We start from the raw sequence: 49,401 nt of genomic DNA on the forward strand, positions 1-49,401 counted from the left end.
GATCCTATATTTACTGAGTGTTTAATTGATCTAAAACAAAAAATATTTGTTAAAAGAATCAGCCGTAAGCGACCGAGTTTTAAAATAGCTCCAACACGCCCTAGTGTTCTCTTCTTGGCTATCAAGCTCAATCAATTGGTTCTGGACTTACTTTCTCATCGTTTATTCATTGGCATTGCCAATTGTCTCAACGAAATAACTTTGAGTCCAAAAGTAACGTTTGTGTATTTCTGGGGGCTTCGGCTTGGACGATAACGCTTTAGCTCTAAAAGCGAGCGCAGGATCTTATGACCACTGAGTTTGTGATTATCATCCCACAAGATATTTCATCCGTAAGATAGTAAAAAGGTAGTGATGATGCGGCTTGAATACAAGCATTGTGACCTACAAGGCCGCACAGCCTACTGTAGCCTTACATTTGTAGGGCCAATTCCACGGTTTCTTTACTTGGATAACCATCAGCAATTAAGTTTTTAGCACTTTGGAAAGCGCGAACGCCTGTTCGTGTCGCTGGCCCCAAAATGCCGTCAGGCTTGCCAACATCAAAGCCCAGCTCATTAAGCTTTTGTTGAAACTGCTGCATCTGCGCCAAGGTATATTTTGGTAGGTCAGGCAACGGTTTTGACAAACCAGCACCACCAGCAATTTGATCAGCAAGTTGACCCACTGCAATACCGTAATATTCAGAATTATTCCAACGTAAGATGACCTTAAAGTTTTGGTAAGCTAAAAAGGCAGGGCCTTCATGTCCCGCAGGGATTAACAAGGCTGCGGCAAGGTCACTGTTTTCAAGTTGTTTATTCGCCGTTGTGCTTAAGCCTTGCTCACGCCAAAATGATAATGGTTGAGGCTTGCTTTTACCCGCTAGCTGATAGTCAAAGTTGGCTGGCAGTTGTACTTCCCTACCCCAGCGGTACCCAGCTTGCCAACCTAACGCTTTTAAAAAGTTAGCGGCAGATGCGAGAGCATCTAACTCACTGCTCCATAAATCCATTTTACCGTCACCGTCACCGTCACGGGCATAGGTGAGGTATGCGGTGGGCATAAACTGCGTGTGCCCCATTGCCCCCGCCCACGAGCCAACCATGTCAATGACATTTAGCTGTTCTCGTTCTAACAAGCGTAAGGCTTGTAATAACTCCGCTGAAAAATACTGACTTCGACGTTCATCACAGGCTAAGGTGGCTAATGAATCGATGATTGGCATTTTGCCTTTGTAATTGCCAAAATTGGTTTCTAAGCCCCAAAAAGCGACTAAATAATGACCTGGAACACCATATTCTTTACTTAGCTTGGCTAAAAAATCTCGGTGTTTAGCCAGCATTTCTCGCCCTTTGTTAATGCGCCAGTCATTAACACGAGCAGAATAATAGCCAGGAAAGGTTTGCACAAATTCAGGTTGATTGCGGTCATATTCCAAAATTTTCGCCAGATGGCGCGCTTGCCCCAAAACCTGCTCTACGGTATTGGCTGAAATGCCTGACTTTAGAGCCCGTTGCTGCAAACCCACCACACATTGTGCAAAGCTTTGCGGTTCAACTGGTGTTTCAGGTTGATTGCTGCTTACGGGCTCTTGCGCCAATAAGGGCGTGGCAATAAAGCACAACAAAAAGGTACTGTACGGAATAATACGGTGAAGCGAAGGAAACAATGGCATAAGCACCTTACTCAAAAAATAATAAAAACATGCTAACGAAAGCGATGAAAATAAGCAGCAGGATAATTGAAATAAAGTGTTACCCGCCTGCACCGCTGCAAACAGCGGATTTAGGTAGTCAGGCTAAAAGGTCAATTTACCCCGTTTTTGTCCGTACCTGACTAAACGATAACTCATTAGCGCCCATATACTTCCTGCACACCAACCTGCTAGTACATCACTTGGCCAATGGACGCCAAGATACACACGACTTAAGCCAATTGAAGCAACCACCAACAGCGCACTGGCCATGATGAGTAACTTTAGGCTTCGCCTAAACTGACTACGAGCATAAATCGCCGCAAGAGTAATATACACCAAGGCCGACATCATAGAATGTCCACTGGGGAAACTACTGGTGTACACATAACTACCATGAGGAACTAAGTCTGGTCGAGGCCGAGAAAAACCATATTTTAACAGGCTGCTACATATCATGCCCGACACAATCATCACAGCGACCAAAAACGCCATGTGTCGATGTTTTTGCAAATACAGGTACATGACGGTAAATAAAGTAATGAAACTCAGAATACCGGTACCTCCAAGCGCGGTGATGTCGCGCATTAACTCTTCAAACCAATAGGGTCCAAGTGGATCAGATAAATCAGCAGGGTTGCGCATCGCTAATATAATATTGCGATCAAATGCCATGGTATCGCCAGCTAAGACACGCAAGGCCAGCTCAATAAAAAGTATGGCTAATACGGCACCTAAGCCTAACCACATCAAGCTTGTTGGTTTCGCTAGAGCAGAGGAGAAAAAATTCGAGTTTGTTACTTTCACGCTGTTCCTTAGACTTTATGTTACAGAGCGCCTTGCTCCAAGGCATGTAACCATACCTCATTCGCCATAATGTGGGCATTAGATTGAATATGGTCTAACCAGGTGAGACCAATTAAGTGATCATATTCATGTAAAAACACTCTAGCAACAAAGCCTTCAAAACGCGCCTTGTGCTCACCACCATCGATGGTTTGATAAACAATTTCAACCCAGTCTGGCCGCTCAATTTTGCCTCGTAGCGCAGGGACAGACAAGCATCCCTCCCACTCCCATACTTTGTTCTCACTTTGCTTTAATATAATGGGATTGATTAATAGAACGGGATCCATTTGTGGTGCATTGGGATAACGCACATTAGGCCGTGAGGCAATAATCATGATTGCTCTTGGGTCAAACACTTGTGGGGCAGCAATACCAATGCCATTGGCCTCTAACATGCTATTGAGCATGGCATCAGCAAACAGTTTGAGCTCTGCCCCGCCAAGCTCATCTGTTGTCACCTTACGAGCCGGGGTGCGAAGAATGGCTTCACCGATTTGGGCTATTTTCATGAATTATCTCTTCTTAAAACAAAACGCAGTCTTCGGTTGACTTGCCAGTAACTAAAATATTAACTAATCAATTGCAGCTCTGCTAGTTCACGGTATAAAGGATTCGCTACCATGAGTTCTTGATGGGTGCCCGAAGCGATTATCCGTCCCTTTTCCATCACAATAATGCGGTCGGCATTAATAACCGTAGAAAGTCGATGAGCAATAATAATGGTGGTTTTATCTTTCATTAGTTCATCAAGAGCCTGTTTCACCTTAACCTCATTACCCGCATCAAGTGCACTAGTGGCCTCGTCTAGTAGCAGCACAGGTCGGTCAGCCAAAATCGCTCGTGCAATGGCTATTCGTTGTTTTTGACCACCAGATAAGCGCACACCTCGTTCACCCAACTGCGTGTCATAGGCTTCACTGAATTCACAAACAAATTCATCGGCCCGAGCCGCTTTAGCGGCAGCAATAACCGCCTCATAACTCGCCGATGGTCGTCCATAAGCAATGTTGTCAAATACACTACACGCGAAAATAACCGATTCTTGTGACACCAAAGCAAATTGTTGCCTGAGCTGCTGAATGTTAAGCTGAGCAATGGGCTGACCATCGAGGATGATATCGCCTTCTTGCACATCATAAAAACGTAACAGTAATTGAAACAAGGTTGACTTACCTGCACCACTTGGCCCAACTAAGGCGATACGCTCGCCGGATTTGATATGCAGAGTAATATCCTTTAAAACCGGCACATGATCAGCCACAGGATAATAAAATGAGATGTGGTTGAGGCTAAGTTCGCCCTTCACTTTTTGTGGAAGAAGCACAGGTTTATCTTGAGTTTGTACCGTACTTTTCGTGTGCAACAGTTCCATCAAACGTTCACTGGCTCCGGCGGCCTTCTGAATTTCACCTATCACTTCGCTAATGGTCGCGACACTGCCACCCGCCATCACGGCATAAAACATAAAGGCGGTTAACTCACCTGCGGTTAGCTCGCTATTTAAGACTAATTGAGCACCTAACCAAGCCACGAGGGTGATAGCAAACAAACTGATGCCCATAATAGTCGCGATCATCAGCGCTCTAAATTGAATGCGTTTTCTGGCAGCGTCCATTACGCCATCTATACGACTAAAAAAGCGTTGTTTATCGATGGATTCATGGGTGTAAGCTTGAACGGTTTGAATTTCGTGCAAACTTTCATCGATATAGGCACCCACATCGGCCACTCGGTCTTGACTGTTACGCGCGTAAATCCGCACTTTAGCGCCAAAAATTCGAATCGGTAGCAGCACTATAGGCACCGCAATCAAGACATAAAGGGTTAACATGGGACTGGTTAACATCATCAAAATGAGCGAACCAATAAAGGTAACGGTTGCCCTTAAGGCCATTGATAGTCCCATTCCAACCACTGATTGCAGAACCGTGGTATCAGAGGTAAAGCGCGAGATAACTTCGCCGGTGCGAGTTTCAGCAAAAAAAGCAGGTGACAATGTTAATAGGTGTGAATACACATTTTGCCGAATATCAGCGCTAACACGCTCACCCAACCAAATCATGTAATAAAATCTAAAATAGGTAGCCACGCTGCCAATTAAACCGATCCCTAACACCAATAGAACCAGTTCGTTTAAACGTTGTGCATTGTTGGCGACAAAACCTTGGTCGACCACGTACTTTACACCCTGCCCCAACACTAACCACGACATTGCCCCAACAATTAGCGCTAACATGGCCCAGGCCACCTGTAATTTATAGGGTTTTAATTGGCCAAAAAGCCACGCCATCAATGTTTTAGTTGTATGTTTTTTCACAGAAATTATGTTACCAAAATTGAATTAAACCTAGTCTACCGAGTTTAACGACGCTTGAAGTTAAATAGATGCCAGATACCGTGATTTAAATGCTTCAAGTTGTTTCAATGGCAGCAATGTTATCCTTAAATGCAAAGTAAGTTTTGGAAATTATTGTCGATTTAATTATGATGGCGCTATTGCTCAGCAGTAAATATGGACTTCTATGCACCTAAACCGACATCAACGCGTTTGTTTATTTTTGTACCTTATTCTGCTTATGTTCACACTCACCAGCAGAGCACAAACAGCCCCGCTAAAAATTGTCACCGAGTTTTCTCCTCCTCATCAAATTATCGAGAATGAGCAGGTCAGCGGCCTTGCGACCCAAAAAGTACAGGCGATACTACAACAAGCCAATGTTAAGGCTCCCATTGATATTTACCCTTGGGCACGTGCCTACCGTAAAGCCAGTAATGAGCCTAACACCCTGATTTATTCTATGGCAAAAACCGAGGAACGCGCCCCATTATTTTATTGGTTAGCTCCCGTTGCCCAGTACAAATTTGGCTGGGTCAGTTTGCAAGATAGAAAAGATATTGTGTTAAATGAGCTTGCAGAGGCTAAACAATATCGTATTGTGGTGCAACGAGACGACATTTCGCATTTATGGCTAATAAAACAAGGCTTTATTGAAGATAAACACTTTATCACTTGCGCAGATATTGGTTGTTCATGGCAATTGTTAATCAATAAAAATGTAGATTTGATTATCGAATCAGTGGATTTGATAGACGATATGCTACAGCGCTTGAATCATCCCTTAGACAGTGTCCAGTTCATTAGTTATATTCCAGAACTTGAAATTACCGCTTATCTAGCAGCAAATAGGAATATCGACCCTAGCTTATTAAGTAGATTGCAAGTGGCTATATCAACCCTTAATCAGGAGTAGAGATTGAGTGATCTAAGCCAATCTTTTGCCGCTTGGCTTTGGGTAAAATATTGATGCTGAATACTTTTAGTGGGCTCTTGTATTTTTTCAATTAAGTGTCGGTGCAAAGCTAAGCTACTAACGATGGCGCTAAAGCGCTGATTGTGTGCATAAGACCATGCGTTTAAATCTTGCCCCACCCTTAAAATTTCGCCCGTGCCTAATTCCCAGTCTGTTAAATTGAGCAAACACGCCCAAGGTTCTGCAGTCAAGCACTGAGCTTGGCGTAAATATTGTTCTTTGAAAAGCTCAGAGGTTTTTTCATTCCATGCACCAAAGGCACAGACTTCAATCGTTTTGTCTTTAATTTCAATAGTAAAACTACCGTGCTCTTGAAATGAATATTGGTCGTTTGTTCTCATCTTGGCTACTGCGATATTGAAGGGGGACAAGGCTAACACAGCTATTTGCCCAAAAAAATACGCAAATTGTTACGATATTTGTACGTTTATTTGCATCGTAACCACACCCACATACCTACCAATGCAGTGATGGATGTAACGGTACAACCCCATGCCCAATCTTGTAAGGTGATGGCAAGAGGCCAGCTCTCAATCAGCGTGTAATTAGTCAGGTTATAAGCACCATAAGCGCTTAGTCCTAGCACAAAGCCTTTACTGAGGCCTTGAATAAGTTTGTCAGAAGACACAATGGCCAAATAAACAATACTGGCAGAATAAAGTACATAAAAAACGACCCACGGCCACACTGGCATTTCTTGGCGCATTAAAAAACCAATTTGTTGCTGATAGGTATCTTTAGCAAGCCAGCCCAACCATAAACCATCGAGCATCAGTAACGCCAACAAAACGCTTAAGTATGTTAGGCAGATTTTCTTTAACATAAGGCGAAGCTCCAAATTGCAAATCACTGGCATACTGCCTTGCAGCAAACGTGAAAAAAGTAGCATAAAGCATCTTAAGCTATGGATACACCCCAAAAGTCAGCTGAGTCACGAATGGTTTATCAATCCAGAAAAACAGGATCGCAGTGCGGTGCTTTTTTCATCATAGCCCTCTATACTTTTATTTTGTGCAAGTAATTATGTTGGAGTTATCATGGACAGACCAACCAATCATATCCACCTCGTCAAGCGCATAGATAAAATCCTCCGCCTACTGTTTTTTATTGGTGTGCTGATTATTTTATTTTTACTTTTTAACTACCCTAGTTTAATTCTGACATTTGTTATTTTAGGTATTATTTTGTGTTTAGGATTTTATATCCCCAGACACATCGGGTGGGAAACACGAGAAAAAAGAGCTCTTCGAGCCAAAACGAAAGAACTAGAAAAATGGGGCTTTGCCAGTCGAGACAGAGAAGGCCCTTGGATCAATTATATTGATTATCCTTTGGTGTATGAAACCTCGTTGTCCCTAAACAAATATTTTTACAGTGACTGGCTAGTGATCCACAACGGACTCATTATCGTTAACCCAGGACACAATACTCTAGTAAGGGAAACCAAGACGGTAAGTTATCAACTAGAGGCCCCACGCACTTATGCCTGGGACGGCTGCACGCCTAAACGCTTGTTTTATTGGTTTGCATTAATTGGCACACCTGATTGGTGGCATAAAGAACATGCCATTAATATGCTTACACCTCAGGGTATACGAGTTGAAAAAACTGTATTTTGGCAAATCGCCCTGCATGCTAGTTTAATTCATGACGCCTTATACCAGTATTTAGATAGCATTCCCCTTGCGAAACAAGAGGTAGATGAACTATTTTACCAGATGTTACTTGCCGCGAAATTACCCAAATCTATTGCTGATTTTTACCTATTTGCAGTAACAACATTTGGCGCTAAGGATGTTTTAGCGCACGATCCGAAAGAGAATTCACCCTACAGCTGTGATACATTTAGCAGCCTAATAAAGTAGTTTTGCCTAGAGAGTAGTAATGCAATTTAATGGGATTATTCACAAAATGCGAGCCTCGGCTCGTTCATCATCACCGGCTCAATATGTTTTGCCTATTGGTGATTCACATATTGATATGAACCCGCTTATCGGCAAAACAATTTCATTGAACTACTCAGGAATTATTCTTTGTGTGCATTGCGGAACAAAAACTAAAACCAGTTTTAATCAAGGCTATTGTTATCGCTGCCTGACCAAACTGGCTCAATGTGATAGCTGCATTATTAAGCCAGAGTTGTGTCATTATGACGCAGGCACATGCCGAGAACCGGCTTGGGGAGAAGCTAATTGTTTACAAGACCATTTTGTTTATTTGGCTAATACTGGCACGGTAAAAGTAGGCATAACACGGCATGTCACTGACGGGGTCTCAAGTCGCTGGATTGATCAAGGAGCCAGTCAGGCGCAAGCCATTTTGCGGGTTCAAAACCGGTTAATTAGTGGCCTAGTTGAGAGCGCGTTTAAGCCACATATCGCAGATAAAACCAATTGGCGTACCATGTTAAAAGGTAAGCCTGAAAAAGTCGATTTACAGGCTCTCAAACAACTATTATTAACAAAAGTAGAACCTGAGTTAGATGAAATTCAACAAGAGTTTGGTTTTCAGGCCATCCAGTTTATTGAGACACCTGAGGTAGCAATTGATTATCCTGTTGAGCATTACCCCGAAAAAATAAAATCCATCAATCTCGATAAAGAGATGACCTTTAGTGGAATATTACAGGGTATTAAAGGTCAGTATTGGTTACTCGATAATGACCGAGTTATTAACATGCGAAAATACAGTGGGTATGAAGTATCTATTACGACGGAATAATTAATCAAGGCAAGCGGATACTGTGCCGATACCCTTAAGTAGTTTCATTACCAATTAAAAAATCGTCATTCTGACTCCTGTGAGTCTTGGATTATGTTTAAAAATGGAGAAGATATCTATGTTATACCCTTGGATTTCGCAAGCCCATCAAACCTTTCGGTACGTTTTAGTTATTCAGTGGTTAACGTCCATTGGGATTGCTGTATTTTATGGGAGTTGGCTAGAGCCACTGCTTATTGGTACCTTGATTCTCGTTGTTCCTCTGTACTTAAGTTTTAAATTTCCCGCTGAAGCAATTAGTCGTCATGCCGTTGGTATCGGTGTACAACTTTTTACTGCGCTGCATATTCAACAGACCTTTGGTATGACTGAAATGCATTTCGAGATATTTGCTATCCTCGCCATTTTATCTTTTTACCGTGATTGGAAAGTGATTGCTTCGAGTACCGCGGTGGTCGCGGTGCATCATATTTTATTTTATGTACTACAAATAAACGATGCGGGCGTTTATGTTTTTGAACAGAGCAGTTTGCAGTTTCATATATTGATTATCCATGCGGTATTCGCCCTAATCGAAGGTGGTGTTTTGATGTTTATGGCCATGAAAAACCATGCAGAGGGTCGCTCGTCATTCTCCCTAGCTAAAAATGTAAGTGCCATTATGCAAGACAAACATCACCTCGACTTTACCCATATCGACATGCAAAACGATGATGAGCTAAAAGAGTTCAATGCACTCATTCACGCTATCAAAGTATTAGTGAGTCAATCGAGAGAGTTGAGCGAAAGTGCGGTAGATATTACCGACAAAGTCCAAACATCTTCGTTGAAACTCGCTGCTTCTTACGAAATAAGGGTAAAACAAGTTAGCAGTATTAATCAGTCGATTGAGGAAATTGTTTCAGCGGTCAATGCGATTACCTCTTTGTCAGAGCATGCCAATACGTTGAGCTCTGAAGCTGAATCTAAAACCTCAAATACCGCTAAAAATGTGGTTCAATCTGGCAAAGGTATCGAAACCCTTAGAGATACCTTAACCTTAGCCTCTCGCGCTATTCAGGAACTGAGTGAGAAGTGTCAAAACATTTCAACAGTAATGCAGTCCATAAAAACCGTTGCTGAACAGACCAATCTTTTGGCCTTGAATGCCGCCATTGAATCAGCAAGAGCCGGTGAACACGGTCGAGGATTTGCTGTGGTTGCAGACGAAGTACGCCAATTGGCGATTAAATCAAAAATGAGTGCTGAAGAAATAGAGACCATCACAGCAACGTTAATTAGCAGTGCAAGTAACTCAGTCACGCAAATGAACGACTGCGTAACCATGGTTGACAGCTCGGTGGCTGAATCCTCTAAAAACGTCAAAGTCATGCATGAAATCGTGCAAGCTATTGGTGAAGTAAGCACTAACGTTCGTCAAATAGCGACCGCGTCAAAACAACAATACAGTTTATCCACCACTATTTCTGATGCCGCTCAACAACTTGATGGTTTGTCGAAAGAAGAATCTGAGTATATGAACTCTGTGAAACAAGAAGTCAGTAGTTTGCACGATATGTGTGTGACTTTACTTAAGCAAATAGGTCAATTTAAAGTATGAAATTAAGGCTTTGGTTTGGCTTAGTTATTTGGTTGGCTGTTGTTTTTGCCCTACTGAAAGTAACAGATGCAGCCAAACTGAGCCTTTTCGATCCTGAACAGACCTTAGTCATGAAAAGTTTAGAGGCAGAGTTTGAGCCTCAATTAACCAAGACCCTCAAAACTGTCTCACCTAATCTGGCAAATAGGGTCTTTCATATCAGGGCTGATGACTGTATTTGTGAAGCGTTGGCTGAAAATCACAGCCAAGAACTCAGTCAGAGCCTTGCAAATCTGGGATTTCAAAACGAATTAATTGATTTAAAGCTTATGCCCCAACTGGCTGAATTTGTTCCTGCTACACCAGCTGTGGCGGTATTTAATGACAATGAACAATTACTCTATTTAGGCCCTTATTCTGTAGGACTTGGCTGTCTAACCAATAACAGTCTATCTCAGCAAATAAGTAATATGAGCCAAGTGGATTACCTCGGCTCTCAGATAAACGCTGATGTTAAAGGTTGTTACTGCCATCCCCAATTAGCTTCATTAAACAAGCAAAACACACCGAGTTTACACCTCTTCGCCACCATAGTTAGCGGCTAGTTCATCAAGCTCTGAGCAGGTGTAGTCAAAGCCCCGCCCATCAAATTCATACCGCACTTGCACCGTATGAGAGGCTTTAGCTAATTTTGCTTTTACCACGACATGACCTGAAGAAGACGACCAATGAGTCAACTCATTTAAAAACCGATTAGCCACTTGTCCATTGCTGAAGCGATAATGTAATTCGTTACTCAACCTTTCTCCTCGCTTAATTTTTTCACCAGCCTGATTAAAACTGCTCAATGATAAAACGCAAACCACCACTAATTGCCGCTACTTGAGCCAATATGCAATTTTCTGGATTGGTTTTAGGACTATCGGGATACACTTCGGTTGTAGTGGTAAATTCTGCATTACTTACACTTGCGCACAGTCCTAATTGTTTTAAGGGATAATTGATCACGCCTTTTTGCTCCATCGGTGCACCAATGATCATTCCCTTCGCATCGCTGGGGGCGATATGAGTGACTTGCTCTACCGCGGCTATTATGGCTGTTTGAAAGCCTGTACAAGGATTCTTGCTATCTCCTACCGTATAGAAACCATCTGGTATCTCCCAGCTATGTTGTTCTATGGCATCCCTTGCTGCTAAGGCCGGACGAAATTCCGAATTGTCGGTATCAGTCGTCTCATGGAGGTCGATATGAACCAATATATTTAAGTCTTCAACCAAGCTCATTAAATTTGCAGCTTCCGGCGCGGGACTATCAGGGTAAAACGAGCGATTAGGGTCAATCGCTAAAGGATTCCACCGGTTTATGGTTTCATACCCCCAAGGGCTAACGCAGGGCACTATAATAAAATTAAAGTCATCAGCAAAATCTAGGGCTTTAGTTTGAGCAAAACGCAAAGCACCATGCACCCCACTCGTTTCATAACCATGCACGCCACCTGTGATCAAGGCGATTGGTTTGTTGTCGTCCCAGTCTGAACTAGTAAGGGCAATTAAGGGGTACGTTGCTGCCGCATATTCCAATTCACCATATTGTTGGGTTTTAAAAAATGGCGGCATTGTTTCAATTTCCGCTAGGACATCAGCTGCATAGGAGCGTTTAATACTTTGCGCTGACAACCATTGTTTTTTTTCTGCCTCGCCCCACTTTTTACCCGGCGTACCAATTGGATAATGACGTTGTGATTGCATCGTTATATACCACCGTTTTTGCTAATTTGAGGTTGGAAAAACTGAATATCTGACAAACAAAATTACTCACAATGGCAGCATTTACCCCTACAGGCTAGTGCTTTATGTGTGTCACTCAGTGTTGTCAGATGATTAAACCAATTCGGCCACTTTCGCCATGATAGCGAGATTCGCCTCTGGAAAGGCATAATCGTGTAGGTTAGCGATAGTAACCCACTTAGCCAGCTGTCCTTCTTGCGGGCTTGGCTCTCCATTAAATTGTTCAACCACTCTGACATCTAATCTTACTTTTTTATCGCCGTAATCGTGCTCGATGACCATCAAGGGCGTTTGTACTAATACGCTAATATTGACTTCTTCGAGAAGTTCTCGGCATAGGGCGTCCTCGATGGTTTCGTGAGCTTCCTTTTTTCCACCGGGAAATTCCCACAGACCACCTTGATGCAAGTTATCAGCGCGCTTGCTGATATAGATCATATCTTGGCGTTTGATCACCCCAACAGCTACGTCGACAATTTTCATCTTAAACTCCAAATTTATGTCACAAAAAAGTCGAACAAGCTGTTCGACTCTTTCATTTCAATTGCCAGTAAAATCAAGCCTTACTACTTCTCTTTTTACTGAAATTTAGCTTAATTTACCGTGACATTGTTTGTACTTTTTACCTGAACCACAAGGGCACAAATCATTACGACTCACTTTAGGCCCTTGGCGTAACCCAGAACTGGCAGGCGCTGATGCCTGGGCAGGCGCTGGCACCTTAGCCTCGCTTGGCGATTCATGTTCAAAGCTTTTGGCTCGTTGTTGCTCGGCGATACGGCGTTTTTCTTCCATCGCTTCAACTTCAGATTCTGCTTTGACTTGTACTTTGCTCAAAATGGTAATGACTTCTACTTTGAGGGTTTCAAGCATTTGTGAAAACAATTCAAATGACTCACGTTTGTATTCTTGTTTTGGATTTTTTTGCGCAAAGCCACGCAAATGAATACCTTGACGCAAGTAATCCATTGCAGCCAAATGTTCTTTCCAATGGCTATCAAGGTTTTGTAGCATCACCGCTTTTTCAAAATGACGGATCACCGACGCACCAACGATTTCTTCTTTGGCTTTATACGCGCCCACTACTTCAGCAATTAAGCGTTCACGTAGTTTTTCTTCAAACAGCTTATTGTCTTCTGCCAGCCATTGTTTAACCGGTAAATCAAGTAAAAAGTCGCTTTTAAAACGCTCTTCGAGGCCGTCGATATCCCACATTTCGTCTAACGATTGCGGTGGAATATATTGATCGATAACACCATTGAGTACATCAACACGAATGGCCTCGATGGTAGTGCTGATATCGCCTTCGTCTAGGAGTTCATTGCGTTGCTGGTAAATTACCTTACGCTGGTCGTTCGCCACATCATCGTATTCAAGTAATTGTTTGCGAATATCAAAGTTACGGCCTTCTACCTTGCGCTGAGCGTTTTCGATTGCACGTGTCACCCAAGGATGCTCAATTGCTTCGCCACGTTCCATCCCTAAGCGCTTCATCATATTGCCCATTTTTTCAGAAGCAAAAATGCGCATTAAAGCGTCATCTAATGATAGGTAAAAACGCGATGACCCAGGATCACCCTGTCGACCAGCACGGCCTCGTAACTGGTTGTCGATACGGCGAGACTCATGACGCTCAGTACCAATAATATGTAAACCACCCGCTTTTAGGACCGCTTCATGATCAGCTTTCCATTCTTGTTTGATTTTTTCAACCGTACCCAATTTAGGATCATTGATTTTATCAACCGCAACCTGCCAATTACCACCTAGAACAATATCCGTACCTCGGCCAGCCATGTTGGTTGCAATTGTAACGGCACCCGGCTTACCGGCCTGAGCAATGATGTCCGCTTCTTGTTCGTGGAATTTTGCGTTCAACACCTTATGAGTGATTTTAGATTTTTTCAAAATACCCGAAATAAGCTCTGAATTTTCGATGGATACCGTACCAACTAAAACCGGTTGACCGCGTTTAACGCAGTCTTTGATGTCTTCGACTATCGCTTCGTACTTCTCTTCTGCTGTCAGATAAATCAAATCCGCTTTATCTTTTCTTACCATCGGTTGATTGGTAGGGATAACCACAGTTTCTAACCCGTATATAGACTGAAATTCAAAGGCTTCAGTATCAGCAGTACCTGTCATGCCTGCTAACTTCTCGTACAAACGGAAATAATTTTGAAAGGTAATTGACGCTAAGGTTTGATTTTCATTCTGAATGTTAACCCCTTCTTTTGCTTCAACCGCTTGGTGTAAACCTTCTGACCAACGACGGCCTTCCATTGTACGACCTGTATGCTCGTCAACAATGACAATTTGCCCCTCTTTGACGATATAATCTACGTCTCGACTGAACATTTTGTGGGCACGTAGGGCGGCGTTTACATGATGTAAAAAGGATATATTAGCGGCAGCAAATAAAGATTCATCAGCAGGCAAAATACCCTCACGTTGCAAAATTTCTTCAACGTGTAATTGCCCTTTCTCGGTTAGGTGGATTTGCTTTGATTTTTCATCGATAGTGAAATCACCTTCGCCTTCTTTGCCTTCTTCGTCTTCTTTTTCTTGTCTGATTAACTCAGGAATAATCACATTAATTTTACGGTAAAGCTCTGAGCTGTCCTCAGCTTGACCAGAAATGATCAGTGGGGTTCTGGCCTCATCAATTAAGATAGAGTCAACTTCATCAATAACGGCGAAATGCAGAGAACGTTGTACTCTGTCTTCAGGACTAAACGCCATATTGTCACGCAGATAATCAAAACCAAATTCGTTGTTTGTTCCGTACGTAATATCAGCGGCGTAAGCTTCTTTTTTCTGTTGATGATTCATGCCGGGCACATTGCAGCCAACAGACAAACCCAAAAATTCAAATAAGGGACGACTCCATTCAGCATCACGCTTAGCCAGGTAGTCATTCACGGTAATGACGTGGACACCTTTTTTGCTAACGGCATTTAAATACGTTGGTAGGGTCGACGTCAGTGTTTTACCTTCACCCGTGCGCATTTCGGCTATTTTACCTTGATGCAAAACCTGACCACCCAACATTTGCACATCAAAATGACGCATGTTAAATACGCGCTTACTGGCTTCTCTGACAACAGCAAAGGCTTCAACTAAGATGTCATCGGTACTTGCACCATCAACTAAGCGCTGCGAAAACTCCGAGGTTTTGCCCTTTAACTCGTCATCAGACAATGCCTCTAATTGGCTTTCTAATTGATTAATTTGCTCAACAGCCACATTTAGCTTTTTGAGAATGCGGTCATTACGACTACCGAAAATTTTGGTGAGAATACTCGAAAACATCAACTTACAGCTTCCAATCTAATTATTAGTTTTACTTAGCACAATGACTAACTAACAGGATAAAAATAAAACAATCGGCTCACAAGGAGCCGATTATCAATGATTCCACGTCGCGCTCTATATAAACGCTTTTTTGATCAACACTAATCCCGATAAACGTAGGGAAGTGGATCAAGATGTTGCCCTTTTCGCAACACTTCGTAGTGAACATGGGCGCCAGTTGAACGGCCCGTGTTCCCCATTTCGGCAATAATCTGCCCTTTAGTAACCACATCGCCTATCTTAACATTAAGAAGCTTGTTATGCCCATAACGAGTGACCAAGCCTTCACCATGATCTATCTCAACTAGATTTCCATAGCCGTAACGCTCATCTGCCCATGTTACAACACCTGCTGCTGTCGCAAGCACCGCATCACCTTCTTTACCGGCAAAATCCACCCCTTTATGCATCGCAGCTTGGCCATTAAAAGGGTCTTTACGCACACCGTAATGTGACGACAACCAACCAGAGGTAACGGGTCTGCCAGCAAGTCTGCTAGCATCCTTGATATGGTGACTCAACATGATAGATTCAAGGGCATTAAGTTGTTGAGTCTTATGTTGAATTTGGGCCAACAAACCGTCCATTTTATTGATTAAACTATCTTCAATGGGAATAGCAAGTTCTGTTGATTCCATTGGACCGCCCATCGCAGGACCTTCGGCAAAACTAAATTCTTGCGGGCTCAGATTCGCCTCTTCAACTAAGCGAGCGCCTAGCGCATTTAGACGTAAAAGATGACTCTGCATTTCAGCCAACTTCATTGTCATGCTGATAAGTTGTTGCTCTGCGGTATTTTTTAACTCGGTGACTTCTTTTTGTTGTTGCTCAAAACCCGCTTTCGCATAATTTATGCGATCTACTTTTTCGTCAATACTTTGAGTAGAGCGACTTGATATCAAAAACACGCCACTGATCAGTAACAGGGCGATAAGTATTTTTTGTTTATCAATGCTAATTTTAAGTCGTGTTTTCTCGCTTTTAACAAGCAAAGTGATATTCATTATTTAAATTGACCTCTGTACTGCAGTATCACCACTGTTGGCACTAATACTGTTATGCGAATATTTCCCGACTTAAGACTCCACTCTAACACGCGGTCAGAGCCAGTGATTTGCAGTTAGGCAAGCTATTTCAACCTTCATGTTCTTGGCTGAGATTACCACAAGCTTTTAATAGTTCAAAACTTGAAAAAAGAAACGTGGCTAAAAGCAAAAATGCCGCAAAGCTGCGGCATTTTTTAAAAATAGAAATTAGTTTGCCAGTATTGGCGAAGCAAACCTGATGGGCATTTCTTCAGGTGTGTCGTAGCCCACAAATTCCCACGCTTTTGTATCATTTAACAATGCATTTAATAGCTTGTTATTTAAGCCGTGACCAGTCTTGTAGGCAACCAACTCGCCAATGATACTGTGTCCACCTAGGTACAAGTCTCCGATAGCATCGAGAATTTTATGTTTTAAAAATTCATCACTGTATCTAAGACCTTCTGGGTTCAACACTCGGTATTCGTCTAAAGCAACCGCATTTTCCATGCTGCCGCCTAAGGCGAGATTGTGCGCGTGCATGTACTCGATGTCTTTCATAAAACCAAAAGTTCTGGCACGACTTACTTCGCTTACGTATGAGTTCGAATCAAAATCAAGCACCATATGCTGACGCGTTTGACTGATTACGGGATGATCGAAGTCAATGCGAAAATCCACTCTGAAACCGTCGTAAGGGCGAAGTTCTGCCCATTTATCGCCGTCTTTCACTCTTACTGGTTTGGTGATCTTTATAAACCGCTTTGGCGCATTCAATTCTTCAATGCCTGCAGACTGCAACAAGAAGATAAAAGGACTCGCGCTGCCATCCATGATGGGCAGTTCATTACTATCGACTTCAACAATAATATTATCTATGCCTAGACCCGCAAGGGCCGAGGCTAAATGTTCAACCGTAGAAATAGTGACACCTTGTTCATTGCTGACACAAGTACACAACATGGTATCGCCAACCGCGTTCGCGCGGGCCGGAATATCTGCATAAGGCTCAAGGTCAACGCGGCGAAATACGATACCTGTATTTGCCGGCGCTGGCCGGAGAGTCATTGTGACCTTGTCACCTTTATGCAAACCTATCCCAGTTTCCTGAACAGATTGTTTGATTGTACGTTGTTTAATCATCTACCTTTTGCTCTATTGCCAAAACGTAATAAAAATGGGCACGTATAGTACTAAAAATGCTTAGCCTTGTCAAAATACTGTCACATTTCAATAATAACCAGCATATGCCGTTTATTGAAGGATGCAATATAGAGACAACATAATTAATCCTAAAATTCCCTTAGCCCGCCAATTAATCAGCCTGTTTACGTAAAAAGGCCGGAATATCCAAATATTCTAAGTCGCTGCCACTTTCGTGTTTATCTTCTTGTGCTGAAGAACGCAAACTTTCAGAGGTAATACTATTTGATGCTACTGGCGCACCGTTACCGGTTAAGCGAAATTCACTATGTTCATGTGTGACACGCGGTGCACGGTTAGAAACTAATGAGATATCAGGTTTACGCTCAGTACCAATACCAGTAGCAACAACAGTAACGCGCAATTCGTCAGTCATATCCATATCGATAACTGTACCGATAACCACAGTTGCATTTTCAGATGCAAAGGCTTTCACGGCATTACCGACGGTTTCAAACTCATCAATAGAGAAGCTTGGTCCAGCAGTAATATTAACCAAAATACCACGAGCACCTGACAAATCGATGTCTTCCAATAATGGACTCGCGATGGCAATTTCTGCCGCTTCTTCAGCACGATCTTCGCCGCTTGCACAACCATTACCCATCATGGCAGTACCCATTTCAGACATAACCGTTCTTACGTCGGCGAAATCCACGTTGATCAAACCTGGACGAGTGATTAACTCTGCAATACCTTGTACTGCACCACGTAAGATGTCGTTAGCTGCACTAAATGCTTGCAACAAAGGCGTGCCTTTAGGCAGTACTTTTAACAATTTTTCATTGGGAATAGTAATTAACGAATCAACATATTTTGATAATTCGGCAATACCTTGCTCTGCAAACTCTGTTCGTTTACGTCCTTCGAAGGGAAAAGGTTTAGTCACAACCGCAACGGTTAAAATACCCATTTCTTTGGCAATTTTTGCAACTTCAGGTGCCGCACCGGTACCAGTACCGCCGCCCATACCAGCCGTAATAAATACCATGTCAGCGCCTTCAAGACTTTGACGAATGGTTTCTGCGTCTTCTTCTGCCGCTTGACGCCCGATATTCGGGTTTGCACCTGCACCTAAACCTTTAGTCACCCCAGAACCAATCTGTAAAGTAACGTTGGCCGCTGAACTACGCAATACTTGGGCATCGGTATTGATGGCGATAAATTCAACACCTTCTATGGAGTGTTTCACCATATGTTCTATGGCATTTCCACCGCCACCGCCAACGCCAATGACTTTAATTATCGCTTCTTCGCTATGACTATCCATTAATTCAAACATTCTATCTCTCCGGTCTTAACATCCAAGCAGGCAACCTTGTTCCTTAGTTGCTGCAAATTATAAAGTTTAAAAATGAATCGGCTAAAACTCACCCTTAAACCAACTTTGTATTCGTTGCCAGGGTCCATCACTGGCTTTAGTTTTTGTTGCTAACTTGCTTAGCAAATGATTTTTACCGTATTGCAGCAAACCCACCGCTGTTGCAAACTTGCTATCTTCAACATATTCAGACAAACCTTTAATACCAAGAGGTACACCTACTCTGACTGGCATTTGAAATATTTCTTCAGCAAACTCTACCGCGCCTTCCATTTTTGCTGTACCACCCGTTAACACAATACCGGCGGCAATTTGCTCTTCAAAACCACTTGTGCGAATTTCATCATGCACCAATTCAAATAATTCTTGATAACGGGGCTCAATGACTTCAGCCAAAGTATGACGTGACATGGCTCTGGCCGGTCTGCCACCCACACTATGTACTTCAATGCTTTCTTCCATACTTACCATGTCTTTTAAAGCACAGGCGTAGTTAATTTTTATCTCTTCTGCATGATTAAGCGGAGTACGAAATATTTTCGCTATATCACTGGTGATCTGATTTCCCGCGACAGGGATAACTGCTGTGTGGCGTATTGCACCATCGGTGTAGATAACGATATCCATGGTACCACCACCGATATCAACAACACAGACACCTAGTTCTTTCTCATCATCAGTTAAAACGGCATAGCTCGATGCCAAGGCAGAAAATATCATGTGATCAGCGGTAAGTTCACAACGCTCAACGCATTTGACTAAATTCTTCGCCATATCATCCGCACACGTAATGATGTGCGCTTCAGCTTCCATTCTCACACCCGACATACCGATTGGATTTTTAATCCCCTCTTGCACATCAATGGTAAATTCTTGTGGCAGTACATGTAATAGCTTACGTTCAGCCGCGATCGGTACTGAGCGCGCAGCATGCACCACATTGTCAACGTCTTCTTGCGTCACTTCTTGATTGTTAATCGGCACCATGCCACTTTCATTTTGGCATTTAACGTGACGCCCAGAGATTGACATAAACACAGAAGACACACGGCAATCAGCCATAAGCTCCATTTCGTGGACCGCGCGTTTAACCGATTGAACCACTAAGTTCAAATCATTTACGCCGCCTTTATCCATACCTTTTGATGAATGACTGCCCACGCCAACAATACTAATATTATTGTCATCGAGTAATTCGCCCACCACTGCTTTAACATTGCTGGTGCCTATATCTAAGCCAACGATAAGTTTGCGTTCTACGACCTTAGACATTGTATTTTCCACTCACTTTAATTAGCTCTCTCGCTGTTTTTTATTCGATTCTGTAGTGTCAGCCTTTGCCCACCCTACAGCTAAACCCGTGTCATAACGCAAATCAACATAATCAACCGTCTTGTCTTGCGTAGAAATCAGTGGAAAAATATCCACAAATCGCTGCAAGCGGTCAATAAACTCGCTGCGTCCTAAATTCAATTTTATGCCATTTGCCAAGCGTAAATTCCAAGCAAACCGTTCACTTAAAAACAACTCACTAATTTGTAAATGCGTCACTTCCAGCAAAGACTGCATATTGCGATAGCCTTGCAAGGCCGTTTGTTCGCTGCCCCCAGGCCCAAATAAACTGGGTAAGCTTATATTTTCACGAGTAGCCACTTCTATTCCGTCAAATACTTCACCGTGCTGGTTTAACAGTAAATCGTCATTCCACCGCGCCGCAGGTACTTGCTCAACTACATAAATTTCCAAACCATTTGGCCAACGTTTGCGCACTGAAGCACGATAAACCCAAGGTAATGCTTCAATCATCTGGTGAGTTTGACTCACGTCTAACTCAAAAAAACTGCCAGGCTGAGACTGCCTTACCAACTTCTCTATGTTCGCATCATCAATAAACTGACGTTGCCCAGAAATAATAATTTTTTGCAAAGGAGCGCGTTGCTCATCATCCAACCAATTAAGTAACTTCACCAAGCCAAGCATCAAAACCAATGACAAACACAGCAGAAATGACAATCCTATAATCATTTGTGAACGCGCTTGTGGTGCTGGTAACTGAGCTTGGTTAGTCATGGCTTTAGCCGCGTTCCATCGATGTCTGCAGCACAGCCAATGATAAATCTGAAAATCGCATACCGGCCTGCTTTGCCGCCATAGGCACTAAACTCTTTTCAGTCATCCCCGGCACAGTATTCGCTTCTAGCAAATAAAAATTGCCGCCTTTATCTTGCATGAAATCTATGCGTCCCCACCCACTGCCAGACAGAGCACTAAAGGCTTTTATCGACAATGTGCCTAATTCTTGTTCTTGCTCAGCACTTAAGCCACTGGGGCAAAAATACTGTGTGCTATCCGCTTGGTATTTGGCGGTGTAATCATAAAAAACGCGAGGTGTGGACATGCGAATAGAAGGCAAAGCCTGACCATTTAACAGACTGACGGTAAATTCAGAACCTTGAATGAACTGCTCGATCAAGACGTGTTCATCATATTTAAACGCATCTTGAATGGCTGTTGCTAATTGTTGTGCACTATTTACTTTGGTCATACCTATGCTTGATCCCTCTTGCGCAGGTTTAACCATTACCTCATTCCCCAAGCGTGCCATTATAGCCTCGCAAGATCCCGCATCAAAGGAACTTTTAACAGCAATTTCATATTGAGCAGTGGGTAAACCTAAGGTTTGCCAAATCTGCTTACTTTTAATTTTATCCATGCACAAAGCGGAGCCCAAAACACCACTGCCAGTGTAAGGAATACCCAGTAATTGCAAGGCACCCTGCATCGTACCGTCTTCACCGCCACGGCCATGCAACATGATTACTACCCGAGAAAACTGCTGTATAAGCAATTCTGTGATGGCTTGTTCAGCAGGATCAAAACGATGCGCGTCTATACCTAACGACAAGAGGCTTTTTAAGACCGCGTTGCCTGACAACAAAGACACTTCACGCTCTGCGGATTTGCCACCAAACATGACTGCCACTTTGCCGTATGCTGACGGAGCAAGGGGATTAAGATTCGTCATTGCACATTCCCCTTAGCGAGTTGATCCATGTCTAATTTACTGGCTTGCAAATATTTGGCTATTTGACCAATGTTGCCAGCACCTTGGGTCATTAATATGTCTTGATCATTCAGAATTTCTGCTAATAACTTTGGTAATTCATTTACATGAGAAACATAAATCGGCTCTAACTCGCCTCGCTGGCGAATCGAACGACAAAGGGCTTTGCTGTCGGCACCGTCGATTTGACTTTCGCCAGCAGAATACACTTCTAGTAGTAGCAATACGTCTACTTGAGAGAGTATTTGCACGAAATCTTCGTACAGGTCGCGAGTACGCGTGTAACGATGGGGTTGATAGGCCATAACGATGCGCCTGTCGGGCCAGTTATTGCGCGCGACCGCAATGGTGGCAGCGACTTCGGTAGGATGATGACCGTAGTCGTCTACCAATACCACCTGCCCTTTTTGCGTTGTGAAATCACCTAATAGCTCAAAACGTCGGCCAATACCTGAGAAACTCGCCAAGGCGTCAACTATCGCCTGATCAGCCACATTTTCATCAGTGGCCACTGCAATCGCAGCCAATGCATTTAATACATTGTGTTTACCTGGAATATTTAATCGAATTTTTAGCGGCGCTAAGTCAGCACGGAGCACGGAAAATTCGCTTTGGTTAAAGCCTAGTTTGACATCGATAGCGCGTACGTCTGCATGCTCAGATAATCCGTAAGTCACATACTTACGGCCAATGCGTGGTAACAATTTAGTCACCACAGGATCATCAATACACATGACCGCTAAGCCATAAAAAGGTAAGTTGTGCAGGAAGTCGATGTAGGTGTCTTCCATTTTTTGGAAATCGCCTTGGTAGGTATCCATATGGTCGGCTTCAATATTAGTGACAACACTCACCATTGGTTGCAAGTGAATAAACGAAGCATCACTTTCATCGGCTTCAGCAATCAAATAACGACTCGCACCTAAACGTGCGTTAGTGCCTGCACTATTTAGCAGCCCACCAATCACAAAGGTGGGATCGAGCTCTGCTTGCGCAAAAATAGTCGCAATTAAACTGGTAGTAGTGGTTTTTCCATGGGTGCCCGCAATGGCAATACCGTGTCTAAACCGCATTAACTCAGCTAACATCTCAGCCCGTCGGATAACAGGGATTCGTAATTCCATCGCCGCGCTAACTTCGGCATTACTAGGATCAATCGCACTTGATACTACAACCACGTTCGCCAGTTCAATATTGCTGGCTTGATGACCAATAAATATGCGCGCACCTAAATTTTGTAAGCGTGAAGTCATGCCGTTTTCTTGACGATCAGAGCCAGACACTTGGTAACCTTCATTCAGTAAGACTTCGGCAATCCCGCCCATACCGGCACCACCAATACCCACAAAGTGGATATGCTTAATGCGTCGCATTTCTGGTACATGATAATTCATTACACAGGGTTTAGTCATGACAGCGCCCCGCTAGTTGTTCACAAATTGTAGCAACGTGTTGTGCGGCATCTAAACATGCCAGTGTTTTTGCTTTTTGGCTCATTAAAATCAATTTTTCTGGTTGTGATAAACAGTGAGTAATCAGATTCTGCAGTGCATCCACTGTGAAACCCGATTGCGGTAATAGATAAGCAGCACCAGCATCAGCGAGCACCTGGGCATTTTTAGTTTGATGATCATCCACCGCATGCGGCAGGGGCACAAATATTGCGCATACACCTGCTGCTGCAACTTCTGCCACGGTCAATGCACCGGCTCGGCAAATCACTAAATCTGCCCATGCGTACGCGGCTGGAATGTCATCGATAAATTCAGAAAGTTGCCAATTGTCTTGCCCATTCAAAGATTGCTGATAAACACGGGTTACCTCATCCAAGTGGCCTTTACCCGTTTGATGGCGCACGTTTACACATGCATTTGCTACAAGAGCAAGAGGCACGACCTGATTGAGAATTTGCGCGCCTAAACTACCGCCAACAACTAAGATGTTAAGCGGCAACGTGACTTCGGACTTCACAGGGATGGTGGCAAAGGCAGCACGCACCGGGTTGCCGACCCACTGGTATTTTTCATCGTTTGTATTATTACTAGCTTGCTGAGCTTCAAAGGTATTAGCAAAACCGGTTAACACTTTCTTGGCTAAACGCGCCAGAATACGGTTTGTCATACCGGGGGCTGCATTTTGCTCGTGCACAACTAAGGGTTTATTCGCTAACCACGCAGCAATACCTCCTGGACCACTGGCAAAGCCGCCCAAGCCCAAGACCACATCAGGCTCAAAAGACTTGATAATCTTTTTGGCTTGTAGAACTGATTTAATAATTTTAAAAGGCGCAGCAATTAAGCGCAGTAAGCCGTTATTTCTAACCCCTACGACGTCAATAAAACTAATTGGAAAACCCGCCTGAGGCACTAGCTGTGCTTCCATTCTTTCGCTCGTACCCAACCAATGAATCTGCCAGTTTTTATCAGCAAGAAGCTGAGCAACTGATAAGCCGGGAAATACATGTCCGCCAGTACCGCCAGCCATTACTAACAAACGCTTAGTCATGTAAGCCTCCGTCAGTGTATTTTTTGCTCTTTGGTTTTTTTAAGCTTTCAAGTACTTGGCTCAAACGATTTTTACCGGCGGCTTGAGGATCATCTTGTTGCTGTAATGGCTTACGATTTCCTTTACTACCAGACCCCTTATTCATGGCTTGTATGCCATCAACACGAAGTTCAAAATCAATGCGCACTAAAATACCCACTGCAATTGCCATGATAATTAAACTAGAACCACCATAACTGAGTAGAGGAAAGGTCAAGCCTTTGGTGGGTAAAATACCGGCACTTGCGCCCACATTTACAGCGGTTTGCAAACTAAACCATATGCCGATGGAATAGGCTAAATAGGCATCAAAAGGTCGCTCTTTACGCAAGGCTAAATTTCCCATACGCATGGCCTTCATCACGATGACAAACATCAAAACGAGCACCGTGAGCACACCGGCAAAACCAAACTCTTCCGCCAATATGGCCATGATGAAGTCGGTATGTGCTTCAGGAAGATACTCCAGTTTTTGTAAGCTATTACCTAAGCCTTGACCAAATAAATCGCCTCGACCATAAGCCATCAGTGACTGCGTTAATTGATAGCCGCTGCCAAATGGATCAGCCCACGGGTCCAAAAACGAAGTAACACGGATCATACGGTAGGGCTCTATGATGATCAGCGCGACAATAACTAAAATGCCTGTAATGGCTAAACCAAAAAATTGCCATAGTTTAGCACCGACTAAAAATAACAGGCCAACAGTGGTAAATAACATCACTACCACAGTCCCTAAATCTGGCTGCATTAATAGTAAAAACGCCAAGGCGCCAAAAACGATAAGCGGTTTGATAAACCCTTTTAAGTTTTCAGTCACTTCTTCGAATCGCCTAACTAAGTATCCGGCTAGGTAGCAAAAGAAAAACAACTTAGCCGGCTCAGCAGCTTGAATGGTAATAGGACCGATAACCAACCACCGGGTACTGCCGTTAACGCTGCGACCTATGATCAAAACCGCAATCAAGAGGCCGATAGCTAAAAGCAGCAACCAGGGGTTACTCACCCGCCACCAGCGCATGGGTATTTGGATAACTAACAAGGCGGTGATAATAGCCAATGAAATGTAGATACCATGGCGAATTGCAAAATAAAAAGGATTGTCATAAAGCCTATCAGCCACCGGCATAGATGCTGAGGTGACGATGATAAAACCAATCGATAGTATGGCTAAAGCAACCAGTAAAAGCACCGCATCATAAGCTTTAGGCGATTCAGCGCTTTTTGAAGGTGCCGCACTATCGTGTTTTTTCACAAATAGATGACGCAGGGTATCCATCTTTGACTGCACTAAGGTTGTCATACCGTGCACTCCTGCATCACAACTTGCTGGACCGCTTGAGCGAAACAATCTCCACGGTGTTGGTAATTGTTGAACATATCAAGGCTTGCACAGGCAGGAGACAACAAAACGATGTCGTTTTTCTGTGCATGCTGGGCAGCAACGCTTACCGCTTCTTCTAAACTCGTCACTTGACAACTACCCGCTTTCAACGCGGCGATGTGTCCGCCGTCTTGACCCAGAGTAATCAGAAAGTCTATTTTTTCATTTAATAATAGCCCAAGAGGACTAAAATCAGCGCCCTTACCTTGGCCACCAGCAATAAGAATTATTTTACCCGCACAGGTACTGGCCAAGCCTTCAATAGCCGCAAGTGTTGCGCCTACATTGGTGGCTTTAGAATCATTGATCCAGCGCACGTGATCATGTATCGCTACGGTTTGACAGCGATGCGGCAAACCGGCAAAACACTTTGCCCCTTGTTTTATGCCATCCATAGTGGCACCAGCAAGCAAGGATAAGGCGCTAGCGGCTTGAATATTCAGCATATTGTGCGCACCCACTAACAAACATTCGGCACTGCTTAACCAGTGCTGACCTTGATAAAGAATACTGCTGGTGTCGTTATCCCAACTGAAATCATGTTCACTGGCCGAAAGGCCGAAGGTGATATTCACTGCTCTGTTACTAGGTTGAGTAGCCGATTCATCGCGGCTGGCCACGACAAATTCGGCATTATCATAAATACGGTGTTTGATGTTCTTATAATTTTCTACGCTACCGTGACGATCAAGGTGATCATCACAAATATTCAGCACCGTCGCCGATACCGCTTTTAAAGAGCTCGTTGTTTCGAGTTGAAAACTTGATAGTTCCAATACCACGATGTCTGCCGGTGTATTGAGCAGCGCGAGTGCAGGTACACCGATGTTACCGCCCATTAACACCTGTAAACCTGATGCTTTACACATCTCGACCACTAAGTGAGTCACGGTGGATTTGCCATTTGAGCCAGTAATCGCAATCAGCGGTAAAGTATTAAAACGTGCAAATAATTCAATATCGCCGACAACATTAACGCCTAGGGCAATAGCATGTTGTATCGCTGGTGTTTGCAGGCTTACGCCAGGACTTAAGACAATCAAGTCGGCTTGGCTTAATATTTCAGCATCAAATTCACCAAGATGGACTGGAATATCTAAGGCATGTTGCACAGCGCTTCGACTATCCATGGCTGTTACCTTGGCCCCTTGAGCCAATAAAAACTGCACGCAGGACAAGCCGGTCAGGCCCAGTCCTACTACCACAATGTTTTTATTTGCCAAGTTGATGCTTGCCATGTCGAGTATCAATTCCTGTTATCTGAGTTTTAAGGTCGCTAAACCAATTAATACTAAAATTAACGATATGATCCAAAAGCGCACAATTACCCGCGGTTCTGGCCAGCCTTTTAGTTCGTAATGATGATGAATGGGTGCCATTCGGAAGATGCGTTGCCCGCGTAATTTAAAGGAGCCCACTTGCAATATCACTGACAGCGTTTCTGCAACAAACACCCCCCCCATAATGATCAATACGATTTCTTGGCGCACGAGTACCGCCAAAATGCCTAAGGTACCGCCCAGCGCTAAAGAGCCAACATCACCCATAAAGACTTGAGCTGGATAGGTGTTAAACCACAAAAAACCCAACCCTGCGCCCACAATGGCTGTGCACACAATAACCAACTCACTGGTAAGCGGAATGTGGGGAATATTTAAGTAAGCTGAAAAATTAACGTTACCGGTGGTGTAAGCAAAAATAGCAAAGGCGCCAGCAACTAATATGGTCGGCACTATCGCTAAACCGTCTAAACCATCTGTTAAATTAACGGCATTACTGGTACCGACAATGACAAAGTAAGTAGACACCAAGAAGAACAAACCCATTTGAGGCATTACTTCTTTGAAAAACGGCACAAGCAGAGCGGTTTCAGCGGGATTTTGCTGACTAGCATATAAATAAAACGCCACCGCAATTGCTATCACCGACTGCCAAAAATACTTCCAACGGGCAATTAGGCCCTTGGGATCTTTGCGAATGACTTTACGATAGTCATCAATAAATCCAATGATGCCATAGGTGGTTACAACAAAGAGTGTCACCCACACGTAGCGGTTTGATAGGTCGGCCCACAGCAATACACTCGTAATGATAGCCGCCAAAATTAATAAGCCTCCCATAGTAGGGGTGCCCGATTTAACCAAATGGGTTTGAGGACCATCAGTTCTGACAGTTTGGCCGATTTGCAAGTGCTGCAACCAGCGGATCATCTTTGGCCCAATAATCAAGGCAATCAATAACGCGGTTAACGTACTCAAAATGGCCCGCAGGGTTAGATAAGTAAATACATTAAATCCAGCATCAAACTGCTTTAGCCATTCGGCTAGCCAAATTAACATGCCATCAACTCCCTAACCCTTTCAAACTTTCCCAAGCCAGAATCCTCCAATGCCTTAACTACTCTTTCCATTTTTGCACTGCGAGAGCCTTTCACCAAAATAGTGATGTCGCGTTTTTCAGTGCCTAGCTGCTGTAATACAAACTCAGTTAATTGACTTATTTCACTAAAATGTTTACCGCTGTCATTAAATACCGCGCTGGCGCTTTGGCTTAATACACCAAGAGTGAATAACTCATCAATGCCTTTTTGCTGGGCGTATTCGCCCACTTGCTCATGGTAATAGCGGGCCTTTTCACCCAATTCAGCCATATCACCTAAGATCAGAATTCTGCGTCCTGCAAAACTCGCAAGTAAGTCGATTGCGGCGTTAACCGAGCCTACGTTAGCGTTGTAGGTATCATCGAGTACCTTAACTTGGTTACTCAATTGTTTGACATGCAAACGACCAGCAACATGGGGCATATTGCGCAAGCCCTCGGCAACATCATTAAGACTCGCCCCTACACCTAAGGCTAAGGCAGACGCCACCAAGGCATTATTAACGTTATGCATACCTGGTAAAGAAAGAGATACATTAACCCGACCTTGAGGCGTAACCATGTCAAATTGAGCACAGCCATCAAGACCCAAGACCGTATCTTGCGCATAGAACTCCACCTGCTTCTCACTAGAGAAACATTGGACATTATTCAAGCGTAATTTCCCTTTCCAAAAATCATAAAACTGGCTGTCAGCATTTAATATTGCAACGCCGTGTTCTGATAAGCCGTTAAAAATTTCACTTTTTGCTCTCGCTACGCCCAATAAACTGCCAAAACCTTCTAAATGGGCGGCGGCGGCATTGACGATAGTGGCGACATCAGGTTTAACAAGTTCGGTGGTGTAGGCAATTTCACCTAGGTGATTAGCACCCATTTCAATCACTGCAAATTCGTGATCAGCCTCAAGGCGCAACAAGGTTAAGGGCACGCCGATATCGTTATTAAAATTGCCTTTGGTAGCCAATACTTTGCCACGGCGAGATAAAATAGCCGCAACCATTTCTTTAACCGTGGTTTTACCACTACTACCGGTGATACCCACCGTTAGGGGAGATAGCTGATGTTTGACTGCGCCTGCAAGATGTCCCAAGGCCAATTTTGTGTCGCCTACCACGATCTGAGCAATATCAACATCTACTGGATGACTGACAATAGCCGCGATAGCGCCCAAATCATGGGCTTGTTTAACAAAGTGATGCCCATCAAAATTAGGCCCCTGTAAGGCAATAAATAAGGCACCCTTTTCAATATTACGGGTATCGGTGCTGACGCTTTCAATCACGATAGATTGCGTTTTTGCATCAACTAGCTGCCCTCGAATATGCTCAGCCACCCATGAAAGTGAAACTGGGATCATGATGTTTTCCCCTGTTGAAACTGTTTTACAAACGCTCGTTCGTCGTAAGCTTGGCTCTGGTGGCCAATGATTTGATAATCCTCATGTCCTTTACCCGCGACTAAAATAAAGTCGTGCTCCGTGCATTGCTGTGCTGCTATTTCAATCGCTTTTGTACGGCTGTGCTCCACTAAAATTGTCTGAGGGTCACGGCAGCCTTGTAGAATATCTTCAACTATTTTTTTTGGCTCTTCACTGCGCACATTGTCATCGGTAATGACAACACGGTCTGCTAAGCGTTCAGCAATCGCGCCCATTAGTGGACGTTTGCCTGTATCTCGGTCGCCCCCACAGCCAAAAACGCACCACAATTGACCTTGGCAATGTTGGCGCACTGCTAACAACGACTTTTCTAAGGCATCGGGGGTATGGGCATAATCCACTACAATGGTGGCTCTACCTGGATGACTAAACAGCTCCATTCGACCCGCCACCGGCTGCAGCTTTTGTGCAATATAAGCAATATTTTTTAGGTTTTTACCCAAACACAACTGCGCAGTAATGGCAGCAAGCGCATTACTGATATTAAATTCACCCACCAAATTTAAACGCAACTCACAATTGCCCCATGATGATTCCAAGCTGAAGCGCACACCAAAAGCAGTAAATTGAATGTTGTTGGCTAGGCAGTATTGATAGTCTTTGGATACGCTGTCTTTTGCCATATTTAAGCCATACACAACAACCTGAGTATTTTTTGCACTCGTGGCTAACCAATTAAGATGCTCAGGATCATTCCCATTGAGTACTGCATACTTCAGACTTGGCTGCGCCAGCAACAGACGTTTGGCTTTTGCGTAATCGTCCATGGTGTGGTGATAGTCGAGGTGGTCTCGGCTTAAATTAGTAAATACGGCGACATCTGTTTTCAGCGCAGCTAAACGCTTTTGTACTAGGGCATGGGAAGACGCTTCCAAGGCAACTTGGGATGCACCTTCACCCACAAATTCGGCTAATAAACGCTGAATACTAATGGCGTCAGGGGTAGTATTCACGGTGCTATGCAACTGGCTCAATTGGTGGTAAATACCGGATCCCAAGGTGCCGATGGAGGCACTACGCTCGCCCAATAAGTAAGCAAGTTGATTGCATAATTGCACCACAGAGGTTTTACCGTTGGTCCCCGTTACCGCCACCACAGATAAAGAATTAGCAGGATGCTGATAAAAATAAGCGGCTAGTTTTGATAATTTTTCAGCTAATTCAAAAAAGCATATAATCAGCGAGTTGTCTCGCATCGTCACTTGGCCATGTAACTCAGCGCTGTCGCACTGAGCAATAATAACCTTGGCCCCTAAACTCACTGCCTGAGGAATAAAATCACGTCCGTCTCGGCTATGACCTTTAACTGCTATAAACGCTTTATGAATAGCAACATCACGACTGTCTAAGACCAGTTCGGTGATCATAATATCTGGGGCGCTAATTCCAAAATTAGCCAGTAGGCTTTGAATACTTTGCGCAAAAGGCTCAGCAAATTGACTTTCAATACTTAACATATCAACCCGCATTATGACCTCCCGCTACGGCCGCCAAAGACGATACATCTTTGTTATCAGGTGCCACGTTTAACATTTGTAAGCTGCCCGCCATCACTTTGGCAAAAACAGGCGCAGCGGTATCTCCGGCGTAGTACAAGTCGCCTTTTGGCTCGTTAATCAATATAACTACCGCTAACTGCGGATTTGATACAGGGGCCACGCCAGCAAAAATATTGACGTATTCTTCGCCGTAACCATTGGCGATGGCCTTGCGGCTGGTGCCGGTTTTGCCTGCAACCCGATAGCCAGGCACGGCAGCTTTACGGGCCGAGCCCCCCTCTTGTAACACGCTTTCCATCATGTGCAATACATCTTGAGCGGCTTGTTCGCTGATCACCCGCTCTGTCTCTGGGGGCTGATCACTTTTCACAATACTCAGAGGACGTTTAATACCGCCATCACCAAGGATGCTATACATGCGAGCAAGCTGGAGGGCCGTGACGGATATCCCGTAGCCAAAAGATAAAGTAGCGATATCAAAATCTGACCAACGTGGGCGTTCGTTAAAAATACCATTGGTTTCACCCAGCAAATTGGCGCCGCTATCACTCATTAAACCAACGTTGTAAAACATGTCGATTAAATATTCCTTGGGCACCGACAGAGCCAATTTTGACGTGCCCATATTGCTTGAATGCCGAATAATGTCGGTTAAATCAAGTTCGCCATAATTGCGTGCATCACGCACAATTTTACCACCTAGATGCATCCAGCCGGGCGAGGTATTAATTTTCGATTTTGGTGTGGCTGAACCAAACTCTAGAGCACTTAATACAGCCAGTGGTTTAACTGACGAACCGGGTTCATAAGCGTCGGTTACAGCACGATTACGAATACGATGAGCCGACACACCTTGACGATTATTAGGATTGTATGAAGGGCTATTCACCAGAGCCAGAATTTCGCCGGTACGCACATCAGTCACCACGGCCGACGCTGATGTGGCTTTGTAAAAGCCCACCGCCCACTTTAACTCTTTGTACGCGAGGGCTTGAATACGCTGGTCGATAGTTAATTGAATATTGTGGGCTTGCTTACCCTCTTCAGTAGCTAAAATTTCAACTTGACGGCCTTTGCCATCACGACGAATTTGGCGACTACCCGGCGTGCCTGTCAGCCAATCGTTGTAAAGCTTTTCAATGCCTTCAATACCTTGGTCATCTACGTTAGTAAAACCAATCACATGGGCCGATACTTCGCCAGTTGGGTAATAGCGACGAGATTCGTCGCGCAAATAAATACCATCTAAATCCAGTTGCTCAACATACTCAGCCATAGCTGGCGACACTTGACGCTGCAAATAAACAAAGCGCTTAGTCGGATCGTCGACTTTCGCAATCAAGGTATCAACGTCTTGGCCCAACACTTCAGCAAATGCCAACCAACGGCGTTTATCACTAAAGCCACTGCCTTGCGCAATTTTTTTCGGGTCCGCCCAAATGGCTCTTACAGGCACACTGACCGCTAGTTGCTGACCATTTCTGTCGGTAATCAACCCCCGATGCACCGGATCGTTGCGTGTACGTAAGGTGCGGTTATCACCACGTTGGATCAGTTGATCAGGTGAAACCACTTGAATGTAAGCCGCGCGCACACCTAGGCCAATGAATACCAGTAAAATAACACTCAACACTAACAAAAAGCGCCAGTGCAACAATGTTGGTGCACCAATGGCTTTTGCTTGGCCTGAACGTGATGAGTTTACTGAGCGTTTCATTTTATACGCACCACCACTTCTTCTGTAGGTTCAGGGCGGTGCATATCTAATTTTTTTTCTACTAAAGACTCAATGCGATTATGCTCAGTTAACGCGCTTTGCTCTAAGACCAAATGACGCCACTCAACATCAAGGTGATCTTGCTGCTGCATGAGTTTTTCTAGGGCAATGGCCATCTGTCTATTGTGGTGAGCACTGAGAATTACAGCGATAGCACTGATCAATACCGCTATAAACAATAAAACCCGCAAAGGATGGCGGGCTAAGTCAGCGAAGATAAAACTGAATAAATTAAAGTTGGTATTCGCGTTTGTCATAATTTTTCTGCCACCCTCAGCACTGCACTGCGGGAGCGAACATTTTGCTTTAACTCGCTCTGGCTGGGCATTATTGCCTTTCCGATAGCTTTGAGTGCTTTGGCTGCATCGATTTCCGATTGAAGAATCGGCATGCCGTGGGGCACATCAAGACCTTTGCTTTGCTCACGAACAAACCGTTTAACAATACGGTCTTCCAAAGAATGAAAACTAATTACCGCTAAACGACCACCTGGGCTAAGGGTGTGTAAAGCAGCCTTTAGGGCACTACGAATTTCATCTAACTCGCTGTTGATATACATGCGAATCGCTTGAAAACTGCGAGTAGCGGGGTGTTTAAACTTATCCTTAACAGGCACTGCTTCATCGATTATTTTAGCTAACTGGGTGGTGGTAACGATAGGAGCTAGGGCTCGAGCGTTAACGATGCCGTGAGCAATACGTTTACCAAATTTTTCTTCACCCAGTTCTTTTATTACTTGCGTGATGTCTTGCTCATCAGCTTTTGCAAGCCACTGCGCGGCACTTATCCCTTTACTGGTATCCATGCGCATATCTAAGGGTCCCTCACGCATAAAGCTAAAGCCACGTTCAGCATCATCCAGCTGCGGTGATGACACCCCTAAATCCAATAGAATTCCATCTATTTTTCCGACTAAACGTAATTGCTCAGCCACCTCAGATAACTGCGAAAAAGTCACATGATGAATAGAAAAGCGAGGGTCATCGGCGAAACGTTCTGCTGAGGCAATCGCTTGAGGGTCTCTGTCTAGGGCAATTAACCGGCCTTTTGCTGAGAGTGCATTGAGTATGTGTTGACTGTGGCCACCACGACCGAATGTACCATCCAGATAAATCCCATCAGGATTGATAGCCAAGGCGTCGATAGATTCTTGTAATAAAACAGAATGATGAATAAAAGAGCTAGTCATTAGAGCGCAAAGTCCTGTAAACGTTCGGTTAATTCAAAATCAGCTTGTTGTTCTGTTTCCACATCCAAGCTAATTTGCTGTTGCCAAACTTCAGCGTCCCACAACTCAAATTTATTAAATTGGCCAACTAACATGATTTGCTTATCTAATTTTGCATGTTGGCGCAATGGCGCACTCAGTAAAAAGCGGCCGTTTTTATCCATTTCACCTTCCATTGCATAGCCCAACAACAAACGCTGTAAGCGACGCTCATGAGGATTCATACTGGATAAACGAGATAGTTTTAATTCAATTTCTTCCCATTCGGGAAGTGGATAAAGCAGCAAGCAGGGTTGTTGTGTGTCAATCGTGCAAACCAGTTGTCCCTGACAATCGTCCAGCAAAGACTGACGATACCGAGTGGGTATCGTAACGCGTCCCTTTAAATCTAGACTGATTGCATTAGCGCCGCGGAACATGCCCCTAACCTTTTTTAATTTTTATCTGTCGAATTGAACTGATTGCGCGCTAAATCGACCTCTTTGATCCACTTTACGCCACTTTTACCCACGATGCACAGTTTAGGTACCACAACCATCGCATGTCAAGGACTAAAAACAGTAAATTGAAAGCGGTGCAAGCCACTAAAAATAAGGCTTTGCCGAAGTGTATGATATCGCTAGAAAAACACTAAAGGTGACGCAAAAGGGGTACAGCGGAATATCACATAAAAGATAGGCATTCAGGTCATAGTTAGCCGTATTACCGAACACTCAAGCGGCGGACTTAAAAGCATAATACTCAGGAGTTAAAAAAAGGTAAATTTAGTGGGATATTATGTATTTAAGTAATATTATACTATTAATAAAAACGAGTTATTTTCACTTTTTACTGAATAATCATAAGCTTAAGGAAATATACGGTGCGGCGCAATAGTAAATTAGGCCCAGTACAACGTCATGACTAACCATGCCATTTACCCCAGTCTAAAAGACAAAGTGGTTTTTATCACTGGGGGCGCATCAGGTATTGGCGCTGTCATGGTAGAGGCTTTTTGTCGTCAACAAGCCAAAGTTATTTTTATCGATATCTTGCCAGATGTTGCTCAAAAGCTGTGTGAAAAAGTAACAAGCAGTTGCAACAATCCTCCTGAATTTGCACTCTTAGACGCCACCGATATTGATGCCTTACAAGCTTTCATTGCAAACATTCCTCAACGTTATAAACAGCTCGATATCCTTATAAATAATGTAGCGAATGACATGCGCCATTCCCCGCTAGAAGTGACGCAACAAGCTTGGCGCGATTGTCTATCGGTTAATTTAGACGCAACGTTTTTTGCGTCCCAAGCGGCAATAAAAATCATGCGGGGCAACCATAAGGGTAATATTATTAACATCAGCTCAATCAATGTATTGATTGGGCCCCGACAAATGCCTGGGTATGTGGCTGCGAAGTCGGCGCTGAATGGGTTAAGTAAATCATTAGCCAATCAATATGGTGAATACGGTATTCGAGTGAACAGTATTTTGCCCGGCTGGGTAACGACAGACAAGCAGTTGTCTCTGTGGTTAAGCCCTGAAGCAGAGCGAGAATGGCAAAAATCCGTTGCCTTAAAAGGCCGACTCGAATCTTACCACATTGCCAACATGGCATTATTTTTAGCGGCAGACGACAGCGCTATGATCACCGGCCAGCAGTTTGTCGTTGATGCGGGGCGCACGTAATGAATGCTAAAAGCGGCTTGATGGTCTTAGGTGACTGGGGAACCAGTGTCAGTCGTTTTTATCTTTGCCGTTTTTATCAACAACACTTGACCGTCTTGGCCCGTTCACAGGGACGGGGGATAAAACATATTAGCGATCCCGAAGCCTGTTTTTTTGAATTATGCCAAGATTGGTTTAATCAATATGGCCCCTTGCCAGTATTTTTAATTGGTACAGTGGGCGCTGACATTGGCTGGAAAAAAGCCCCTTACGTGGCCTGCCCTACTGATAAACATCAATTATTAGAAAATGCCATTACCTTTCAAGCCAAGGGTATCGATATCACAATATTACCGGGTGTGACATGCACCAATCATTACGATTTGCCCGATATAATGCGCGGCGAAGAAACGCAACTTTTTGGTTTTTTGTCGCAATATCCGCAGCAAAAAGAGCAATTGGTTTGTTTACCGGGCACCCATACAAAATGGGCTTTGTTGGCCAATAATCAGATCCAATCTTTTGTAACCAGTCCAGTAGGTGAGCTATATGAAGTGCTCAATCAGCACAGCGTACTATTGAACCCCGCGATCAATCAAAAAGCCTGCAGTGTAACGTTTACTCAAGGTCTGCAAGTCGGCATGAGTGAAAATAGTAATGTGCTGCATACGCTCTTTGCCACTCGCTCGTTGCAAGTCATCAATAATATGGACAACAGTCAAGCGGCGGGCTATTTGTCTGGTTTGCTCATTGGCGCCGATGTAAAAGCGGCGATGAAAGACTTTCATTTATTTTCAGACGTCAGTGTTATTGGTTCAGACTATATCTGCAGTTTATATGTGCAGGCACTCAACCATATTGGCATTACGAACAAACTGTTCAGTAGTGAAGACGCCACCATTTTGGGCATGCAAGCCTTGGCCGCAACCAACTGGGAGTCTTATATTAATGAATAATGAGCTCATCTTAGCACATCAGCTATTGGTCAATAATACCTTGGGCGAGGGCGTAATTTGGGACCATCGAACACAACGACTCTATTGGACAGACATTCTGCAAAATAAGCTATATTGCTGGGATTTTGATGGTAACTTACAACGTTACCCTTGCCCTGAGGCCTTAGCCAGTTTTGGTTTTACTGATGACCCGCAGTGGCTCATTTGCGCCTTTGCATCGGGTTTTGCATTTTTTAATCCTAGGCATCAAGAGGTGCGTTGGCTCAATCAATTAAACCTCCCCATTGGCGTCAGACTGAATGACGGACGAGTCGACCGACAAGGCCGCTTTTGGGCCGGCTCCTTAGTCGATAAAACACAAAATGCGCAAGACTCAGGCTCTTTATATCGATTGAATTTTGATGCAAGCATCAGCGAGCAAACTCGCGACGTGCACATTGCCAATAGTTTGTGTTGGAGTATCGATAGCAAAAAGGTGTATTTTGCTGACTCGCCGAAACGTTGCATACAAACAGCTTCTTTCGATGCAACAAGCGGCAATATCGGACCATTCCAAGATTTTGTCCATACTGACAGAAGCGCCTTTCCTGACGGCGCTTGTATTGACAGCGAAGGGTGTTTATGGAGCGCCCAATGGGGCAGTGCCACAGTAAAACGTTACAGCCCACAAGGTAGTTTATTACTCACCTTGACCGTACCGTGTAAGCAACCGAGCTGTGTGAGTTTTGCTGGAGAAAACCTACAATATTTATGCGTCACTTCGGCATGGCAAGACCTTAAAGAAACACAGATTAGCCAGTACGATGGCGGACTTTTTATTTATAAAACGCCCTACACTGGCTTACCCGAAGCACTATGTAAGATGCCCATGTCCGCCGCTTAGCGCAATACATATGCACTTCATAAGCTATTTTATGTTGAAGACTAAAAGAGAAAAACATGGCAACGAGAATGTTTAGCGGAAATTTTACTCAGCACATCGTGCAGTCACTTGGAAAAGCCATTGCCTTGGGCGAGTACCCACAAGGCCAACCTTTGCAGGCAGAAGCTCTATTGTGCGAATCATTCGACGCAAGTCGCACCGTACTGCGCGAAGCGGTAAAAATGTTAACAGCCAAAGGCATGTTAGATGCACGCCCTCGCCGAGGTACTATTGTTTTACCCGAATCACAGTGGAATTTATCAGACCCCGATATTCTAAACTGGATGTTAGCACGCAAAGGTAATCTGCCGATTATTTCTGAATTTGTTGATATGCGTTTGGCCATAGAGCCCGCGGCCACAGCCCTGGCGGCTAAAAACTTAAATGAAGCAAGTAGACTTACCCTGTTAAAAGCCATGGAGCGAATGAAGGCGGCGGATCGCGGCGAGGATGATCACTTAGACGCGGACATTGCCTTTCATGTTGGTATTTTAGAAGCCAGTAACAATCGTTTTTTCTGGAATATGCGCCATACCATCGAAGTAGCCTTGAGATTTAGTATTCGCATGACTAACCGATTTAAAGGCGTTGACCGAGCTAGTGTGGATGACCATCAACAAATTCTCGATCTCATCTTAGCGGGCAATCAACAAGGTGCAGAAGATCAGATGCGTAGCTTATTGATAGAAGCTAAAACCCTATTGAATAACGCCTTAGATGAAGAAAAATTAAAAAAAACCCAATAAAGTTGTAAAGGACAAGAATAACCATGCAGATCTCAAACTGTGTACTTGCTATCGATCAAGGAACGACCTCTACTCGAGCCATTGTATTTGCGCCAGACTCCAGCATCGTTGCCGTCGCTCAACAAGAATTCGCCCAGCATTATCCCCATGATGGATGGGTAGAACATGACCCTGAAGATATATGGACCTCTACGGTAGTGGTATGTCGCGAAGCAGTATCAAAAGCCATTGCAAAAGGGGCAAGGATCGCAGCCATCGGCGTAACCAATCAACGTGAAACCACAGTAGTGTGGGATCGCAATACCGGCCAAACTATTTACAACGCCATCGTATGGCAAGACAGAAGAACCGCCAGTGTCTGTCGAAATTTACAAGAGAAAGGCTTATTTGAAGAAGTTAACTCTCGTACGGGCTTATTACTTGACCCTTATTTTTCAGCCTCAAAAGTGGCATGGATCTTAGATAATGTTGAGGGCGCGCGAGTCAAAGCAGAAGCCGGAGAACTTGCCTTTGGCACCATTGATTCATTTTTAATATGGCGCCTAACCGATGGACAAATGCATGCCACCGATGTCACCAATGCCAGTCGTACCAACCTCTTTAATATTCATGATATGACGTGGGACGACAAGCTACTCGAAATATTTAATGTACCCAAGTCAGTGTTACCTACAGTAAAAGAGTGTGCGGATGATTATGGTCACACCAATGACGAGTTATTAGGTTTCTCCTTACCTATACTTGGTGTGGCGGGTGATCAACAAGCCGCCAGTATTGGCCAATGCTGCTTTAAACAAGGCACCATCAAAAGCACATACGGTACTGGATGCTTTGTAATGCTCAATACCGGCGAAAAAGCCTTTGCTTCTAAAAACAAGTTACTCACCACTGTCGCCTATACCATTAAAGGTACAACCCATTATGCCCTAGAAGGTTCTATTTTTATTGCCGGAGCCGCAGTTCAATGGTTGCGGGATGGCCTAGGCCTCATACGAAGTGCCTCAGAAACTGAGGCGCTGGCGAAATCAGTCGACGATGATCATGGTGTTTTCATGGTTCCTGCTTTTGCTGGTTTAGGTGCCCCGCATTGGGCGCCAGATGCAAGGGGCGCAATTTATGGATTAACACGTGGCACCACGAATGCGCATTTTGTGCGTGCAGCACTTGAGTCTGTTTGTTATCAAACCACTGACTTAATGCATGCGATGGCCGAAGATGGTGTATCCATTAAGAAAATCAGGGTTGACGGCGGCATGGTTGCCAATAACTGGTTGTGTCAGTTTTTATCCAATATTCTCGATGTCACAGTTGAGCGACCTAAGTTAATGGAAACTACCGCATTAGGTGCAGCCTATCTTGCCGGTTTACAAGCTGGTATTTATAACTCAATTGAAGAACTTACCCTGCTGAATCAAGTTGATGTTGAATTTACCTCTACAATGGACAGTCCCAGCCGAGAGCGACTTCTCAAAGGTTGGCAAAGCGCGGTGCAAAGCACCTTAGGATTCCAAGCATGATCAAAACAGCACATTTTGGCCAACTCCCAAATGGTCAAGCAGTTGAGCAAATAAGCTTAATCAATCGTAAAGGGATGCAAATAGATATCCTTAATCTTGGTGGCATTATTCGGCGTTGGTTAGTACCCACATCGGCTGCATCACCTACAGATATTGTTCTAGGCTTTGATTCATTAGAGGATTATCTTGCGGATCAAGCTTATCTTGGCGCGCTGGTTGGGCGCTACGCCAACCGTATAAAACATGGACAGTTTTCGCTGGATAATAAGGCCTATCAGGTCGATGTTAACCAAGGTGGAAACTGTTTACACGGTGGGTCTGATGGTTTTAATCGCCGTGTTTGGCACACCAGCGTGATAAACGAAGGCCTTAACCCCAGCATACGCTTACAACTTATCAGTGAAGACGCTGACCAAGGATTTCCAGGACAGCTCAATGCAGAAGTCATTTATACGCTAACGGAAGAAAATAGCTTACGTATTGAATACAAAGCGACAACGGATCACCTTACCTTGTATAACCCCACTCAACATAGTTACTTTAATCTTGCTGGCCACCAGAGCGGTAATATTAACCATCACCATGTGCAGATGTTTGCCAGTTATTTCACGCCAACAGATGCGAATGCCATTCCAACTGGCGAATTATTAGCGGTGGATAATACCCCCTTTGATTTACGAAAGATGACGCCCGTTATGCAGGGTCTAGCGAGTGAACATGAACAGATAAAAATAGGTAATGGCTATGATCACAATTGGTGTTTAGACGGATTTAACACCGGCGCTGCGCAGCCCACACTTGCGGCTATTGCTATTGATGAAACGGCAGGACTAACCTTAAAAGTATTTACCACTATGCCGGGCATGCAGCTTTATACAGCCAATTACTTAGGGCCAGAGCCTAAAGGAAAAGAAGGTATTGCCTATCAAGGTAACGGAGCATTGTGTTTTGAAACACAATTCTATCCAGACTCTCCCAATCAAAGCCACTTTCCCTCTGCGCAGCTAGCGCCAGGCCAACGCTTTTATTCAGTCACTGAGTATCAACTGAGTTGATACTCAGTGTTGGAAGGACATAAAAAAACCAGTCAGGAGACTGGTTTTTTGAGGCTGGCGTAAAATTACGCTGTCGCTTCTTCTTTTGCAGGCTCTTCAATTCTAAGTTGCAATGATTGAATCGGCGTTTCACCTTCGGTAGACATTTGTACTAAACGGTTTAGTTGGCCTAGTGATAATAAGATCGCATAAATGGCACCAAGGAAACCAGCTTTGTGCAATTCAAGAGTTTGCTCATCAGACAGCTCATGCAAGCGTTTTTCACTGATGCTCTGCATACCATTGATGTTGCGTTGTTGGCCGCTGGCATATTGAACACGTAAAACGATAGGATCAAGTAATTTCAATTCAATCAATTTCTTGATAAAACGTTGAGTGGCCATTTCGCTATTGGCAAGCTCTGACAACAATTTCTGGCGATTGTCTAAATAAGGACTGGCTTCACCCGTTTCAGTAAATAACAATTCACCTTCTTCTTTACCCACTAAAGGGCTGTCCGCATCAATATAAACGCCCAATTTGTCGCCATCAGGACGCACATCAAAAGGGTAACGCTGGATATTTAAAGGCACACTGTGCGCGCTCCACTTACCAGATTGCATGTATAAGTTAACGTTCTGCTCAGTGCCTAACATAACCACGCTGTGAGTAATTTCTGATTTAGGATCTTTCACAAACACAATAGGCATACAACTAGCTAGTTGCGCATATTCTTTCAAAGATGCAGCGGCGATATGGGCATCTTTTACATGGGCAAATTCGTGATTTAGATTAACGCGAAGGTCTTTATGTTTTTCTTTATCTAAGGGGATATAGTTCATGGAATACTTCTCTTTTATATTTTGTTTGTGATGGCTATTTGCTGAGCTGCCAAGTAATTCGTTCTGTTCAATTGCTACAAATGGAAATCTGGAGATGTTTGACGTGCCCACTAATCCGTGTCACTAATTCAATCTGCAAGAGGACAAACCTAGCAAAAACGGCCAAAAGTATCTTATATTTGCCGGCTTTTGTCACCCCATGCTTACAGCTTATTTACATACGCCACATGACGTTGCAATTCATAATTAAATTCAGTAATAAAAACAAAACCTTAGTTAGGTTAAAAAAATGAACTTTTAGAGAGTAATACGTGATACAAACGAAGTGCGTGTAGCAAATGAGCAAAATGAGGCGCTGAATTTATCTATTCAACACCTCTTTTATCAGCCTATTTGATTAAGCGTATTGCGAAAGGCGTTAAATAATATTCCCCGTTAGAGGCTTTTATTGCGCCTAAAACACAAAAAATTAAATGGCACAAACCAAGCACGGGAAACAACAACGCGCCAATTAATATGATGGTTAAAATAAAACAGATAAAGTAACCAATAGCAGCCGTGATACACCAATTCAATGCTTCTTTGGCATGACCACAAATAAACGCATCGTCTTTTTTAACCAGATACATCACCAATCCAGGGATAAAGCCAAAAAATATCGTACCTATCCAAGTCAGTAGTGCTAAATTTTTTGAATCTTGATCAACGACGACCCTTGAAACCTCATTTTCAAAATCATTCATAGGAACTCCTTTCTATTAAGCCTTGTTGTTTTGCTTCCATTTCAGTTTGAATGACGCTGAAGCGGTAATCAACACTGATGATTGAATCTAAAACGAAACCCTCACCAGTGCAATAGCGCAGCAATAAACATGAGCCGCGCCTTATGGGGCAGAGATACTGTCTTTATACTCTTGCAACTTGGCTTTTGCCTCATTGCCAAACAGAATTTCACAGGCTTCAACTAAACCAGGCGCCCCCAAGATATCTTCATCTCGAACCACCAAAGAGATTTTCGAACGCCGACGGAGAAAGTCTTCTAGTTTAGTCACCATTTCTCGCTCAGCAGCATGCTCTATTTCAACTCTCAGGTATTCTGACTTTTCGATAAGTAGCTCTGCTTTTTCAGGGTTCTCACGAATTTTTTCTAACATGTTGATGGCATTGCGTCCATAACGTCGCCAGAATCGAGAGGTCAAAGGCTCTGAAGAGGTAGGCGGCGTCAAATTATCAAACCCCATCAACTTAGCGCGATGGAAAAACTCATCTCTTACTGTGTCGTCGGGCTCGCCATACCATTTGTAATGATTGTAGGGTAACGACACCCCAAACTTCTCAACGATAGCGGCTACTTCATCTCCGACGTTGATACAATCTGTCAACTTTCCACCGAAAATAGACATGTAGTTGTGTTCATCATGGCTATCAATGGCGTGTTTTCGAGACAGCTGAACCCAATCGGCCTTGCCTCCAGAACCTTTTATCGCTAAGGGACGCACACCACAACGTTCAGAAATAATATCGTCTTTGGTCAACGGTTTTTCAAGAGCCAATAATTTGTTGACGTTGTCCAATACAAACTGCCTATCTTTTTCCGTGACATGGGTTATGGGGCTTTCAACTTGGGTATCAGTGGTACCAATACAGGTTTTAGGCCCCATAGGGATAACAAAAAACAAGCGGCCATCATCAGCAAAGAAGGTTAACACTTTATTGCTTGGCGTAATGCGATCCACAATAAGATGAATCCCTTTCGAGAAAACATGATGATGTTCAGTCTTCTCATTGTTGACCACATTTAAGGGATCAACAAAAGGGCCAGCGGCATTAATTAACACCTTAGAGCGAACTTCAAACTCTTGACCCGAGATACAATCTTTCGCTTTTGTATGCCAAATACCGTCAGAACGCTTAGAGCCAAGTGATTCAACATAATTGGCCGCGATACAGCCGTAACTCATGCTTGAGCGGATGAAGTTAAATACAAATCGCGCATCGTTGTCGTATAGATATGCGTCTGAATATTCAAAGCCCCCAGCAACATTTTGAGTGTTAACCACACTCTCCATTGACTTGATTTTATCACCGGATAAGTAACTGGGCATTTTGGTGAAAAAGCGCCCCATTACCCAGTAAAGTAAGGTACCCATGTAAATAAACAGCGGAGGAAAACGAAAGCCTTTTTGAATACTGGTCAAAAAGCGAATTTCTTTAACCGTTGAGGGATAACTGCGCATCAAGTGGTTACGGCTCTTGCACAATTTATTGACCAAACCGTATTCATAACTTTCTAAGTACTTAATACCACCCCACGCTAAATTAGATGAATTAGAGCTAGTGAAGCCTGCAAAATCACCTTTATCAATTAAAGCAACCTTTACCCCTTTCGCAGCCAGTGCTGCAGCAGACACAGCCCCATTAATTCCGCCACCTACAATCAGGACGTCGTAGGTTCCTTGGGGCAATTTACTAATATTACTTTTTCTTAAGTTGCTCATTGCGTTTCCGATACTATTCCAACAATTACTCTTTACCCACTAATTCCATTCCATCGTTGCTACCCCACGCAAACTTAGCGCGTTGGCCAAAGACGAATCTATTAATGAATAGTGCAAAACTAATACAAGAGATCAACGTAACAGGCATCAAATGTATATAGTGCCAAGACGAATGTAAGGGTGAGAATTCAAAGGTCAAAGAGCCATACATCAATACGCCAAAAATAACTGCCGCAATGCCCGCTCTTGCATCAACATCTTTAAAGACCAAGCCCACCACAAAAATCGACAATATTGGCATACTCAGTAGACCATTAAGTTGTTGCAGTAAATTGATGATGCTGTCTGCTTGTTGATATATCGGCACTAACACTAATGAAAATATCGTTAACAATGCCGTTACCCAACCACTTAAACGCGCCACATTAGGGCTCTTATTAAAGTAAGCTTCATGAATATCACATACATACAAAGCTGTAGCAGAGTTTAACAAGCTGTTGTAGGTAGATAACACGGCCGCCGCCATAGCGGCAGCAAATACACCGGTTAACCAAAGAGGCATCACGTCTCCCACAATACGTCCATAGGCGGCATCACCGATATCACCGTATAACTTAAAGGAGATAATGCCAGGCAAAACAATGATGGCCGGAACGATTAAGATACGGATAACCGCAGCTGCATATACGCCTTTCTGCGCTTCTTTAACATTGGGCGCAGCCATGGCTCTTTGCGTAATGGTTTGGTTGGTTCCCCAGTAGTACATCTGAATAAAGATCATACCGGTTAACAGGGTTTGCCAAGGTAAGGGTGAGTCTTCATCACCAATTAAGGTCAAACGATCCGCAGGGATGCCACTAAAGTCGAAATCAATGGCGTATAAAGAGAGAAACACCACCAAAATAGCCATAGTAAGTAGCAATACACCAGAATAGGTATCTGACACTGCAACTGCACGTAAACCACCAAAGATAGCGTAAATAGCACCTAGGGCAGCAAAGGCAATTGCAATATACATGAGCGGGATATCAACATTGAACATGGTTTGCATAAATAATGAACCAGAATAGATAACCGCTGGCATATAAATCAATGCATTACCTAAGAAAAACAACATACCAATAACCGCGCGGATATGTTTGTTGTTGTAACGTTTTTCTAATAATTCTGTGGTGGTAGTACAGTTATATTTGTAGTAAATCGGAATAAATACTTTAGCTAAAATAATCAAACCAATGACGGCCGCAAACTCCCACCAAGCTAACAAAGCCATCTGGTTACCATTCATACCAACAAGCTGATCCGTACTCAAATTGGTCAGGGTGATAGAGCCCGCAACAAATACCCAGGTTAATCCGCCACCCGCTAAAAAGTATTCTTTGTTTTGGCTTTGTTTACTGTGCCCATGGCCACGACATTTTAAGTAGGTTAATAAACCAATAAAGGCCGTTACTGCGCCAAAGACTAAAGCTTGAATCATATTCTCTGACATTTTTATTCCTCTGCAGCAACGCGCATTTGCACGCCTAAAATAGTATTTTCTGAACGATGATTGTGTTGCTTAATCAGGCGATTTACCTGAATAAGGGAAGACAAAATGGCGTGAATGGGGAGCAAAAAGTTTTGCGTATTAAGCTCCAATACTTGTGCTTCTGGTAGCTGACGCAAGGTCTCTTCATCAACGGTATAAATACCTTTAACGCGTGTTTTTTTACCATCACCGAATTCTATAGCCAACTCGATTTCTTTCAGCAGATTTAAGGCGAGTAACTTCTGGGTAAATTGATGGGTTAATTGTTCTTGCTGATAGTATTCGCCCATCTTATTTTGTACTTGTTGCAAAAATTGGCTTGCTTCGCCATTTTGAAAAAGCGCCACGCCCTCTGATTGACTTACGTAATCACTTTGCTCATCAATATAAATGGTTAACGTTTTCTCTTTTGCAGGATCAGCTCCTAACTCAAAAGGTTGGCGTAAATAGGCTGAAGGCACATGCACCGCTAACCATTCTTGTTCGGTAAAAAATACATTTTCACCCGCCAGTAAACTCAATAAGGCAACAGCCCGAAACTGGCCCTGAGTTGGCTCTTTCATATAAACAACTGGAAAACTACTTGCAGCCGCACCAAACTCATGCACGACTAATGACGCGTGATGCTGGTGTTTCGAAAAGGCAAAATTGCTGTGTGGTTTTATTTTTATATCCTGATGGGTAGCAGGATCAAGTAGTACATAGTTAGACATGTTTATCTCTCGTCAGAGGGTATTAAAGTTTCGAAAAACCTAAGGTGTTTACTTTATTGATAAGCTCTCTGTGTGTAGGCAGGGTGTATCTCAGTTGTTCGATACGCTTTTGCGTCATCTGCAATTGTTTTTTAGCCAACTCACTTTGCTTATAGATATGTTTCATCTGACTAAAATCAGACTTAAAACCCACTCCATACAGAATATATTGATAACTTGCAGCGCTAAATGCTTCCATGCTATCGGTAAAATCATATTCATTGGGTGAGCGGTAACGCCACAGAGCAAGAAGCTCTTTTAAGGACTCAGGTACGCTGTGACTTTGGCGATGTTGTAACCAAAAAGGTTCTGTGCGCTCACTTAAGGCATAATGCAACTTAAGAAAATCAATCACCCCACGCCACTTTTTCAACATCATGGTGTTAAAGCGTTTTGCCACTAATGGCATTAATGCGGTATTGGCGGGCAGTTGATCAGCAATAAAGTTAGCTGACGTTTCAATCAACATTAAGGCAGACGCTTCAAGAGGCTCTAAAAATCCAGCGGCTAATCCCACCGCTACGCAGTTGTTTTTCCAGAATACCTCGCGGTGCCCAGGTTTGAAGTTTATCTTCTTTGCATTCTCTACTGTTTCACAGCCAATGTACTGAGCCAGCGTTTTACGTGCTTCGTCTTCAGAGCAATGTTGGCTTGAATACACATAGCCTACTCCACGACGCTGCTGCAAACCGATATCCCAGATCCAGCCCGCTGTTTGGGCCGTTGCGATAGTATGACAAGCAATAGGATCATCAGCTTGGATATAAGGCACTTGAGTAGCTAATGCGGTATCAGCTAAAAACACATCGTCGCAGGGCACAAAAGGCACCTTTAATGTATCAGCCAGTAACACACTGCGCATGCCTGAACAATCAACAAATAAATCCGCTTTTTGCATACCATGCTCTTTGGTTTGCAGCGCGTTAATGTCACCACTAGTATCTTGCTCGATGCGTTCTACCGTATCGCAAATATGCTCAACACCAAGCTGACTCACACAATGTTTTCGTAACAAGGTAATAAACTTAGCTGCATCGAGATGATAACCATAATTGGCGATCACTTCGTATTCTTTATTGGCAATTGTTTTTGGCGCAAGGCCATGTTCGCAAAGGTATTGCTGAAAACTGACAGCTTCAGAGAATGAGCAAGTAGCATCAACCGCCGACTGCCAATAAGGCGCAGGATCGATTTTATTGAAGCCCTGCGGTTCGGTAAACGGGTGGTAATACACATCGTTATTAGCGGTGATCCAATTAACAAATTTACTGGCTTGTTTAAAGGTAGCGCCACATTCACGCATAAATTGTGTTTCAGAAATGCCCAATTGCGCTAGGGTTTTACGCATAGTTGGCCAAGTGCCCTCACCGACTCCCACCACAGAAATGTCAGGTGATTCGATGAGACTGACTTTGATGCCTTGTTCAGCTGAATGACTAGCGTGTTTTTTTGCAAGAATGCCTGCAGTTATCCACCCTGCCGTTCCACCACCAAGGACAATAATTCGTTTAATAACACCAGACAAAGTTTTTACCTTCAAATTGCTTGTTAAACTCCAAGCAAAAAAGGGGATTACATCCCCTTTTTTAACTTACAAGCATAACCTTACTAGAATGAACCTCTAACACCAACTGCGTAGCGCGCACCTGAACGAACTTGCTCAGTGAAGTGACTAGCTAAACTACCATGCTTAGAAGTGTACTCATCAGTAATATTGATACCTTCAAATACAACCGTAAAGTTTTCGTTAATGTCATAACTCGCACTTACGTCCCACTGGCCATAAGTATCAACATACTCAGGCTCACCGGTATCACCATTACGTAAGGTTTGTAAGAATGACTCACGATTATTGAAGGCAACACGTGCTTGGAAGCCATCTTTTTCATAGAAACCGACCAAGTTTTGTGAATCACCTAGACCTTCTAATTGGAAGCCATCATCACTAGAGCTATTCACAATAGTTGCGTTGGCTTGAATACCAAAACCGCTTTCCCACGTGTGTGTCCAGGCCATTTCTAAGCCTTCAACTTGTGCACTAGCACCGTTACGCGGACGGCTTACAGAAAAGTCATAACTTCCGCTTGCAAGAGAGAATGCCTCAATTGCTGGCGTTACCGAGATGAATCCTTCTACGTCTTTGCTAAAGATACCGATAGACACAGCGCTAGCATCAGCGTAATACCACTCGTATGACACATCCCAGTTAGTCGATAGGAAAGGCGTTAAATAAGGGTTACCACCACTTGCTAGTAAAATATCAGGACGAGTCGTACCAATATTGGTTACTGGACGCATTGCTTCTAATGTTGGACGGGTAATGGTTTCTGAATACCCAAAACGCAACAACATGTCTTCTTCAATTTCAAACTTAACGTTTACACTAGGTAAAAGATTCGTGTATGAATTTTTAAGAGAAATAGGCACTGAAGCACGTTGACCGTTTTCATCTTCTATATACGTTTGATCTAGAATTGTACCGTCTAAAGGATTTTGCGAGATATCAAGTAAAGTAGCCTGATTACCCGAAGCAGTTGTATCTGTTTCGCTATAACGAACGCCTACATTCACTGTCCATGGCATATCACCAAGATCACCTTGGAAAACAAAATCAGCGTAGGCTGACATGATTTCTTCTTCGATTTCAAAACTGGTACCAAGCTCAACAGGGGTATAACCATTTAGCGCAGCAAACGCAGCAATATTATCAGCAGCAACTTCACCGCGGTTAGCCGATTGACCTGTAATAGCTGCGTCAGATTCTAAAAACGAAAGATAATCATCAACATTGTAACCGAAGAAAGAAGATGGGATA

The 49,401-nt window shown here is 43.6% G+C and carries 46 protein-coding genes; 12 read left to right on the forward strand and 34 right to left on the reverse strand.

Annotation, left to right across the window (positions count from 1 at the left end; translation table 11 throughout):
- On the forward strand, nt 1-255 hold a 255-nt coding region (locus tag NWQ57_RS04385; RefSeq protein ID WP_306020897.1), incomplete at its 5' end, for a hypothetical protein.
- Nucleotides 256-412: 157 nt separating this feature from the next.
- Here the strand turns inward: NWQ57_RS04385 and NWQ57_RS04390 are convergent.
- From NWQ57_RS04390 to NWQ57_RS04405, 4 genes are all read right to left on the reverse strand, one after another.
- A complete protein-coding gene (locus tag NWQ57_RS04390) occupies nt 413-1,657 on the reverse strand; it encodes a lytic murein transglycosylase (protein ID WP_306020898.1) in 1,245 nt (414 codons plus the stop codon).
- Nucleotides 1,658-1,780: 123 nt separating this feature from the next.
- Complete coding sequence (locus NWQ57_RS04395) at nt 1,781-2,482, reverse strand: phosphatase PAP2 family protein (RefSeq protein ID WP_306020899.1); 702 nt, start codon at nt 2,480-2,482, stop codon at nt 1,781-1,783.
- 20 nt (nt 2,483-2,502) lie between these two features.
- The gene (gene def, locus NWQ57_RS04400) at nt 2,503-3,033 is read right to left on the reverse strand and encodes a peptide deformylase (RefSeq protein ID WP_306020900.1); all 531 of its coding nucleotides are present in this window, start codon (nt 3,031-3,033) and stop codon (nt 2,503-2,505) included.
- 59 nt (nt 3,034-3,092) lie between these two features.
- Nucleotides 3,093-4,814 (reverse strand): ABC transporter transmembrane domain-containing protein, encoded by a 1,722-nt coding sequence (locus tag NWQ57_RS04405; protein WP_372340887.1) that lies wholly within the window; start codon nt 4,812-4,814, stop codon nt 3,093-3,095.
- 232 nt (nt 4,815-5,046) lie between these two features.
- Between NWQ57_RS04405 and NWQ57_RS04410 the strand changes: the two genes are divergently transcribed.
- Nucleotides 5,047-5,775: an ABC transporter substrate-binding protein gene (locus NWQ57_RS04410; RefSeq protein WP_306020902.1), complete on the forward strand. Its 729-nt coding sequence runs from the start codon at nt 5,047-5,049 to the stop codon at nt 5,773-5,775.
- On the opposite strand, the gene NWQ57_RS04415 is transcribed toward NWQ57_RS04410, so the two are convergent.
- Both NWQ57_RS04415 and NWQ57_RS04420 read right to left on the reverse strand, forming a co-directional pair.
- A complete protein-coding gene (locus tag NWQ57_RS04415; RefSeq protein ID WP_306020903.1) occupies nt 5,766-6,176 on the reverse strand; it encodes a hypothetical protein in 411 nt (136 codons plus the stop codon). The two genes, NWQ57_RS04410 and NWQ57_RS04415, sit on opposite strands and share 10 nt — an antisense overlap.
- 86 nt (nt 6,177-6,262) lie before the next feature.
- Nucleotides 6,263-6,658, reverse strand: coding sequence for a DUF2177 family protein (locus NWQ57_RS04420; protein ID WP_306020904.1), 396 nt, complete (start codon nt 6,656-6,658; stop codon nt 6,263-6,265).
- A gap of 214 nt (nt 6,659-6,872) precedes the next feature.
- On the opposite strand from NWQ57_RS04420, the gene NWQ57_RS04425 reads away from it, so the two are divergent.
- The 4 genes from NWQ57_RS04425 to NWQ57_RS04440 all read left to right on the forward strand — a co-directional run bounded on the left by NWQ57_RS04425 (nt 6,873) and on the right by NWQ57_RS04440 (nt 10,740).
- A complete protein-coding gene (locus tag NWQ57_RS04425; protein ID WP_306020905.1) occupies nt 6,873-7,700 on the forward strand; it encodes a hypothetical protein in 828 nt (275 codons plus the stop codon).
- A 19-nt stretch (nt 7,701-7,719) separates the two neighbouring features.
- Nucleotides 7,720-8,556: a DUF2797 domain-containing protein gene (locus tag NWQ57_RS04430; protein WP_306020906.1), complete on the forward strand. Its 837-nt coding sequence runs from the start codon at nt 7,720-7,722 to the stop codon at nt 8,554-8,556.
- Between the two features lie 118 nt (nt 8,557-8,674).
- Nucleotides 8,675-10,156, forward strand: a complete 1,482-nt coding sequence (locus NWQ57_RS04435; RefSeq protein WP_306020907.1) for a methyl-accepting chemotaxis protein — start codon at nt 8,675-8,677, stop codon at nt 10,154-10,156.
- Complete coding sequence (locus NWQ57_RS04440; protein WP_306020908.1) at nt 10,153-10,740, forward strand: DUF6436 domain-containing protein; 588 nt, start codon at nt 10,153-10,155, stop codon at nt 10,738-10,740. The genes NWQ57_RS04435 and NWQ57_RS04440 overlap by 4 nt, the downstream gene beginning before the upstream one ends.
- Here NWQ57_RS04440 and NWQ57_RS04445 read toward each other — a convergent pair.
- The 21 genes from NWQ57_RS04445 to mraZ all read right to left on the reverse strand — a co-directional run bounded on the left by NWQ57_RS04445 (nt 10,708) and on the right by mraZ (nt 34,561).
- Nucleotides 10,708-10,935 (reverse strand): hypothetical protein, encoded by a 228-nt coding sequence (locus tag NWQ57_RS04445; RefSeq protein ID WP_306020909.1) that lies wholly within the window; start codon nt 10,933-10,935, stop codon nt 10,708-10,710. The two genes, NWQ57_RS04440 and NWQ57_RS04445, sit on opposite strands and share 33 nt — an antisense overlap.
- A 34-nt stretch (nt 10,936-10,969) precedes the next feature.
- Nucleotides 10,970-11,884 carry a M14 family metallocarboxypeptidase gene (locus NWQ57_RS04450; RefSeq protein ID WP_306020910.1) on the reverse strand — a complete coding sequence of 305 codons (915 nt, stop codon included), beginning with the start codon at nt 11,882-11,884 and terminating at the stop codon, nt 10,970-10,972.
- A gap of 132 nt (nt 11,885-12,016) precedes the next feature.
- Entirely contained in the window at nt 12,017-12,406 is a 390-nt protein-coding gene (mutT, locus tag NWQ57_RS04455) for an 8-oxo-dGTP diphosphatase MutT (RefSeq protein ID WP_306020911.1), read from the reverse strand.
- 105 nt (nt 12,407-12,511) lie between these two features.
- A complete protein-coding gene (gene secA, locus NWQ57_RS04460) occupies nt 12,512-15,235 on the reverse strand; it encodes a preprotein translocase subunit SecA (RefSeq protein ID WP_306020912.1) in 2,724 nt (907 codons plus the stop codon).
- Nucleotides 15,236-15,378: 143 nt separating this feature from the next.
- The gene (locus NWQ57_RS04465) at nt 15,379-16,281 is read right to left on the reverse strand and encodes a M23 family metallopeptidase (RefSeq protein ID WP_306020913.1); all 903 of its coding nucleotides are present in this window, start codon (nt 16,279-16,281) and stop codon (nt 15,379-15,381) included.
- Nucleotides 16,282-16,530: 249 nt separating this feature from the next.
- Entirely contained in the window at nt 16,531-17,445 is a 915-nt protein-coding gene (lpxC, locus tag NWQ57_RS04470) for a UDP-3-O-acyl-N-acetylglucosamine deacetylase (RefSeq protein ID WP_306020914.1), read from the reverse strand.
- A 172-nt stretch (nt 17,446-17,617) separates the two neighbouring features.
- A complete protein-coding gene (ftsZ, locus tag NWQ57_RS04475) occupies nt 17,618-18,787 on the reverse strand; it encodes a cell division protein FtsZ (RefSeq protein WP_306020915.1) in 1,170 nt (389 codons plus the stop codon).
- An 81-nt stretch (nt 18,788-18,868) separates the two neighbouring features.
- Nucleotides 18,869-20,098, reverse strand: a complete 1,230-nt coding sequence (ftsA, locus tag NWQ57_RS04480) for a cell division protein FtsA (protein ID WP_306020916.1) — start codon at nt 20,096-20,098, stop codon at nt 18,869-18,871.
- Between the two features lie 21 nt (nt 20,099-20,119).
- Nucleotides 20,120-20,896, reverse strand: coding sequence for a cell division protein FtsQ/DivIB (locus NWQ57_RS04485; protein ID WP_306020917.1), 777 nt, complete (start codon nt 20,894-20,896; stop codon nt 20,120-20,122).
- 4 nt (nt 20,897-20,900) lie between these two features.
- Complete coding sequence (locus NWQ57_RS04490) at nt 20,901-21,851, reverse strand: D-alanine--D-alanine ligase (RefSeq protein ID WP_306020918.1); 951 nt, start codon at nt 21,849-21,851, stop codon at nt 20,901-20,903.
- Nucleotides 21,848-23,302 carry a UDP-N-acetylmuramate--L-alanine ligase gene (murC, locus tag NWQ57_RS04495; protein ID WP_306020919.1) on the reverse strand — a complete coding sequence of 485 codons (1,455 nt, stop codon included), beginning with the start codon at nt 23,300-23,302 and terminating at the stop codon, nt 21,848-21,850. The genes NWQ57_RS04490 and murC overlap by 4 nt, the downstream gene beginning before the upstream one ends.
- Complete coding sequence (gene murG, locus NWQ57_RS04500; RefSeq protein ID WP_306020920.1) at nt 23,295-24,395, reverse strand: undecaprenyldiphospho-muramoylpentapeptide beta-N-acetylglucosaminyltransferase; 1,101 nt, start codon at nt 24,393-24,395, stop codon at nt 23,295-23,297. The genes murC and murG overlap by 8 nt, the downstream gene beginning before the upstream one ends.
- Nucleotides 24,388-25,737 carry a cell division protein FtsW gene (gene ftsW, locus NWQ57_RS04505; protein ID WP_306020921.1) on the reverse strand — a complete coding sequence of 450 codons (1,350 nt, stop codon included), beginning with the start codon at nt 25,735-25,737 and terminating at the stop codon, nt 24,388-24,390. Before ftsW ends, murG begins: the two co-directional genes overlap by 8 nt.
- A complete protein-coding gene (gene murD, locus NWQ57_RS04510; RefSeq protein ID WP_306020922.1) occupies nt 25,734-27,056 on the reverse strand; it encodes a UDP-N-acetylmuramoyl-L-alanine--D-glutamate ligase in 1,323 nt (440 codons plus the stop codon). Before murD ends, ftsW begins: the two co-directional genes overlap by 4 nt.
- An 18-nt stretch (nt 27,057-27,074) precedes the next feature.
- On the reverse strand, nt 27,075-28,157 hold the full coding sequence (mraY, locus tag NWQ57_RS04515) for a phospho-N-acetylmuramoyl-pentapeptide-transferase (protein WP_306020923.1): 1,083 nt from the start codon (nt 28,155-28,157) through the stop codon (nt 27,075-27,077).
- Nucleotides 28,151-29,557, reverse strand: coding sequence for a UDP-N-acetylmuramoyl-tripeptide--D-alanyl-D-alanine ligase (gene murF / locus NWQ57_RS04520; protein WP_306020924.1), 1,407 nt, complete (start codon nt 29,555-29,557; stop codon nt 28,151-28,153). Before murF ends, mraY begins: the two co-directional genes overlap by 7 nt.
- Nucleotides 29,554-31,107: a UDP-N-acetylmuramoyl-L-alanyl-D-glutamate--2,6-diaminopimelate ligase gene (murE, locus tag NWQ57_RS04525; RefSeq protein ID WP_306020925.1), complete on the reverse strand. Its 1,554-nt coding sequence runs from the start codon at nt 31,105-31,107 to the stop codon at nt 29,554-29,556. Before murE ends, murF begins: the two co-directional genes overlap by 4 nt.
- Nucleotides 31,097-32,854, reverse strand: coding sequence for a penicillin-binding transpeptidase domain-containing protein (locus tag NWQ57_RS04530; RefSeq protein WP_306020926.1), 1,758 nt, complete (start codon nt 32,852-32,854; stop codon nt 31,097-31,099). Before NWQ57_RS04530 ends, murE begins: the two co-directional genes overlap by 11 nt.
- On the reverse strand, nt 32,851-33,171 hold the full coding sequence (gene ftsL, locus NWQ57_RS04535) for a cell division protein FtsL (RefSeq protein ID WP_306020927.1): 321 nt from the start codon (nt 33,169-33,171) through the stop codon (nt 32,851-32,853). The genes NWQ57_RS04530 and ftsL overlap by 4 nt, the downstream gene beginning before the upstream one ends.
- Complete coding sequence (rsmH, locus tag NWQ57_RS04540; RefSeq protein WP_306020928.1) at nt 33,168-34,103, reverse strand: 16S rRNA (cytosine(1402)-N(4))-methyltransferase RsmH; 936 nt, start codon at nt 34,101-34,103, stop codon at nt 33,168-33,170. Before rsmH ends, ftsL begins: the two co-directional genes overlap by 4 nt.
- Nucleotides 34,103-34,561: a division/cell wall cluster transcriptional repressor MraZ gene (gene mraZ, locus NWQ57_RS04545; protein WP_306020929.1), complete on the reverse strand. Its 459-nt coding sequence runs from the start codon at nt 34,559-34,561 to the stop codon at nt 34,103-34,105. Before mraZ ends, rsmH begins: the two co-directional genes overlap by 1 nt.
- A 480-nt stretch (nt 34,562-35,041) precedes the next feature.
- Between mraZ and NWQ57_RS04550 the strand changes: the two genes are divergently transcribed.
- The 6 genes from NWQ57_RS04550 to NWQ57_RS04575 are packed head-to-tail and all read left to right on the forward strand — an operon-like array spanning nt 35,042 to nt 40,984.
- Nucleotides 35,042-35,809, forward strand: coding sequence for an SDR family NAD(P)-dependent oxidoreductase (locus NWQ57_RS04550; RefSeq protein ID WP_306020930.1), 768 nt, complete (start codon nt 35,042-35,044; stop codon nt 35,807-35,809).
- The gene (locus tag NWQ57_RS04555) at nt 35,809-36,744 is read left to right on the forward strand and encodes a 2-dehydro-3-deoxygalactonokinase (protein ID WP_306020931.1); all 936 of its coding nucleotides are present in this window, start codon (nt 35,809-35,811) and stop codon (nt 36,742-36,744) included. Before NWQ57_RS04550 ends, NWQ57_RS04555 begins: the two co-directional genes overlap by 1 nt.
- Nucleotides 36,737-37,627 (forward strand): SMP-30/gluconolactonase/LRE family protein, encoded by an 891-nt coding sequence (locus tag NWQ57_RS04560; RefSeq protein ID WP_306020932.1) that lies wholly within the window; start codon nt 36,737-36,739, stop codon nt 37,625-37,627. Before NWQ57_RS04555 ends, NWQ57_RS04560 begins: the two co-directional genes overlap by 8 nt.
- 56 nt (nt 37,628-37,683) lie before the next feature.
- The gene (locus NWQ57_RS04565) at nt 37,684-38,412 is read left to right on the forward strand and encodes a FadR/GntR family transcriptional regulator (RefSeq protein WP_306020933.1); all 729 of its coding nucleotides are present in this window, start codon (nt 37,684-37,686) and stop codon (nt 38,410-38,412) included.
- A 23-nt stretch (nt 38,413-38,435) separates the two neighbouring features.
- Entirely contained in the window at nt 38,436-39,929 is a 1,494-nt protein-coding gene (gene glpK / locus NWQ57_RS04570; RefSeq protein WP_306020934.1) for a glycerol kinase GlpK, read from the forward strand.
- Nucleotides 39,926-40,984 (forward strand): aldose epimerase family protein, encoded by a 1,059-nt coding sequence (locus NWQ57_RS04575; RefSeq protein WP_306020935.1) that lies wholly within the window; start codon nt 39,926-39,928, stop codon nt 40,982-40,984. The genes glpK and NWQ57_RS04575 overlap by 4 nt, the downstream gene beginning before the upstream one ends.
- A 65-nt stretch (nt 40,985-41,049) precedes the next feature.
- On the opposite strand, the gene NWQ57_RS04580 is transcribed toward NWQ57_RS04575, so the two are convergent.
- The 7 genes from NWQ57_RS04580 to NWQ57_RS04610 all read right to left on the reverse strand — a co-directional run.
- A complete protein-coding gene (locus NWQ57_RS04580; RefSeq protein ID WP_306020936.1) occupies nt 41,050-41,805 on the reverse strand; it encodes a SapC family protein in 756 nt (251 codons plus the stop codon).
- Nucleotides 41,806-42,194: 389 nt separating this feature from the next.
- Nucleotides 42,195-42,548: a DUF4870 domain-containing protein gene (locus NWQ57_RS04585; RefSeq protein ID WP_306020937.1), complete on the reverse strand. Its 354-nt coding sequence runs from the start codon at nt 42,546-42,548 to the stop codon at nt 42,195-42,197.
- Between the two features lie 141 nt (nt 42,549-42,689).
- On the reverse strand, nt 42,690-44,303 hold the full coding sequence (locus NWQ57_RS04590) for a glycerol-3-phosphate dehydrogenase/oxidase (protein WP_306020938.1): 1,614 nt from the start codon (nt 44,301-44,303) through the stop codon (nt 42,690-42,692).
- Nucleotides 44,304-44,328: 25 nt separating this feature from the next.
- Complete coding sequence (locus NWQ57_RS04595) at nt 44,329-45,795, reverse strand: SLC5 family protein (RefSeq protein ID WP_306020939.1); 1,467 nt, start codon at nt 45,793-45,795, stop codon at nt 44,329-44,331.
- 2 nt (nt 45,796-45,797) lie between these two features.
- Nucleotides 45,798-46,547 (reverse strand): SapC family protein, encoded by a 750-nt coding sequence (locus NWQ57_RS04600; RefSeq protein WP_306020940.1) that lies wholly within the window; start codon nt 46,545-46,547, stop codon nt 45,798-45,800.
- Nucleotides 46,548-46,569: 22 nt separating this feature from the next.
- Entirely contained in the window at nt 46,570-48,111 is a 1,542-nt protein-coding gene (locus NWQ57_RS04605) for a tryptophan halogenase family protein (protein ID WP_306020941.1), read from the reverse strand.
- Between the two features lie 83 nt (nt 48,112-48,194).
- A partial coding sequence (locus tag NWQ57_RS04610) for a TonB-dependent receptor domain-containing protein (RefSeq protein ID WP_306020942.1) occupies nt 48,195-49,401 on the reverse strand: 1,207 nt, incomplete at its 5' end.

It is taken from the genome of Paraglaciecola sp. (assembly GCF_030730205.1).
In the GTDB taxonomy this organism is placed as follows: Bacteria; Pseudomonadota; Gammaproteobacteria; order Enterobacterales; family Alteromonadaceae; genus Paraglaciecola.

Excerpts from the sequence above, each read along its gene's own strand:
- NWQ57_RS04415 (WP_306020903.1), bottom strand. The coding sequence starts at position 6,176 with ATGAGAACAAACGACCAATATTCATTTCAAGAGCACGGTAGTTTTACT.
- NWQ57_RS04420 (WP_306020904.1), bottom strand. The coding sequence starts at position 6,658 with ATGTTAAAGAAAATCTGCCTAACATACTTAAGCGTTTTGTTGGCGTTA.
- murE (WP_306020925.1), bottom strand. The coding sequence starts at position 31,107 with ATGCGGGTTGATATGTTAAGTATTGAAAGTCAATTTGCTGAGCCTTTT.
- murG (WP_306020920.1), bottom strand. The coding sequence starts at position 24,395 with ATGACTAAGCGTTTGTTAGTAATGGCTGGCGGTACTGGCGGACATGTA.
- NWQ57_RS04585 (WP_306020937.1), bottom strand. The coding sequence starts at position 42,548 with ATGAATGATTTTGAAAATGAGGTTTCAAGGGTCGTCGTTGATCAAGAT.
- NWQ57_RS04595 (WP_306020939.1), bottom strand. The coding sequence starts at position 45,795 with ATGTCAGAGAATATGATTCAAGCTTTAGTCTTTGGCGCAGTAACGGCC.
- ftsZ (WP_306020915.1), bottom strand. The coding sequence starts at position 18,787 with ATGTTTGAATTAATGGATAGTCATAGCGAAGAAGCGATAATTAAAGTC.
- NWQ57_RS04450 (WP_306020910.1), bottom strand. The coding sequence starts at position 11,884 with ATGCAATCACAACGTCATTATCCAATTGGTACGCCGGGTAAAAAGTGG.
- ftsW (WP_306020921.1), bottom strand. The coding sequence starts at position 25,737 with ATGACAACCTTAGTGCAGTCAAAGATGGATACCCTGCGTCATCTATTT.
- lpxC (WP_306020914.1), bottom strand. The coding sequence starts at position 17,445 with ATGATTAAACAACGTACAATCAAACAATCTGTTCAGGAAACTGGGATA.
- secA (WP_306020912.1), bottom strand. The coding sequence starts at position 15,235 with ATGTTTTCGAGTATTCTCACCAAAATTTTCGGTAGTCGTAATGACCGC.
- NWQ57_RS04590 (WP_306020938.1), bottom strand. The coding sequence starts at position 44,303 with ATGAGCAACTTAAGAAAAAGTAATATTAGTAAATTGCCCCAAGGAACC.
- NWQ57_RS04565 (WP_306020933.1), top strand. The coding sequence starts at position 37,684 with ATGGCAACGAGAATGTTTAGCGGAAATTTTACTCAGCACATCGTGCAG.
- NWQ57_RS04430 (WP_306020906.1), top strand. The coding sequence starts at position 7,720 with ATGCAATTTAATGGGATTATTCACAAAATGCGAGCCTCGGCTCGTTCA.
- def (WP_306020900.1), bottom strand. The coding sequence starts at position 3,033 with ATGAAAATAGCCCAAATCGGTGAAGCCATTCTTCGCACCCCGGCTCGT.
- NWQ57_RS04405 (WP_372340887.1), bottom strand. The coding sequence starts at position 4,814 with ATGGCGTGGCTTTTTGGCCAATTAAAACCCTATAAATTACAGGTGGCC.
- NWQ57_RS04575 (WP_306020935.1), top strand. The coding sequence starts at position 39,926 with ATGATCAAAACAGCACATTTTGGCCAACTCCCAAATGGTCAAGCAGTT.
- NWQ57_RS04580 (WP_306020936.1), bottom strand. The coding sequence starts at position 41,805 with ATGAACTATATCCCCTTAGATAAAGAAAAACATAAAGACCTTCGCGTT.
- NWQ57_RS04425 (WP_306020905.1), top strand. The coding sequence starts at position 6,873 with ATGGACAGACCAACCAATCATATCCACCTCGTCAAGCGCATAGATAAA.
- NWQ57_RS04390 (WP_306020898.1), bottom strand. The coding sequence starts at position 1,657 with ATGCCATTGTTTCCTTCGCTTCACCGTATTATTCCGTACAGTACCTTT.
- ftsA (WP_306020916.1), bottom strand. The coding sequence starts at position 20,098 with ATGTCTAAGGTCGTAGAACGCAAACTTATCGTTGGCTTAGATATAGGC.
- glpK (WP_306020934.1), top strand. The coding sequence starts at position 38,436 with ATGCAGATCTCAAACTGTGTACTTGCTATCGATCAAGGAACGACCTCT.
- NWQ57_RS04490 (WP_306020918.1), bottom strand. The coding sequence starts at position 21,851 with ATGACGAATCTTAATCCCCTTGCTCCGTCAGCATACGGCAAAGTGGCA.
- NWQ57_RS04435 (WP_306020907.1), top strand. The coding sequence starts at position 8,675 with ATGTTATACCCTTGGATTTCGCAAGCCCATCAAACCTTTCGGTACGTT.
- murF (WP_306020924.1), bottom strand. The coding sequence starts at position 29,557 with ATGATCCCAGTTTCACTTTCATGGGTGGCTGAGCATATTCGAGGGCAG.
- rsmH (WP_306020928.1), bottom strand. The coding sequence starts at position 34,103 with ATGACTAGCTCTTTTATTCATCATTCTGTTTTATTACAAGAATCTATC.
- murD (WP_306020922.1), bottom strand. The coding sequence starts at position 27,056 with ATGGCAAGCATCAACTTGGCAAATAAAAACATTGTGGTAGTAGGACTG.
- NWQ57_RS04485 (WP_306020917.1), bottom strand. The coding sequence starts at position 20,896 with ATGACTAACCAAGCTCAGTTACCAGCACCACAAGCGCGTTCACAAATG.
- murC (WP_306020919.1), bottom strand. The coding sequence starts at position 23,302 with ATGACTAAACCCTGTGTAATGAATTATCATGTACCAGAAATGCGACGC.
- NWQ57_RS04440 (WP_306020908.1), top strand. The coding sequence starts at position 10,153 with ATGAAATTAAGGCTTTGGTTTGGCTTAGTTATTTGGTTGGCTGTTGTT.
- mraZ (WP_306020929.1), bottom strand. The coding sequence starts at position 34,561 with ATGTTCCGCGGCGCTAATGCAATCAGTCTAGATTTAAAGGGACGCGTT.
- NWQ57_RS04465 (WP_306020913.1), bottom strand. The coding sequence starts at position 16,281 with ATGAATATCACTTTGCTTGTTAAAAGCGAGAAAACACGACTTAAAATT.
- mutT (WP_306020911.1), bottom strand. The coding sequence starts at position 12,406 with ATGAAAATTGTCGACGTAGCTGTTGGGGTGATCAAACGCCAAGATATG.
- ftsL (WP_306020927.1), bottom strand. The coding sequence starts at position 33,171 with ATGACAAACGCGAATACCAACTTTAATTTATTCAGTTTTATCTTCGCT.
- NWQ57_RS04530 (WP_306020926.1), bottom strand. The coding sequence starts at position 32,854 with ATGAAACGCTCAGTAAACTCATCACGTTCAGGCCAAGCAAAAGCCATT.
- mraY (WP_306020923.1), bottom strand. The coding sequence starts at position 28,157 with ATGTTAATTTGGCTAGCCGAATGGCTAAAGCAGTTTGATGCTGGATTT.
- NWQ57_RS04600 (WP_306020940.1), bottom strand. The coding sequence starts at position 46,547 with ATGTCTAACTATGTACTACTTGATCCTGCTACCCATCAGGATATAAAA.
- NWQ57_RS04555 (WP_306020931.1), top strand. The coding sequence starts at position 35,809 with ATGAATGCTAAAAGCGGCTTGATGGTCTTAGGTGACTGGGGAACCAGT.
- NWQ57_RS04560 (WP_306020932.1), top strand. The coding sequence starts at position 36,737 with ATGAATAATGAGCTCATCTTAGCACATCAGCTATTGGTCAATAATACC.
- NWQ57_RS04410 (WP_306020902.1), top strand. The coding sequence starts at position 5,047 with ATGCACCTAAACCGACATCAACGCGTTTGTTTATTTTTGTACCTTATT.
- NWQ57_RS04550 (WP_306020930.1), top strand. The coding sequence starts at position 35,042 with ATGACTAACCATGCCATTTACCCCAGTCTAAAAGACAAAGTGGTTTTT.